This is a genomic window from Actinoplanes sp. NPDC051346, from assembly GCF_040682215.1.
Taxonomy (GTDB): Bacteria; Actinomycetota; Actinomycetes; order Mycobacteriales; family Micromonosporaceae; genus Actinoplanes.
The window spans coordinates 225,590-281,172 of the sequence record NZ_JBFBAJ010000013.1 but is presented as its reverse complement, the minus strand read 5'-3'; the positions used below and the strand labels follow the sequence as shown (position 1 = coordinate 281,172).

Below are 55,583 nucleotides of genomic sequence, written 5' to 3'. Positions count from 1 at the left end.
GCGGCTTGTCCGGGTCGAAGTAGCCGCAGCCGCGGAAGATGCGGCCGTACCATCCGTCCATGCTGTAGCCGGGGATGGTGAGCGCGCCCTCGTTGAGCGACTTGCTGTCGTCGAACAGCGCGGTTTCGTCGATGTCGTTGATCGAGCCCATGCCCTCGCAGCGCGGGCACATCCCGCCGAGGCGGGTGAAGGTGACCTTCTCGGCCTTCGTGCCGGCTCCGCGTTCGACGGTGATCGCGCCGCTGGCCTTCACCGACGGGATGTTGAACGAGTACGCGTTGGGCGGCCCGATGTGCGGGCGCCCGAGCCGGCTGAAGAGGATCCGCAGCATCGCGTTGGCGTCCGTGGCGGTGCCGACGGTGGACCGGGGGTTGGCGCCCATCCGCTCCTGGTCGACGATGATCGCCGTGGTCAGCCCCTCCAGCAGGTCGACCTCCGGCCGTGCCAGCGTCGGCATGAAGCCCTGCAGGAAGGCGCTGTAGGTCTCGTTGATCAGCCGCTGCGACTCGGCGGCGACGGTGCCGAACACCAGAGAGCTCTTGCCCGAGCCGGAGACGCCGGTGAACACCGTCAGCCGGCGCTTGGGGATCTCGACATTGACGTCCTTGAGATTGTTCTCCCGCGCGCCCTGCACGCGGATCAGGTCGTGGCTGTCGGCAGCGTGCGGCGCGGGCCGCCTCGGGTTACGGTCCATGCGGCCACGGTACGCAGTAGCCCGCCACCGTGCTTCTCGATTCCTGATCGTGTCTCACCCGCGGACGCGGTCCGCCGTGCGGCACGTCGCGCCGCGACAGGTGGTCAGCTTCTTCAGCGCCTCGTGCAGGTCGGCCCGCCGGGCTTCGGAGAGCAGGGGGAAGATGTTGCGGAGCTGATGCGGATCCGCGCGCCGGTTGTAGAACTCCCGCGAGCCATCGACGTACTCGACGTAGGTGTAGGTCCCGGTGCGCAGAGCCGCGTACGAGGGCGGGTTGCCGCTGCCGGGACGGGGCCGGTCCGGGTCGGTGGGGTCGAAGTCCGGGCCGTGGTGCTCGATGAGCGCGGCCGTACGCCAGGGCGCGTCGCCCGACAGCAGCGGCCGGATGTCGCGACCGTGGAGGTCGGCGGGCACGGCGGCCCCGGCGAAGCCGGCGAAGGTGGGCCGCAGGTCGACGTTCTGCACCGGCTCGGCGACCCGCCGGCCCGCGCGGACCCCCGGACCGGCGACGACCAGCGGCACCCGTACGTCGGTGTCGAAGGCCGTCTGCTTGCCGGGAAGGAGCCGGTACTCGCCCAGGTGAAAGCCGTTGTCGGAGGTGAACACGACGACGGTGTCGTCCGCGACGCCGACCCGCGAGAGGGTCGCCTGCAGGGAGGCCAGCAACCGGTCGATCGACCGTACGGACTGGGCGCGCTTGCGGAAGACCACGTCGAGCTCCGCCTTCTGCTCGGCGGTGAGCGGCGCCCGGTCCGCCAGCCACGCCGGGGCGTTCGCGGGCAGGGCGTCGAAGGCCGGACTCCGAGGCGCCGTCACCCCGGCGAAGGCGCCGGCGTCCCGGTGGGCCGGCGTGTACGGCGAGTGCGGCGCGAACGTCGCCACCTCGACCAGGAACGGCGTACGGGCGGCCGCCGACTCCTCGATGAACGCCGACGCCTTGGCGCCGATCACGTCGGTCAGGTAGTCGTCCGCGGCGCTGCCGTAGTGGCGGATCACGCCGTTCTCGTTGAGCTCGTAGTCGAACTGGGCGTACCCGTTGCCGGCGGCGTACCAGTCGGTCCAGCCGGGCGGTACGTACGGCCGGCGGCCGCCGAGGGTGTTCGCCGGCTCGTACCGGTTGAGGTACTTGCCCAGGAACGCCGTGCGGTAGCCGGCCCGGCGCAGGTCCGTGGCGAACGTCGACCGCTCGTGGCCACGCCGATGGAAGTGGACGAAGCCACCGTCGACGCCGCCGTTGGTGAAGATGCCGGTGCCGTGCGGAAACTTGCCGGTGAGCAGCGATGCCCGCGACGGGCAGCACAGCGAGTTCGAGACGGTGTACTCGGTGAACGTCGTGCCGCGGCGTTGCAGGTCGCGCAGGTGCGGCATGAACGGCAGGAGGTTCATCGACAGGTCGTCGGTGAGCACGAACACGATGTTCGGCCGGGTGTCGGCCGGCGCCGACGGCGTCGCCGGGGCGGCGGGTTCGGGGGGTCGGTCAGACGTGCAGGCCGTCAACAGGCAGACGGCGGCGAGCGCTCCGGCGAGGAGTCGAAAACCCATGTCCCGGACATTACGGGCGACCAGCCCGTGAGAGCCCGCAGCACGTCCCGCGCGTCAGCGTACGGATGGCCTAATGCTCGGGGAGGCGGGTCTCCACGCGTAAGCCGCCCGCCTCGCCCGGTACGGCGCTGATCGTGCCCTGGTGGGCGTGCACGATCGAGCGGGCGATGGCCAGCCCCAGCCCCGCGCCGCCGCTGTGGTCGATCCGGTCGGAGCCGAGGCGCTTGAACGGCTCGAACAGGCCGGCGACCGCGTCGGCCGGCACCGGGGGACCGGTGTTGGTCACGGTCAGGGCGGGGGAGGCGGCCACCTGGACGTGGATGGTGCCGCCCGGGCGGTTGTATTTGATCGCGTTCTGGACCAGGTTGGTGATCAGGCGCTCCAGCAGGACCTCCTCGCCGTCGACGGTGCGGCGTGCCAGGTCCGTGAAGATGGTGACCCCGGCCCGCGCGGCCTGTTCGGCGTGGGCCTGCACGACGGTGGCGGCGATCTTGTCGAGTTGCTGGGGGGTGCTGCCGGCCAGGCCCTGTTCCACCTCGGTCAGCACGAGCAGGCCCTCGATGAGGCGTTCGTTGCGTTCGTTGGTCTCGAGCAGTTGGGCGGTCACCAGGGCCAGCTGGTCGGCGTTCATCACCTTCGCCATGCCGACCTCGATCAGGGTCCGTTGCACGGCCAGCGGGGTCCGCAGTTCGTGCGACGCGTTGGCCGCGAAGCGGCGCTGCCCCTCGTAGCCGGAGGCGATCCGGTCCATCATCGTGTTGAGCTCGGCGGAGAGGTCGGCCAGTTCGTCGCGGCGCCGGCCGCCGGTGGCGATGCGGAATCCGAGGTTCTGCGGGCCGACCTGGGCGATGACGGGCACCAGGTCGCGGACCGGCCGCAGGCACCAGGCGGTCAGGGCCCGCCCCGCCAGCAGCAACATCATCACCATCACCGCGTAGATGCCGAGGTCGGTCTTCCAGCTGATGACCTCGATTCTTCCGCAGGGCCGGAGCTGGTACGGCAGGGAAGTCAGCTCGCAGCCCCAGCCCTGGTCGACCCAGAGCAGCAGGTCGTACCGGTACTCCAGCATGAAGTAACAGGCGGTGATGAGGACCATCCAGATGATCATGAGCCGCAGGCGCAGGTTGCGGCGCAGGACGGAGGTCATCTCGCGATGATGGCCGAAGTCGTCAACCGGCGCCATCGAACGCCGGAACCTCATCGCCAGGCGTCGGTCCAGGTCGCGGCGCAGGGCGCGGACGCCGGGGTGGTCCGGCCGCGGTTGGGCCCGCTCTCCCAGACGACCGAGGATCCCTCCTTCTTGATGTACTTGTACTGCACCGCCGCGTCGCCGGGCAGGGACACCGTCGCGCTCCACACCGGGTATGTGGCCGGGGAGAGCGGGACGGCCGCGGCCGGGTTCCATCCGCCGAGCGCGGCGATGTCACCGGTCACGAAGACGTTCTGGCCCCAGGTCGTGGTCGCGGTCGCCGCGACGGAGACCGACGCCGTCGCGCAGCCGGTCGGTGTCGTGGGTCCGCCGCGGGCGCCGACGTGCAGCGCCAGCGCCGAGTTGCCCGCCACGGTGGCGGTGACCTGGCCGGACGCGTTCACCGTGTACGCGGGCCCGGTGCACCCGCCGGCGGTGTGGTCGCCGGCCATCACGTCGCAGTAGCCGCCGGCGGGCAGCGATGTCTGGAACGTACGGGTCAGCGCGGCGCCGGAGCGGTTGAACACGACGTACGCCGCGTCGCCGCGCCCGAACGCGATCTGGTTCGAGCCGTTGCTCCACCAGTGGGTGACGGGGGAGCCCGCGGCGGTGGTGCGCAGTGCGACCATGTTGGCCGTGGTGCGGGAGCGGTGCTCGCACTGCCAGCCGCTGCCGCAGCGGACCGCTGTGGTGGTGCCGTCGCTCGCGGCGGGCGGCCCGGCCTCGGGGTCGGTGAAGGTGAAGCTCGACATGACCTGCGGGACGCCGTACGGCCAGGCGATCATGAAGGCCTCGGCGAGCGCGTAGGGGACGCCGTCGGCGTAGGTCAGCTTCGCGCGGCCGTTGCGCTGGGTGTCGTGGTTGTCCACGAACGCCACCGCGTCGCCGGAGCCCAGCCGCATGCGGGTGGCGAGGTCGCGCAGCCCCGACAGATTGCCGTCGGAGAAGGCGCCGCCGACCACGTCGCCGTAGCGGAATTCCGTGACGTCGCCGATGGCGGTGTACTCCTCCGGTCCCGGTTCGCCGGTGCCGCCCTCGATGACCTCGGAGTAGACGTACGGAACGCCTCCGACCGCGTCGATGACGGCGGCGAGGTCGGCCGCGGGCAGGTGTTTGGCGGCGTCGACCCGGAAGCCGTCCACGCCCAGCGAGACCAGGTCGTCGAGGTAGGCGACGAGCTTGCCGCGCACATAGCCCGACTCCGTCCGCAGATCGGAGAGGTCGGCCAGCTCGCAGTTCTGCACCTCCCAGCGGTCGCCCCAGTTGACGATGTCGTCGGTGCCGTTGCGGCCGCAGTGGTGGAAGTCGCCGTCGCCGTAGGGCACCGCCGGATACGCGTACTGCGAATAGGTCGAGCCGCCGCTGCCGGGGCCGGTGGAGGCGCCGCCGGCCATGTGGTTGACGACCGCGTCGACGTAGACCTTCACGCCGGCGGCGTGGCAGTCGCGCACCATGTCCGCGAACGCCTTCCGGTCGCCGCGCCGCGTGGTGAGCTGGTAGCTGACCGGCTGGTAGTCCTGCCACCACGGGTAGGCCTTGCCCGGCAGGACGACGTGCTCCTGCGGCGGGGAGACCTGGACGCCGCCGAAGGCCTTGGGCCCCAGCACCGTCGTGCATTCGGTGGCGATCGACGCCCACGGCCATGCGAAGAGGTGCACGATGACGTCCCTGGCCCCGGGCGGGGCGGCGGCCGCCTCGGCCCGGCCGTGGACGGCGCCGGCGACCGGGAAAGTGGCGGCGAGCAGGGTGGTCACCGCGGCGGCGAGGACCGGTCGGATTCGCATGGGTGCCTCCGGAGACGCGGGAGCGGACGAAACTCCTTGCGCAGGTGGAGGAAGTTATCAGCGTGTTTCCGGCCGGTAAAGTGACATCTCTCGATGTTGACGGTGCGATTCCGGCGTAGTCCCAGCTAGCGGCGGCAATGTGCCGACGCAAGGTTGGAAAGCGATTCCAAAGATCAACTCATGCGGCGGAGAAGGTCATGCTTTCCGGTCCGCGCCCGCTCTTGTTCATGGCCGTCGAGCCGCGCACCACCAGCTCCGGCGGGAACACGTACTCCGAGCGGGGCGCGCCGTGTCCGTTGATCTCGTCCACGAGCTGGCGGATGGCGGCGTTGCCCATGGCCGCCACCGGCTGGCGCACGGTGGTCAGCGGCGGATCCGTGAAGGCGATCAGCGGCGAGTCGTCGTAGCCCACCACCGACACGTCGCGCGGCACACTGAGCCCGCGCCGGCGGGCCGCCCGGATGGCACCCAGCGCCATCAGGTCCGAGCCGCACACGACGCCCGTGACCCCGCGCGCCAGCAGCTGGCCGGCGGCCACCTCGCCGCCCTCGACGCCGAAGAGTGTCAGGGCGACCAGCTCGTCGAGCTCGCGCTCCGACAGGTCGAGCTCGCGGCGCATCGCCGTACGGTAACCCTCGAGCTTGCGCTGCACGTTGAGGAACCTGTCCGGGCCGGAGATGAACCCGATGCGCCGGTGTCCGAGCGCGACGAGGTGGTTGACCGCGAGTTCGCCGGAGAGCCGGTCGTCGCACGAGATGAACGGGGCGTCGAGGCCGTCGGCGTAGCCGTTGATGAGCACGATCGGCAGCGGGCGGCTCACCAGGCGCCGATAGCGCTCGTGGTCGGCGGTGGTGTCGGCGTGCAGGCCGGACACGAAGACGATGCCGGACACCTGGCGGTCGAGCAGCATGTCGACGTATTCGTCCTCGGTGACGCCGCCGGGGGTCTGCGTGCACAGCACCGGCGTGAACCCGGACTGCGCCAACGCCGACTCGATCGTCTGCGCGAACGCGGGGAAGATCGGGTTCTCGAGCTCGGGAACGATGAGGCCGACGAGACCGGCGCTGCGTTTGCGCAGTCTTTCGGGGCGCTCGTAGCCGAGGACGTCGAGGGCGGTCAATACGGCCTGCCGGGTGTCGGCGGACACGCCGGGCCGGTCGTTGAGCACCCGCGACACCGTCGCCTCGCTGACCTCGGCCTGGCGCGCGATGTCGGAGAGTCGTGCGCGCATGGCCGTCACTGTAGTCCCTGGAACTTTTTGCAAGAGTTGCCGACCGGGACGCGCCTAGGGCCGGACCGGTCGTTCGTAGATGAATTCCGTGCCGTCCTCGTCGTCCCACTGCTCGCCGACGTGGGCGAAACCGAAGCCGGCGATCGTGGCCAGCGACGCGTGATTGTCGGGGCGGATGCTGGCCCGCACGGTGACCGCCGACGGATCGGTCGCGGCCCAGCGCAGCAACTCGGCCACCATGGCCCGGGCGTAACCGCGCCTGCGGAACGCCGGGTCCGTGCTGTATCCCACTTCCACCATGCCGGCGTCATCGGGCGGCCCGTGGAAGCCGCCGGCTCCGACCACCACCTCGTCGGGCACCGAAACCGCCGCCCGCACGACCCAGTCGGCGGCACGGGGATCCCCGGCGATCTGGTCGAGCCGCAGCCGCCACAGCCAGGTGACCTCGTCGGAGAGGAACCACTGCGAGAGCCGGACTCCGGTGATGCGGCGGGCGGCCGCCAGATCCCCGGCGATCAGGGCCTCCAGGGCGTGGGGCGGCAGCGGCACGAAACGCACGGCGGGCATGGGAAGCGATGGCATCGCGAAGATCTTCACACGTCGGGCCGCTCCCGGACCATCCGATTTCGGGGCGGATGGGCGGAACCGGTCGGGCCGACGATAGATTTAGATGTCTGAAAGTGACCTTGCTCCGGTGAACTGCTGACAAGCAACTCACCCGAGGGATGTCCATCAATGACGAAACGTCGCATCGTCAGCGCGGCCGCCACGGCTGCGCTGGCCCTGCTGAGCACCACCGTTACGGGTTCGGCCCAGGCCGCTCCGACCGCTCCCACCGAATACACCGTTGTCGCCGAGGAGGGGGTGACCACCGCCGCCGCGACGGAGGCCATCGCCGCGGCCGGCGGCAGTGTCGTCGCGCGCAACGACGCGATCGGCCTGTTCCGGGTCACGTCGACCCGTGCCGACTTCTCCGCGAAGGTCGCCGAGAGCGGCACCCTGATCGGCGCGAACCTGCGCGCACCCATCGGCCGTACGCCTCGTCGTACCCCCCGGCTGGACGCCGGCGCGCAGTCGGTGACCGCCGAGGTCGCCGCACTGCCCTCCTCGACCGTCGTGACCGCCGCCCGGGCCGGCAGCACCGCGGGTCTCGACCCCCTGGACACCCGGCTCTGGGGCCTCAAGATGATCGGGGCGGACCGGGCGCGGAGCGTGGAGGCCGGCGAGCGCGGCATCACCGTCGGTGTGCTCGACACCGGGTTGGACGCCAGCAACCCGGACCTCGCGCCCAACTTCAGCGCGAGCCTGTCGCGCAACTTCGCGCCCGACATCCCCGAGGACGGTCCGTGTGAGGTGGCGAGCTGCCTCGACCCGGTCGGCACCGACGACGGCGGCCACGGCACGCACGTCGCGGGCACCGTCGGCGCCGCCGCCAACGGCTTCGGCATCTCGGGCGTCGCGCCCGGCGTGACCCTCGTCGAGCTCAAGGGCGGCCAGGACTCCGGATCCTTCTTCCTGGAGCCGGTCGTCAACGCGCTCACCTACGCCGGCGACGCCGGCCTCGACGTGGTCAACATGTCGTTCTACGTCGACCCGTGGCTCTACAACTGCACCGCCAACTCGGCGGACAGCCCCGCGGAGCAGGCCGGACAGCAGGCGACCATCGCCGGCATGCGGCGCGCGCTCGAGTACGCGCACAGCCACGGTGTCACGCTGGTGGGTGCGCTCGGGAACAACCACGAGGACCTGGGTAGCCCGCGTACCGACACGTCGAGCCCCAACTTCGGAGGCACCCCGCGCCCGCGGCGCATCGACAACGCCAGCTGCTGGGACCTGCCGGTCGAGGGCCCGCACGTCATCGGCGTCTCGTCGGTCGGCCCGTCCGCCGCGAAGGCGGACTACTCGAACTACGGCGTGGAGCAGATCTCCGTCGCCGCCCCGGGCGGATTCCGCGCCGACGGCTACGGCACGTCGAGCTTCAACTCGGTGTCCAACCAGATCCTCTCCAGCTACCCGCTGAAGGTGCTCCGCGAGGAGAACAAGGTGGACTCCGCCGGGAACGTGCGCTCCTCGTACACGAGCTCGGTCTTCAAGCGGTGCACCACCGGCGGCGCCTGCGGCTACTACACCTACCTGCAGGGCACCTCGATGGCCGCGCCGCACGCCAGCGGCGTCGCAGCGCTGATCGCCAGCAAGTACGGCACCCCGGACGCGTCCCGGGGCGGGATGACGATGGACCCGGACGCCCTCGAGCGGCGCCTGTACGAGACCGCCGCCCAGCGCTCCTGCCCGAGCCCCCGGCTGCGCACGTACACGCGGGAGGGCCGGTCGACCGAGTACAACGCGTACTGCTCCGGCGACCGGAGCTTCAACGGGTTCTACGGCCGCGGCATCGTCGACGCGTACGCGTCCGTCACGCGCTGACCCGGCATCACCCGTGAGCGGGTGCCCTCCGCGGAGGGCACCCGCTTTTCGCGCGACGACGCGAGTCCCGTGCCCCCCACGGCCAGGGAACATGAGGTAGTTTTCGCCGGCGATGATCACGTTGCATCCATGGGGGAAACACAGTGACGACGACACGTCGACGTATCTTGGCGGCCGTGGCGGCCGCCGCCGTCTGGGCCGCGAGCCCGCTCGGACCCGTTGCGGCCCTGCCGGCCGCCGCGCAGGCGCGGGCGGAGGCCGCGCCTAACGAACCGGTGACCAATGGTGACTTCACCGACGGCACCAACGGATGGGTCGCTGTCGGCGGCGCCGCCATGGGGGCGGCGCAGGGTGGCCTCTCGGTCGACGTCCGGGGCGGCACCGCCCAGGTATGGGACGCGATGGTGGCACAGAGCGGCATCAAGCTGCGGGCCCGTACGTCCTACGTGCTGTCGTTCGACGCGTCGGCGTCGGCGCCTGTCGACATCACGGCGACGGTTCAGCTGGCCGACAAGCCGTACACGAACACACTGACCCGGGCCGCCGGGGTGAAGGCCGCCACCACGCGCTACTCCTACCCCTTCACCTCGACGTTGGACACCGACCGCGGCCAGGTGACCTTCCAGCTCGGCGGGCATCCCGCCGTCAAGTTCACCCTGGACAACGTGTCCCTCGTCGAGGTCCGCACTCCGTTGGGGCCGTCGGGGCCGCTCAGCCTCGCCAGCGGGTTCTACGTCGACCCGGACGCGCACGCCGCGGCCTGGGTGCGCGGCAACAAGGACGACCCGCGGGCGCCGGCGATCGACCGGGAGCTCGCGCACACACCCACGGCCCGATGGTTCGGCGAGTGGAGTGGTGAGATCGGCGTGGCCGTCGGTGGCTACGTGGGTGCGGCCGACGCCGTCGACCGGCTTCCCGTCCTGGTGGCGTACAACCTTCCCGACCGGGATGCGTGTGGCGGGCACTCCGATGGTGGTACCGGTGACGTCGACGCCTACCAGAAGTGGATCTCGGCATTCGCCTCGTCGATCGGCGGCCGGCCGGCCATCGTCGTGATCGAGCCCGACGCCTTCGGCGATTTCGAATGCATGACTCCCGCCGAAGCGGCGACGCGTCGGGAGTTGCTGACCTTCGCCACCGAGCAGTTCCGCGACCGCGCCCCGAACACGTGGGCCTACCTGGACGGCGGCAACGCCGGGTGGGTGAACGCCGCGACCATGGCCGCCCGCATGAACTCCGCCGGCCTGCGCAACGTTCACGGCTTTGCCGTGAACGTCTCCAACTACTACACCGACCAGGAGTCGGCCACGTACGCCACGAACGTCAACAACGCTCTGGCCGCCTATGGATACCGGCGTCCGTTCGTGATCGATTCCAGCCGTAACGGCAACGGCGCCGTCAAGGACCCCAGCGTCAAGTACCCGTGGTGCAACCCGGCCGGACGGCGCCTCGGCGTCCCCACCCAGGTCGGCGGCGCGGGCGCGGAGCTGCGCCTGTGGGTCAAGGTGCCGGGAGACTCGGACGGGCTCTGTGGCATCGCGGTCGACGCCCCGGCCGGCACGTTCCGGCCCGACATCGCCGTCCGGCTGATCGAGGGCCGCTGAACGACAGTCGTGGCGCCGGCCCGCACCCGCCGGCCGGCGCCACGACGATCCGGTCCACCGTCAGAACGGCGCGGGACCGTGACCGACCAGGGACACCAGCAGCTGCGTGGCGAGGAGCTTGCGCATGCCGGTGACGGAGACCTCTCCTGTGTTCTCGTAGGGCAACTCCAGGTGCACTCCTTCACCCGCGTTGCGAAGTTCTGCCGTGATCTCGTCCGGGCGGAAGGTGCCGCCCCAGCCGTTGAGGCCCCCGCGCTGGTTGGTGCTGAGCGAGGCCATTCCGGATATGCGGGCGCCGTCGACGAGAATCAGCCTGGCGGGGCCCGAGTAGTTAGTAGGCATGATCGCGAAGCTCAGCCGCTGCGCCGGTTGCCGTACTGGCGGGGGCTCTGCACCGTGCCGGAGCGGACCGGGCGCCCTCCGGCCGCCGTCACCGGGGGGTTGGCGGTCTTCTTACCCTTGGCCCGGCGTGCGGCTCGGTTGGCGAAGGGCTCGGGCAGCTCCTCGGTTCCGGGTTCGGCCTCGGGGGTGGCGTCGGACATCGGTGTCTCCTCGAGGTGTCGGGATCAGCGGGCTGCTGGCGGTCGCCCGAAGGTTTCCGCCATCTGCAGAAGGTATCGCAGGTCCGGTAGCGGCCGGGAGGGCACCGCGAAGTCCCGAGCGGCGTGTTCCCGCCGGTGGGGGCTGTCCGCGCCGGGACGCTGCTGTCACGCGGACGTGTCCGCGAGGCCCGGTTCACCGCACAATCCCTCGGATGAGCGACGTCCCGTGCCTGGTCAGGCGGCGTACTCGAAGCGGCGGAGCTCGCGGGCCTCCTTGGCGTAGCGGGCGAGCAGATGCACCGTGCGGGGCCCGGCCACGCCGTCGGGGTCCAGGCCCAGGCGGGTCTGGAAGCGGCGGACCGCGGTGGCCAGCGCGTCGTCGCCCTCACCGACGGTCAGGCCGAGCAGCGCGAACAGTTCGCGGACCGCCGCGGGATCGGCGGCCGGGGCCGGGCCGTCGGTCCAGCCGATCAGACCGCCGACGGCCGTTCCGACCACGCTGAGCATTCCTCGTGCCGACATGGCGTACCTCCTGGGGGATCTCGGGGTGCCTTTCGAGAATCCGCGAAGCGCCTGTGCGTGACATCGGACCGTGGTCCCGACCTGCTGTGAGCTCGCTATGACTTTCGGCGGATCCCGGCTAGAACTCGTCGACGCGGCGGTCCTGCTCCGGGCAAACCGTGTCGATCGCCAGTTTGACCAGCTCGCGGGCGGTGGCCGCGTCCGTCGCGGTGGCGTCGGCGGTGCCGAGGCTCCGGGTACGGGCCACGATCCCGGCGGCGGCGTCGCCCTCGGCCAGCGACCTGCAGGCCCGTTCGGCGATGGCGGCGAGTTCCTCGTCGCGGCGGTCGAGGGCGATCTCCGGGAGCCTGTCGCGCACGGCCGCGACGAAGGCATCCGTGCCCGCGGCGGCCCGGGCCGCGACGGCGGTCTTCGGCGTGCGGGGGCGGGCGGTCGGCGCGGTGCCGCCGGCCCTCGTGCTCTCGGTCACCATGGCCCGCGCCGAGGGCGAGCCGCTAGCGGTCGCCGTCGGCGCGGTCGCCGACTCCGCCGCCGGCTCGTCGCCGCATCCGCCCATCGCCAGCAGAAGCGCCGCCGCGGTCAGCCACCTCTTCATCAGTCCACCCGTTCGTCGCCTGTTGTCCTGCCGCAGGCTCAACGGGCGTGGCGCGTCGGGGGGACGGACCGCGGGGCACGCTACCCGCACGGGTGAACGGCGGCGGGACGTTCAGCGAACCCACAGACCGCTCACCGGGAGCTGACAAGGTTCCCGGCGACAGTGGTGTCGTGATGACCGATCTGACGACCCGTTTCGGCGACCCGACCACCGCCGCGCCGCCGATGAGCCACCCTGGGGTAGAGCACCGCTGGCAGCGTCGGGCCGCCGTCGGCGCGGTGGTGCTCACCCTGATCGCCGGTGGGGGCGAGCGACGACAGCACCGGGAGCGTGGGCGTCGGCTTCGCTATCCCGGCGGACACCGTCGCCGCGGTGGTCCAGCGGTTGCGGGCCGACGCCCGCTGACGAGGGCCGACGCGCGAGCGGCCGGCCCCCCGCTGACGAGGGCCGACGCCCGCTGCGAGCGGCCGACGCGCGCTGCGAGCGGCCGGCCCCCCGCTGACGAGGGCCGGCCCCCGCTGCCGAGGGCCGGCCCCCGCTCAGCCGGCCAGGTCGCCATACCGGTCCTGGAGCTCGCGCCACGTTCCCTGCGCCACCGCGCGGCCGCCGATGAGGACCACCACGCGGTCCGCCCGTGACAGCGCCGCCCGCTTCGACGTCGAGCCCACGACGGTGACGCCGTGTTTCCGCAGCGCCCGCCACAGCTCCAGCTCGGTCGTGACGTCCAGCGCTGACGACACGTCGTCCGCGATCAGCAGCTCCGTGCGCGGCGCCAGGGCGCGGGCCAGCGCCAGGCGCTGGAGCTGGCCGCCCGACAGCCGGGTGCCCTTGTGACCGATGAGCAGCTGCAGGCCGCCGCCGGCCGCCGCCAGGTCGTGCTCGAGCTGGGCGGTCGTCACCGCGTCCGCGGCGTCGACCTGATGGCCGAGGGCGATGTTGTCGGCGACCGTGCCGGACAGCACCCGGGGTAGCTGGGCGACGTAGCCGACCTGGTTGGGACGCAGGAACGTCTCCGGCTCGTCCACCGGCAGGCCGTTCCACGCCAGCGTGCCGGTGTGGTGCACGATGCCGGCGAGGGCCCGCAACAGCGAGGACTTGCCGGAGCCGACCGGGCCCACGACCAGCACGAGCTCGCCGCGCTCCACGGTCAGGTCGATGTCCTGGGCGCCGACCGTACCGTTCTCGTGGACCGCGCTGAAGCCGGCGAGCTCCAGCCGCCGCAGCGGGCTGCGCGGCGCTGCCGGAGGGGCCTGCGCCGTGCCGGCGGCGATGTCCACGCCCGGCACCGACGACGAGTACGCCGCCGCGCCTGCCATGGCCACCGTCCGCCGCGTCCAGACCCGGGCCGAGGGGAAGTGCGACACGAGCGAGGCCGTGGTCCACGCGAACCAGCGGGCCGCCCCAAGCACCGCCACGGCGATCAGCGTGGCCGCCGCCGACAGGTTGCCGGCCAGGTACATCGCCCAGGCGGCGATCGGCAGCAGGCCGCTGAGCACCGACGGGGTGGACCGGGCCCACACCTGGATGGCGATCTCCCGGCGCTGCCGCTCGCTGCGCGCGGCGTCGAGCCCCGCGAGGTGCTTGAGCACCGGCACGGTCGCGCCGGCCAGCTTCACCGTGCGCGCCGCCGACAGCGAGGACACCAGAGCGGTGGCGAAGGCCGCGCGGGCGGCGACCGTGCGCCGCGCCGCCCGCTCCAGCCGGGGACCGAACAGCGTCGCCGCCAGGCCCGAGACGACCATCGTCCCGGCGAAGAACAGCGCGGGAATCCAGGAGCCGGACGCCAGCGTCATCGCCACGATCATGACCAGGCTGACGGCGGTGTCGATGAGGTTGTCGGCGAGCATGACGACCCGCTCGGTGTCGCCGCCCTGCGCCACCACCTCGGCCGGGGTGTGCTTGCTGATCCGGCGGGGCCCGATCTGCCCGTGCACCAGCCGCATGCTGATCCGCAGCATCTGCCGCACCCACCACTCGGGGAACCAGGCGCCGGTGTAGTACAGCGTCGGGATCGCGAGGATCAGGGCGGCGGCGATCGCGACCGCCGGCACCACCGGGTCGCCGACGCCGTCGACCACCTGTGACCAGAGCAGCGGCAGGATCGCGCCGTCGAGCCCCAGCAGGATCAGGACGACGAACAGCGCCACGGCGGCCAGGCCGTACCGGGCGTCGTTGGTGGTCAGCCGGAAGATCTCGCGCATCGTGCGATCCGGCGGCGGCTCGGGCAGCGGCGGCGGGTCGGCCAGCGGCAGGTTGTTCCCCAGCTCCGCGCGGACCGGCTCGGGCTCGCGTTCCAGGACCGCGACGCCGCCACCGGCGCGGGCCGGAGCCACCACGTTCGAGGTGGCCAGCAGCTCCGCGAAGCGGCGCGACTCGGCGAGCGGACCGGCCTCGAGCACCTCGCCGTCGGCCAGCACCACAACCTCGTCGCAGCGCTGCACCGACGACAGCCGGTGCGCCACGATGACGCCGATGCGGCCCCGCAGCAGCCGGTCGGTGGCGCGCTGCACCCACGCCTCGGTGACCGGGTCCATCCGCGCGGTGGCCTCGTCGAGGATCACCACCTGCGGGTCACGGACCAGGATGCGGGCGAAGGCGACCAGCTGCTCCTGCCCGGCGGACAGCACGTAGCCGCCCTCGCCGAGCTTGGTGCCGACGCCGTCGGGAAGGCTGTCGACCCAGGCGGTCAGGCCCAGCTCCGCCAGGGCTTCCGCCGAGCGAGGCAGCAGCCCCTCGTCGAACAGGGCGATGTTCTCGGCCAGCGTGCCGGCCAGGATCTCGGTCCGTTGCGGGACGATCGCCGTCCACCGCCGCAGGCCCTCGACATCGAGGTCGTTGATGTCGTGACCGCCGAGGAAGACGGTCCCGCGCGGCACGTCGACGGCGCGGGTCAGGACCTTGGCCAGCGTGGACTTGCCGGATCCGGTGCGCCCGATCAGCGCGTACGAGCGGCCACGGCTGAACGTCAGACTGACGGCGCTCAGCGCGGGCGGGCGTCCGGACTCGGACTCGGAGTACCGGAAAGTCAGGTCGCGGACCACGAGGTCGCCGTCGGTCGGCGGGAGGCCGCCGGAGGGTTCCTGCGCGACGGCGCGCAGCAGCCGCACCCGGCTCCAGGCACCGAGCGCGTTCTGCAGCTCCGGAACCATCCGGGTGACATGTTCGAGGGTGCCGCCGAAGCCCAGCGCCAGCAGCCACACCGCGGTCAGCCGGGCCCCGTCGATGTGCCCGGCGGCCAACGCCCAGGCGCCGCCGACGACCAGGACCGCGATGAGCGTACGGGTGATCGCCCCCGCGCCCATCGTGACCCGCGCCGACATCCGCCACACCCGGCGCCCACGGTCGAGCACCTCCCGGGCACGCTGGGCGTAGAGGCGGCGCACGTACGGCGCGGCGAGGCTGGTGCGCACGTCGTCCTGCCCGTGTATCGCCTCCTCCATCACGGCGGCCAGGTCGGACCAGGCCTCCTCCTCGCTGATCCGGGCGGGGGAGATGCGCTGGATCGGCTTGGTCATGACGGCCGCCAGCAGGATCGACACCGCGATCATGCCGAGCGCTGCCGGCCACCACGCGAAGAACGCGGTGACGATCGACAGGGCGGCCACGGCCAGCGACTGAGCCAGCCGGACGCCGCTGCCCCGCAGCTCGGAGCCCACCTGGTAGACGTCGCTGTCGATCCGGTCGAGCAGCTCGCCGACGGGGGTGTTCTCCAGGGTGGGCACGTCCTGGCCGAAGGCCACGCGGCACAACCCACGGCGCACGGCGGCGGCCCAGTCGGCGGTCAGCCGCGCGGCGACCAGCCCGACGAGGACGTCGCCGAGCACGGACACGACGAGGGCGGCGGCGAGCACGCCGAACAGCGACACCGAGCGGTCGATCAGGACCGCGCCGGCCAGGCCCAGCGCGGCGGCCTGACCGCCCGCGCCGAGCACGATGAGGACGGCGATGAAGGCGGTGCGACGGGGCGAAACGCGCCATAAGTCGCGAAGCAGAAGCATCGAAGGTCCTCAAGGCAGCAGGGAAGCGGTGCCACCATCCTGCGGGGCCGGCCGGAGCGGCTCAACGCAATTACGCGGCGGCCGGTCGTGACGAGGTACCGTGCGGCGGATGTACCCCCCGTCGCCGTGGCACCTGCGCGGACACCTGTACCTGTCGGTCTTCGCCCTCCGCCGGGCCGAGCTGCCCGCGCTGCCAGCCGGCATCCGGCCGCTCACCGTTGCCGGCCGGGCCCTGGTCGGCGCGGCGTGGGTCGCCTACGAGCCCGGCGGCACGCTGCACTACCGCGAACTGCTCGCCGCCGTCCTGGTCCGGCCGCTACGGTTCTCGATCACCGACATCTGGGTCGACAGCCCCGAGTCGTGCGAGGGCGGCCGTGCCCTCTGGGCCATTCCGAAGGACCTCGCCGAGATCGCGATCACCCCGCCGGCGGCGGCCGCGCCCGGAATCGCCCGCGCGAGCATCACCGTGGGTCGCCGTCTCCCGGGCCGGTGGCCCACCCCGCTGCCGCTGGTGCAGGAGCGTGACGGCTCGCTCGTCCGTACGCCCGTGCGGGGCCGCGCCGCGCTGCGCCGTACCCGCGTCACCTGGCAGATCGAACCCGGTGGCCCGCTGTCCTTCCTGGCGGACCGCAAACCGCTGCTGTCGGTGACGCTGGCCGACTTCCGCATGCGCTTCGGCACCTGAGCTTGCCGTTTGACCTTGGGCTCCAATCCAACGTTGTTCCTGACCTGCTACTCGTTCTCCTGCGCTGGGCAGGTGGACCCACCCCGGCGAACCTGCTCTCGCCCGGGTCATGCCCTGGTTCCGCGATCCGCTGGACTTCCTTGGTAGCGCTCAGGAGATGGAGCGGCAGTCGCAGTCGCTCGACCGCCTGGTCCAGGATGAAGAAATGGCGGAGCTGTTCGGGTTAGCGCGAGAATCGGCGGCAACCGGTCCGGTCGAGCTTCCCCGGCTGGATGTCGACCGCGCCTTCTTCATCGCCATGGCGACATACGCCGGTGACGACACTGCTGTCGCGCTCGACTATCGAACGAGCTCGTCCGATCCACGGGTAGTTGCCAGCGACGTCTGGACCGGCGCGCCATCCTGCGACTGGCGAACAGTCGCCGATACCTTCTCCACCCTTGTGGCCGAGCTGCGCCTCGACTGAGTCCACTCCGAGCCGACCGCTGGTTAGCGTGACCGCCATCGAGTACGCGCCCCACGCTCATCGGCAGAGGCGGCTACGGGCTTGCTGCGGTTCCGCTACCACGACGCTCTGCAGCAGGAACAGCATGAGATGCTGCGCCATGGCGGTCCGCACCTGCGGATCGTCGGGGTCGGCGCGCTTATCAGCGTGCAACGCCGATAGCGGGTCCTGCTCCGCGACCCAGGCGACGAAGTCTGCCGGTAGCGGGCAGCGTCCCCGCTGTGGCCAGCGGCCATCGCGAGATTCGACTGTTTGTCCACAGCATGCGGACGATCACGTGGTGGCCGCCCTACGTCTACCGGCCCGGACCCGAGTCCTGAGGGGTCGCTGCCGTGCTAGATCTTGTCGGCCGCGAGGTTGACGGGGTCGGCGGCGAGGCGACGGTCGGTGGCCAGATCGGACATACGTGCCCGCTGACGCCGCTGATCGCGGACGGCGCCCTTCGCTACCGGTACCAAGGCTGCTCCTTGCGGGGGTCCGCTGTAACGACGTCGATCCGTGAATCTGCAAGGAGCTCGGCGATGGCAGACACGTCGGCCCCGATCCCGGCCCAGTGCGGGTCGACATCATTGGCGATGCACCACGCCTGGTCCGCCGGCCAGATGAACGCCGGATCGGGCATGCCCACTCTGGGCTGCCCCGGCCACATGTCGGCTGCGCCCCAGTCGCCGAAGTCCGACACTGCGCCACGGAACAGGAAGTAGGCGCGAGCCGGCACGACGACCCGGGGCCCGTCCAGCACCGAGGCAGGAAACGCCGGCGCCATCCGAGGGCGACGCTGAGGAGCATCGTGGTCGTCGTCGTGATCGCTCCAGATGTCCGAGCTCCAGCCGTCCCACAGGCAGAAGTACAAGTCATCCGGCGTGCGGGTATGGCGGGTCAGCGTTTCCAGCACGGTACGCAGCCGCGCCGTCTCCGACGGGGAGTCAGCATCATCCATCTCGAAGTCGTTCTCGTTCTGTCCCTCATGGGCGGGATCCGGTATGAACCGCAACCTCGCATATGCCGGGAAGCCTGCGGGCCCGAAGCCGACCAGCTCGTCCCACGGCTGGTCACTGGCCGTGATCCAGGTCGCGGCAGACAGGTCAGCGCAAGGTAGGAGAGCCACACGGTCATCCTGCCTGATCAGGGCTGATGGACGGAACGACGCCGCCTCGACCACGGTCGCCACGTCGAGTGAGCCGTCCGTGCATTCGCGTGGCCTCGCAGCGGCCGTCCGCAGCCGTCGCGGACGGTCATCAGGGAGGCGCTGGTGGAAAATCCGCCAGCACATCAGTCGCTTCTGCTTGGTCCGCCATGACCGACATGACGATCATCGATGGGCTGCGGGCGCGGAGCAGGATGGCGCTCCATCACAGCCAGCAGGCTCGGAAGCGGTTCCACGAATGCGCGGCGTCGCCGAATCAGTGCGCTGACTGCCGCAGAACTAGGACTAGGCAGGTGGATCCGCCTCCGTCAGGCTCGCCTCGATCGCAGCTGCACCGGGGACCTCGTGTACCGCGACGACCGCCCCGAGGGTCAAAGGTCCGTACAGATGCGGGTACGGCCCACCGTTGGGCATCATCTCCCACCTCAGCTGATCCGCGAACGCGCGCTCATCGACCTCCGCAAGGACGAGTGAATCTTCGTCCGCGAATCGTCGCGCGGCGGTGCCGGCCACCTGCTCGCGGGTGGAGAGGTGGATGTATCCGCTGGCGCGATCGAACGGCGACCCGTCAAAGCGTCCGCCGGCCTTGAAACGGGCCCATTCGGCTGGCAAAAGAATCTTGTAGACGGACACCTTCGGATGCTGGCACACAGCTCACATGAGATCAACTTCTGCTGATGCAGCTACGCAGGGACATGCCGCAGACACTGGAGCGCTCGATCCGTCGCTGCCCGCACTGGTCTCATCCGCCGGCGCCGGCCAGTAGTCAGCCCTGTTCTCGCAGCGGGTTCGTCCGCAGCGAGACTAGTCCACAGCCGGAGGGTTAACCGCGAGCTTAGCTTGCTGTTTAACCTTCGCCGGGCGCCGCCCAGCTTGTAGGCAACCCGAGAGTTGAAGCCCGCACTCGCCGCCGCTGCTCTACTGCGGTCGACGAGTCCGGTGGTGACACGGCCGGTGATCGGCCTGGTCAGTTTCACCCGTCCCGGGCAGCTGAGGCAGGATTGCACCAACACCAAACCCGACCGCGCGGTCGCATCGTCAGCATCTGAGTCCATACGAGTCCAAAGGGGACCGAAGTGCCAGCTGAGTTGGCCGCCAGCGGTGGCGACACCGCCGCGTCCTTGACGTTGATCGGCACGCTTGGCGGAGTCGTGATCACGGCGCTGTTCGGCCTGCTCACCGCCTATTTCTCGCAACGATGGCAGTATCGCCGCACCGAGCAGGAGCACCGTCTCCAAGCCGACCGTGACGTCCGTACCGCACGACGCGACGCCTACGTTCGCTACATCGTAGCGGCCCAACGTGTCTTCGATGCAGCGATGAGGCTCTACAGGAGCAACCGGACCGCACCAATAGACATGGCCGAATTCTCCCGGAACCTACCCGCGGACCTTGTCGACGCGGTGGCCGATGCCGAAACGCGCCGGGTCGAGGCGCATCTCCTGGCTGGTGAACGGGTCGCGGTCGCGCTCGCCGAGTACACCGGTTGGCTCAGGGGGTTCTGGCCGGAAGCCGCAAGTGGTGCCGGCACTTCAACACTAGACAGTCGGGACGAGAACGCGCCCTATCACCGGCTGATCCGCGCCATGCAGGCAGAGGTCTCCAACCCACTCTCGCCCAGCCCATTGGATTGACACACAGATCGATGTGTTGGCGGGGTTCCGGGAGCGGTTCTATCGGTGCTTGAACCGGCGGACGGCCGCTTGGTCCTCGCGGTGGACGTTTCGCCGTGGCTGCGCCCGGACGGCAACTGCAGTCCGCAGCGCTCGCGGATCGGCCCTGTTCGGCTGAACAGGTGACCACTGGAGAGGGCTGTGACCCAGCTGCCCAGACAGGTTGAAGGGCAGCCACTGAGCTGGCCGTCATACTCGCCATGTGGATCACGCCAGCTGGGTAGCCGCCCGGGCCCGGGAGTTCGCACACCTGCACGGCTGTCAGTTCGATTCGTGGACCGGCACCGAAATGGCCGTGCGGGAATGACCGACCCGCAGGCACCAGAGTCGGTCAACTGGACCCCACCGCGTGATGATGTCATCCCGTTCAAGCGTGGCTGATCAGGGCGAGCGCAGCACCAGCAGGGTGATCTCGCTCGGCGCGAAGATGCGGAACGGCGGCCCCCAGAACCCTGTTCCCCGCGACGTGTAGAGCTGGGTGCGGTCGCCGTGCCGGCTCAGGCCCTGTAGGACCGGCTGGTCCAGTCGGACGAGGTAGTGGAAGGGCCAGATCTGTCCGCCGTGGGTGTGGCCGGAGATCTGCAGGTCCACTCCGTGCGCGACCGCCCCGGTGATCTGCTGGGGCTGGTGGGCCAGGAGCAGGATCGGCAGGTCGGGGTCGGTGCCCCGCAGCGCGGCCTCGTGGTCCATGTGGTGCCCCGGTAGGCCGGATCCGGCCGCGGTGCGGTCGTCGACCCCGGCGACGATCAGGTCGCTGCCGTCGCGGGACACGACCAGGTGCCGGTTGTGCAGCGCCTCCCAGCCCAGCGAGGCCATGTGCTCGACCCAGCGCTGGGCGCCGCTGTAGTACTCGTGGTTGCCGGTGACGTAGACGCGGGCCAGGCGGGCGTGGACGTCGCCGAGCGGTGCGGCCTGCTCGCGGCGCTGCGCGACCTCGCCGTCGGCGATGTCGCCGGTGTGCGCGACGATGTCCGGCTCCAGCGAGTTCACGACGTCCACGACACCGCGGGACCAGCGCGCGCGGTTGATCGGTCCATAGTGGGTGTCGGTCAGCAGGACGACCCGGAGGCCGTCGAGGCCGGGACCGAGGCGGGGCAGTGTCACCTCGACGCGCCTGACGCGTGACACGCGCATCGCTTCGGCGTACCCCCAGAGGAGCAGGAGCAGCGCGGTGAGCGCGACCGCCGCCGCGACGATGCGCGAGCGGATCGGATCGCCGATCCCCGCGACGAGCAGCGCGAGGCGCAACACGCCGCCGAGCAGCGACCACACGAACAGCACCCACACGACGCCGAGCAGGGTGTCGGCGATGCGCGCGGCGGCGTCGCGGTGGTGGCGGCCGTGGCCGCTGAACATCAGCACCGGGAAGGCGGCGGCCAGGACGGCGAAGAGGGCGGTGCCCGCGGCGAAGACCGTGCCGGGCCAGTGGTTGCCGGACCAGACCAGCGTCCACCAGGGCACGCCGAAGAGCAGCAGGATGATGGCGGTGACGATCAGTCCGAAGCGTACGGCCCGGCCGAGCCGCCGCCGCGGCTCCGTCTCGACGGCCTCACCGACCGACACTGGTTGACTCAAGGAAGCTACGCTCCGTTTCGCAGTGCGCTCGCGGCGTGGGGCCGGACAAGCGTATCGCCAGCCTTGGCGACATCGAAGCGCGTCCAGGAGGCTCTCAGGGCTTGCGGGTCAGGGCGTAGCCGAACGCGGCGCCGGCGACGGCGAGGAGCGCGATCGGCGGCGGTGGGAACGCCAGGACCGCCACCGCGAACGCCGGCAGCACGATGCCGAGGTTGAGCCAGAGTGCCGCGCGGGTGTCGACGAACAACCGAGGTGCCCGGCGCAGCGCGAGCAGGTTGAGCGCCCCGAGACCGGCGATGAACAATGCCATCGTCAGGCTGAATCCGAGGAAGAGCTGCCAGAGCGTGCGGTCGAGGCCGGCGACGGCGACGTGCGTGGCGGCCATCGCGTCGTGGACGGCCCGCTGTGCGGCAGGCGCCTCGGTGGCGGTGCCGACCGCCACCGAGGCCGCATGGAGGACGCCGGTGGCCACCAGCGCCCAGGCGCCCACGGCGCTTGCTCGGCGACGCCCGGTCGAGCTGGGGGAACTCTCTACATTCATAGAGGCGGACGCTACAGCCGTAGAGGCTGGAACCGCAACCTCTACAGCGGTAGAGTTCGGTCATGGTTTCCGCCCGTCACCAACTCGTCGCCGACGCGGCCCTCGACGTGCTGGCCGGCCAGGGTTCCCGCGGTCTGACCCACCGCGCGGTCGATACCGCCGCCGGCCTCCCTCCCGGCTCCACCTCGTACTACTACCGCTCCCGGGAGGCGCTCCTCGGTGCCTGTGTCCGGCGCCTGATCGAGCAGGACCACGGCGAACTCGACGCCCTGACACCCCTGATCACGGCGAAGGAGCCGGCCGCCCTGGCGGAAGCCCTCGCCGCGGTGCTGCGCGGATGGTTGACCACGGGCCGGCGACGCCACCTGGCCCGGTACGAACTGTCGCTGGAATCGGTGCGCCGACCGGAACTCGCCACCGAGCTGCACCGGGCCGGACGCACCCTGCGCGAGCGGATCGCCGCGATGCTCGCCGAGCTCGGTGCCGTCGACCCGCCCCGTCAGGCGCGATGGCTCGTCGCGTGCATCGACGGCATCCTCTTCGACAACCTCGCCGGGGCCTACTCGGACGATCCGGTCGCCGCCGCCGATCTCCCTGTCGTCGCGCGCGACCTCATCGACGTCGTCCTGCCCGGGTCCCGGCGTTAGGGCGTGTCCCGCGGGACACGCCCTAACGGCGCAGCCGGCTGCGCAGGGCGCGGCGGGCGATCGGGCCGAGGTCGTCGACCACCTCGGCCAGGCCTGCCAACTGCTCGAGTGCGGCGAAGGCGCTGCCCGCGCGGTGCGGGTCGACGCCCTCGTACAGCTCGAGGCCGATGAACGCGGCGGACACGGCGTTCGCCAGGCCGGCCGGGTCGGCCAGGTCGCCCAGCGGTGAGTTGTGGAGCAACCGGCGCAGGATTCCCTCGATCTCGTCGGTCCACAGCGCCAGGGCCGCGGCCGTCGGGGCGGCCAGCTTCTTGTCGTTCTGGGCGCCGGCCATGAGCTGGGCCAGGACGGTCACGTTGCCGTCGGTCTTCTCCCGTTCGTGGAGCTCGCGGCCGACGTCGAGGAGTTCGCGCAGGGTGCGCACGCCGGCGAACCGGTCGCGGTAGAGCTCGACGCAGGCTATGGCCGAGGCATGGCAGGCGGCGGCGAGGAGCTCGTCGACGGTGCCGTAGTGATAGAAGATCAGGGCCTGGTTGACGCCGGCGGCCGCGGCGATGGACCGGGCGGAGACGCCGGCGATGCCGTGCTCGCGGATCGCGGCGAGGGTGCCGGTGATGAGTTTGGCGCGGGTGCCGGTCATCCGCGCGGATTCTCCCGCAGCGGGCGGACGGCCGCGGGCACCGGTGCGCCGGCGCGGATGTAGTTGGCCGTGAAGCTGCCGTAGTAGCCGAACAGGGGCCCGAAGCGGCGGTTCGTGACGGTCACCTGGATGCGGAACCGCTCGGCCTTGTCGTCGAACCACTCGTGCACCTCGGCGTCGCCGGTCAGCGCGGCCGGGCAGCCGAAGCCGCCGCGGAAGGTCTGCGGGCCGCTGCGGATGCGCAGGCCGCCGGCGCTGTCGACCGACACGTCCAGGTCGACCGCCACGTGCTGGGTGGTGCCGAGGTAGTCGATGATCACGTCCCGCTCGGGGTGGTAGACCATCGTCGCGTCGAAGCGCCGGCGTCGGTGCGAGCGGACCTGGAAGGTGCGCACGAACGTGAGCGTCGGGCGGTCATAGGTGTCGCGGTAGGCGTAGTTCTCGATGGTGAACGGCACGTCGGTCCCGGTCTCCGGGAACAGGACGTGCCGCAGCGTGCCGACGTGCAGGAACGGCGCGGTGAACGCCGCTCCGCGCCAGACGCGGTTCATCACACCGGTGCCGACGCAGCCCTGGTCCGTCTCGCCGTCGACGCCGAACCGCCGCCGCAGTCGTGGGTGCAGCCGGCCGAAGTCCTCGCGCAGGGCGGATTCGAAGACCGAGGTCATCGCTGGTCGTCCTTTCGGGGTCGCCGCCGGCACCGTCGTGCCGCGGGTGTGTGCGGATGCGGGGGTACGCCGAAAGCCAGGCCCGCCGCCACCACGACGACCCACGGCCGCCCGTCCAGCGCGACGGCGGCGGTGACGAGCGCGGCCCGCGACAGGACCTCCGCTATGCCGTGCGTGCGGGCCCGTTCCGGGGACACGCCGTGGTCGAGCCACAGCCGGAGGCGGTCGAACGACCAGGCCGTGGCCCACCCGAACGCCGGGCCGAAAACGAGATCGACGAGTCTGCCGGTGCGGCCCCAGCGGGTGCGGTAGGCGTACCCGGTCAGGAAGCGCACGCCGCCGGGGACCGGAACGTAACGCCAGTAGCCCGAACCCTCTTCGATCGGGGAGCGCGGGTCGGCGGAGCCGAACCGCAGCGCCGACGTGGCGTCTCCGCCGGGGCGTCGCCGCTCGCCACTGTGCACGCCATAGCCGGCGATCTCGACGCCGGGCAGCACGGCCGTGGCGTAGCTGAACGCGGCGGGTGCGCTGCCCGGCACCGGGTCGATGCGACCGAAGCGGGCGTCCCACCGGGTGTGCTGCCGGTGGTCCTGGGTCGCCGCCCAGAGCCGGTCCAACGGCGCGGCGATGAGCGTCTCGACGTAGATCCGCGCCACATGCTCCCCCTGGATTTGAGCGACTGCTCAAACCTAGGGCATGTTGAGCGATCGCTCAAGTCCCCGGGGGCGGCGGAGTGCCGATTGCGTGGATCAACGGCGCCGGGACGATGAGGTCGGCGCGGTCGCGGGTGGCCGCGATCACAGCCGCGTTGCGGTCGTCGGTGCCGGTCGCCCAGGCGATCGCCGACGACTCGTCCTTGCCGAAGCGCCGGTGCCGGGCGATCAGCCGGTCGAGGCGGGTGGCGCGGTCGAGGTCGGCATACCAGATCTCGTCGCACAGCGGCCGGACCCGCGACCACCGTTCGTCCTCGACGAGCAGGTAATTGCCCTCCGAGACGATGAGGCGGGCTTCGCGGTGCACCGCGATGGCGCCCGCGATCGGCTGCTCGATGACGCGTTCGAAGCCCGGGGCGTACACGACGTCGTCGGTGTCCTCGCGCAGCCGGCGCAGCAGCGCCGCGTAGCCGAGGGCGTCGAAGGTGTCCGGGGCGCCCTTGCGGTCGCGGCTGCCGAGGCGCTCCAGCTCCAGGTCGGCCAGGTGGAAGCCGTCCATCGGCACGTGCGCGACCCAGCCCGGGGGGCCCTCGGCGGCGATTGCCGCCACGAGCTCCTCCGCGAGGGTGGTCTTGCCGCCGCCCGGCTCGCCGACGATGCCGAGGATGGCCCGCCGCCCGTCGTGGACCAGCGCGCGGGCGCGCCGCACCAACTCGTCAAAGGTGGTGGGCGCGCCGGGTGCGGTCATGCGGGCCGGGCCGTGAGGTGGTGGGCCATGAAGCCGTGGGCGTGCCGGGCCAGGTCCTCGCCGTCGTTCCACAGGTTGCGCCAGATGGCCAGGTCGTTGGAGAGGCCCCGGGCCACCACCGCGGACGAGAACGACTCGAACGTGATCGGGCCGGTGTAGCCGATGTCGGCCAGGGCGTGGAAGAAGGAGGTGAAGTCGAGGTGGCCCGAGCCGAGGTAGCCGCGGTGGTTCTCGCCGATGTGGACGTACCCGAGCCGGTCGCCGACCTCGAGCACCGGCCGGACGAGGTCGTCCTCCTCGATGTTCATGTGGTAAGTGTCCAGATGCACGAGCACGTTGTCCGCCCCGACGTCGTCGGCGAGCCGCAGGGCGTCGCGGGCGGTGTTGATCACGTTGGTCTCGTAGCGGTTGCAGACCTCCAGCCCGAGGGTCATGTCCCGGGTGGCGGCCTCGGCGGCCAGGTCGCGCAGCACCCGGACCACGTTGGCCCGGCCCGCCTCGGTGAGCGGCGCGCCGTACTTGCCGAGCGCGCTGTAGAGGGCGCCGGTGAAGTGGGTGCCGCCCAGTTCGTGGGTGATCACCAGCGAGTCGTGGAGCAGTTTCGCGCCGCGGTCGACCACCGCCGCGTCGGTGCTGGAGACGTCGGCGTCGAAGGCCAGCCCGCGCGAGCAGGCCACCGACAGGCCGTTGTCGCGCAGCAGCGAGCGGGTGGCCGGCACGTCGAGGTTGAGGGAGTCGTGCAGGGAGAATTCGAGCAGGTCGAAGCCGGTGCGGGCGGTCTGGCTGATCGCGTACGCGACGGAGGCGGGCGAGGTGTCGCCGGCCCAGACCAGGGCGTGCACGCCGAGGGGATTGCGCAGCTGCATCGGGGGTGTCCTTCGCGGGGTCAGGCGCTCTTGGCGCCGGTGATGAGGGCGACGATCTCCTCGCCGGTGGTGTCCGCCGTGCGGCGCCCGCCGACGCAGCGCCCGGCGCGCATCACCCAGACCTGGTCGCTGAGCGCCATGACCTGGACGAAGTTGTGGCTGATCAGCAGCACGGCGTGGCCGTCGTCGCGCAGCTTGCGGATGAGGCCCTCGACCCGGGCGGTCTCCTGGACGCCGAGCGCGGCGGTGGGCTCGTCCATGATCACCAGTCGGGACTCGAAGCCGGCGGCGCGGCAGATGGCCACGGCCTGGCGCTGGCCGCCGGAGAGGCGGCGGACCCGGCTGCGGACGGCGGGCACGTTCACGGCGAGGGTGGACACCATGCGCTGGGCCTCGCGCTGCATGCCCCGGCGGTCGAGCACGGCCAGCGGCCCGAGCCGGTGCACCATCTCGCGGTTGAGGAACAGGTTCTGCCACACGGTCAGGTCCTCGACCAGGGCGAGGTTCTGGTGCACGGTCTCGATGCCGGCCTCCCGCGCGTCCTCGGGGGACTTGAAGTGCAGTTCCTTGCCGTCGAGGGAGATCGTGCCCGCGTCGGGGCGGTGGATGCCGGCGACGCACCGCACGAGGGTGGACTTGCCGGCGCCGTTGTCGCCGACCAGGGCGGTGATCTCGCCGGGTCGCAGGGTGAGCGAGACGTCCACGAGGGCACGCACGCTGCCGAAGGAGAGGGACACGCCGTCGGTGGAGAGCAGTGGGGTCATTTCTGGAACCTCGTGAGCAGGGCGGCCAGCACCACGACGACGCCGACGGCGAGCGGTTGGTAGAACTGCGAGACGCCGAGCAGGGTCAGGCCGTTGGTCAGGGCCGTCAGCAGCAGGGCGCCGATCACCGGGCCGGTGATCGTGGCGCGGCCGCCGAGCAGGCTGACGCCGCCCAGAACCACCGCGGCCACCGAGTTGAGCAGGAACGAGGTGTTGGAGGCGGGCTCGGCCGCGCCGACGCGGGCGATCAGCAGGATCGCGCCCAGGCCGGCGAGCAGCCCGGAGATGGCGTACACGGCGATCTTGACGCGGGCCGTGCTGATGCCGGTGGCGGTGGCCGCCTCGGCCGACCCGCCGGTGGCCAGCACGTGGGTGCCGAAGCGGGTGTGGAACAGCAGGGTGTGCGCGATCACGGCGATGACGGCGGCGATGACGACGCTCCAGCCGATCATGCCCAGGCCGCCGGTGGACAGGCGCAGCAGGAAGGTGTCGATGATGGTCACCGGCCTGCCGTCCGCGAGCACCAGGGCGGCGCCGGAGGCGGCGGAGAGCATGCCGAGGGTCACGATGAAGTCGGTGATCTTTCCTCGGGCGATGATGAAGCCGTTGAGCAGCCCGGTGAGCAGCCCGGTGGCGAGCGCGGCGAGCAGCGCCCCGGCCAGGCCCCAGCTCGCATAGGTCGCGCCGAAGACGACGGCGGCCAGCGTCATCATCGACGCCACCGACAGGTCGATGCCGCCGGTGGCGACCACGAACGTCTGGCCCACCGCGAGGACGACCAGGATGGCGGAGGCGATCAGCATCGATCGGACGTTGCCGCTGGACAGGAACGTCGGGTTGAGGATCTGGAACAGGATCACCAGGGCGATGAGGCCGACCAGGGCGGCCCACTCGGCCCAGAAGCCGATGTCCTTGAACCGGTGGGTCCAGGGTTCGGTGTCGCGCGCGGCGACGGCTGCGGTTGTCATGGTCGTCATCCGCCGATCAGGGCCTTGAACGGGTCCTCGTAGTCGCCGAACGGCTTCGGCGTGCTGGCGAGCGCCTTGTCGGCGTTCTCCTTGGTGACCAGCTCGACGGGCGCTTCGACGCTGGCGGGCAGGGTCTTGCCGGCCGCGGCCGCCTGGCAGGCCTCCATGCCCATCAGACCGATCGCGTACGGGTACTGCGCGACGACCGCGTCGATCCCGCCGCTCTTGACCGCCGTGAGCGCGTCCTTGTTGCCGTCCACGCTGATGATGTGGACCTTGCCGGTCTTGCCGGCGTTGGCGACCGCCTGGGCGACGCCGAGCCCCATGTCGTCGTTGGCGACGAAGAAGCCGGCCAGGTCGCTGTGGGCCTGCATGACGTTGGTGGCCTGGGTCAACGCCTCCTGGCGTTCCCAGTTGGCGGCGACGGTCTGGACGAGTTGCAGCTTGCCGCTGACGGCCTTGGTGAAGCCGTCCACGCGGGCGCCGCTGGTCACGTCGCCGGCGATGCCGCCGATCGCGGCCACCTTGGCGTTCGCGGGCACGAGGGTCGCCATGTGCGCGCCGGCCTTCTCACCGGCGGACTCGTTGTTGGTGCCGATGTAGGTGGCCGGGGTGGCGCTGGCGGCCTTCGCGGCCGAGGCGTCAACGGGGCTGTCGATGTTGACGATGGTCTTCTTCTGCGCGGCGAGCTGGGCGAGGCCCTGCACCAGGTTGGTCCCGGTGATCGGGTTGACGATGTAGCAGCTGAAGTCCTGCCCCGCCAACGCCGTGAGCCGGTCGGCCTGGCCGGCGGTGTCGGTGATGGAGTTGGCGGCCTGGACCGTCGGAGTGATTCCGGCGGTGGCGCCCTGGTCCTTGATGCCCTGCTCCATGGACTGGAAGAACGGGTTGTCGAGGCCCTTGATCACGGCGGCGATCTTGGCCTGGCCGCCGGCAGTCGAGCCCGAGCCCGAGTCAGAGGAGCAGGCGGTGAGCAGGACGAGAGCGGTAGCGGTCGCGGTCGCCGCGATCGCCCGGTATGGCGCGGAGTGGGGCATGGGGGGTCCTTCCGTATGCCAGTCGATACGTGTCGATGAAGTTTCGTTGATTAGATGCTTGACTTATAACTTCTGTCAAGCAAAAGAGTGGAGTCTTTTGCATAGTGCCTAGACGTAATAGGATCGCGGCGTGAGCATCAGCCCCCCGACCCCCGGGGTCTCCGCCGCCGGCCTCGGCGAGGTCCTCGCCCTCTTCCGCGCCCAGCCCAGCCTCACCCGCGCCGACGTCATGCAGCAGACCGGGCTGTCGCGCTCGACGGTCAACCAGCGGCTCGACGCCCTGCTCGCGGCCCAACTGGTGATCCCCGGCGGCGAGGGCTCGCCGACCGGTGGGCGCCCGGCCAGCCGGTTCACGTTCCACCACGAGCGAGGCGTGCTGCTCGTCGCGGACATCGGCGCCACCGGGATGCGTACGGCGCTGTGCAACCTGCGCGGCGAGGTCAGCGCCGAGCGGGAACGGGTCGTCGACGTCGCCACCGGCCCGCAAGCGGTGCTCGGCGCGGCGGAGGAGATGTTCGCCGCCCTGCTCGCCGCCGCCGGCCGGTCCGCCGACGACGTGCACGGCATCGGCATCGACGTGCCCGGCCCGGTCGACTTCGACAGCGGCCAGGTGGTCAGCCCGCCGATCATGAACGGCTGGGACCGCTACGACATCCCGGGCTGGTTCGCCGGCCGCTACGACTGCCCGGTCCTGGTCGACAAGGACGTCAACGCGATGGCGTTCGGCGAGCACCGCAGCATTTATCCCGAGGTCCGCCAGTTGCTGATGCTCAAGGCCGGCACGGGCGTCGGTGCCGGAATGATCATCGGGGGAGAGGTCTACCGGGGCGCCGACGGCGCGGCGGGCGACATCGGGCACATCCAGGTCGCCGTCGACGACGCCGAGAGCGAGCCGCTCTGCCGCTGCGGCAACACCGGCTGCGTCGAGGCGTACGCGGGCGGCTGGGCCCTGGTCCGCGACCTGCGCGAGGCCGGACGCGACGTCGCTTCGGTCGACGACGCGGTCACGCTGATCCGCACCGGCGATCTCACGGCCGTGCGGCTCGCCCGCCGGGCCGGGCGCATCATCGGGCACGCCATCGCCGACTCCGTCAGCCTGTTCAACCCACGGGTCATCGTGATCGGTGGTCAGCTCGCCCGCATCGAGGAGCAGCTGTTCGCCGGCATTCGGGAGATGGTCTACCGACGGTCGCTGCCGCTGGCGACGCGCAACCTGCAGATCGTGGCGACCAAGCTGGACACCCGCTCCGGACTGGTGGGCCTGGCCCTGCTCCTGGCCGACGGCATCTTCGCGCCGGACCGGGTGGGTGCCCTGATCAGCCGGGTCTGACGACCCGGGCCGTGGGCGCCGGGGTCACGATCAGGCGGGAGGGCGGACCGCGCCCGTGCGGGTCACAGCCCGAGCCGCAGGGCGGTCACGCCCGCCGGAGACAGCGGCCGGGCGGTGGCCCGCACGAGGTCGGCGTGGATGGTCGTCGGGAGCTGCGTCCCGAGCGCGCACAGCGACGGGTAGTGGTCGAGCACGTCGCGGTGGCTCAGCGCGCCCACGCCGATCAGCAGGCCGTTGATCGCGCCCGGCGTGCGGGCCAGCTCAGCGCAGAGCTCCATGCGCCACACCGGATCGCCGATGTGGGTGGCGAACTCCCGCGCGATCCGGGTACCCGCCGGGCAGCCCTCCTCCGGCGCGGCGTGCCGGCCGGACGGGGCCAGCACCGGCGCCGGGCGTACCGCGACGCCGAGCCGCAGTGCCAGCTCGGGCAGGGTGAGCACCGCCAGCCCGAAGGCGCAGGTGTCGCACAGCCGCTGGAAGGTGTCGGCGTGCACGACGGCCGCGGGCCGCCGGCATCCGGCGGCGGCCCCGCAGGTGGTGTCCATGATGATCTCGGCGAGCCGTCCCGACTCGTCGAAGCGCCCCACACCGGAGAACATCGCCGGTGTCTCTCGGTAACGGGCAAGGGCGGCCCGCTCACTGCCGTAGCCATCGGGATCCACGCCGATGCGCGGAACGCCCTGCTGAGACTGGAGCTGGATGAGTCGGAACATCCTGGTCACTCCCGGGGGTGTCGAAGGACGGTGCATCCCCGGATACGGGCCAGATCCTCCGACGGTTCATTCCCTACGCTGGGTATAAGAAAAGTTGCCCTTCCGCCGCTGAGCAGTCAGTCTGAGGCAGTCGAATGTCACTGCGTGTAACGCGTAGGTCGCGGCGGTGAGGGCGGCGAGCATGCCGACGAGGATTGCCGTCACCTCGCCGTCGAGGGTGCGCCAGGCGGTCGGCAGGGCCGTGATGCCGAGCAGGAGTCCCGCCCCGCAGGCGGACTCGACGAGCCGACGCGCGCGGTCTGAGGTCATGGTGACCACCCTGCCGTCACGGTGGGTGCGCGCGCTTCCCTCCAGAGCCGGATCAACTCTATGACTTTCGGCAGAGGGCGCAGGCGTCGCGGGTAGGGTCGAAAACCCTAAAATGCCGCATTCCGTACGCGTGAGGCCTACCGTGGGACAGGTGGCCGCTCTCCGGCGGCGACACCCCGCCATCGGCGAAAGGTGACCCCATGACCGTGCAGATCCCCGCCGCCCGGTACGAAGACCTCGCCGACCACCTCGCCGCCCGGATCGAACGGCGCCTCGCCCTGCTCGCGGACGAACTGGAGCACGCGGGCGTCGTCGCATACGGGGCGGACCGGGGCCTGGCGACCCGGGGCGGAACAGTGCGAATGACCGTCGCCGATATGGCTGCGGTCGTCGCCGCAGTCGTGCTGGACACCGCTGAAACTGCCCCGTAACGTGGCCTGAGCGGCGCGGATGTGCGCCGCCGCACCCTGCGGAAGAGTTGTCCAAACCACAAAGCTCGCCGGGTCGCAGACCGATAATGGTCATGTCCGGAAGCCTGTGGGAGGGAAATACGGTGACCGTCACGGCGCCGTCGGCATGGGAGACCATGCCGGCGTTGATGTATCACTCCGTGTCCGCGGTCGCCGGTCCGATGCGCGACCTCGCGGTGCCGCCGAAGCGGCTCGCCGAACAGCTGGCCGCGCTCACCGCCGCCGGCTACCGGCTCGTCGGGCTCACCGAGGCCCTCGACCTGCTCGAGCAGGGATGCACCGACAAGCTGCTCGCGGTGACCTTCGACGACGGCTACCGCGACTTCCTCACCCAGGCCGTGCCGATGCTCGCCGAGGCCGGCGCGGGCGCCACGCTCTACGCCTCGGTCGGCCACCTCGGCGCCTACGCCGACTGGCTGGGCCGCTGGTCGCCCGACTTCGGCAAGCTGCTGACCTGGGACGAACTGGCCGAGGTCGCCGACGCCGGCATCGAGATCGGCAACCACAGCCTGATCCACCACCCCCTCGACGTGCTGCCCGCCGACGTCCTGCGCGAGGAGACGACGCGCAGCAAGGACGAACTGGAACAGCGCATCGGCCAGCGGGTGCGCAGCTTCGCCTACCCGCACGGCTACAACGGCGCGAAGGTGCGCGCCGCGGTGCTGGCGGCGGGACACGACAACGCCACCGAGGTGGGCCGGCGCCTGCACACGCCGGGCGAGCGGCGGTTCGCCGTACCCCGCCTGCAGCCCACCCCGGACATGACCGGCGCCGACCTGGTGGCCCTGGTCGCGGGCGGCGGCTCGCCGCTGGTGCCGCGACTCAAGCAGCTGGCCCAGCCGGGCTGGCGGGTGGTCCGTCGGCTCGCCCGCGCCGCGGGACGGAACCTGACATGAGCCCCTCCCACCGCGACGCCACCCCCGCCCACCGTGGCACCCGCCGCGCACCGGGCCGGGCGCTGAGCCGCCGCACCATGCTCGGCCTCGGTGCCCTCGTGGCGGTGCCCGCGTCCACCCTCGGCGCGCTGCAGTTGCGCTCGAAGGACACCGCGGCCGAGGCGACCACCTCGCCCGGGCGGTCCTCGGGCCCGAAGCCGTCGGCGAGCGCCGCCCCACCAGCGGTGGTGGCGAAGGGCGGCGGCACCGTGCCGTTCCGGCCGGGCAAGGCCATGCTCGGCGCGTACCTCTCCCTGTCCGATCGGACCACGGCGCAGGCGCAGACGCTGCGCCGCGAGCAGCTCGGCCGCGACGAGCGGATCGCGCACGTCTTCTACGACTGGGCCGACCTGCTGCCCACCTCGATCGCGGGCCTGCCCGCGCAGGCCTTCCCGATGATCTCCTGGCGGGGCACCAAGCTCGCCGACATCACCTCCGGCGCCAGCGACGAGCTGATCGCCCGCACCGCCCGACGGCTCAAGAGCCTGGGTCGGCCGGTGCTGCTGCGCTGGGGCTGGGAGATGAACGGCGACTGGTACGCCTGGTCGCCCTCGCGCAACGGCAAGGACCCGGCCGGCTACATCCAGTCGTGGCGCCGGATCCACGGCATCTTCGCCGAGCAGGGCGCCACCAACGTCTCGTGGGTGTGGAGCCTCAACTGGAACTCGTCGCCGGCGGCCGACTGGAACACCTTCGCGGCGTTGTACCCGGGCGACAAGTACGTCGACTGGGTCGGCGTCTCGGGTTACAACCTGCACCGCGAGGCGCCCGACAAGCTGTTCGGGCCCATCTACCGCTCGTACGCCGCCCGCAAGCCCATCATGATCACCGAGGTGGGCTCCGTGGACCGGGGCGGGCGCACCAAGGCGGACTGGATCACGCTCCTCGCCCAGTGGGTGGAGGCGCACCCGGCGGTGGGCGGCGTCGTGTGGTTCGACACCGACACCCACCCCGGGTACGCGGAGAAGTGGCGCGTCGACACCGACGCGGCGTCGCTCGCGGCGTACGTGGCGATGGCGAAGAGCGCCCGCTTCAGCGGCTGACGGCCGGCCCCGGCGGCCCGCCACGCGATGTCTCACGCGGTTCGCGGCGACCCCCGGGACCGGCGGTGCTCATCGGCTGGCCTTCTCCGCGGCCTCGATCGCGTTGCGGAACAGCATCGCCACGGTCGTCGGGCCGACGCCGCCGACCCGCGGGGTGAGCGCGCCGGCCACCTCGGCGACCTCCTCCGCCACGTCCGGCAGCAGCCGGCGGCCCTCGTAGCGCACGCCCGCACCGATGACGGTCGCGCCGGGGCGCACGTGCTCGGGCTGGATGATGCCGGGCACGCCCGCGGCGGCGACGAGGACGTCGGCGCGTCGGGTGTAGCGCTGCCAGTCCGGCACTCCGGTGTGCACCACGGTCACGGCGGCGTTGGCGGTCGGGCGCTTCTGCGACAGCAGCATGGCCAGCGGCCGGCCGATCGTGGCGCCGCGACCCAGGATGACCACCTCGCGCCCGGCCACCGGGATCTCGTAGTGGGCCAGCAGCGCCTCGATGCCGGCCGGGGTGCACGGCCGCGGCCCGGGCAGCCCGACGGACAGCCGGCCCAGGTTGAGCGGGTGCATGCCGTCGACGTCCTTGTCGGGGTCCACGGTCATCAGCGCGGTGTCGTAGTCGATGTGGGCCGGCGGCGGGTACTGGATCAGCAGGGCGTGCACCGACCGGTCGGCGTTCAGCCGATCGATCACCCGGTGCAGCTCGTCCTGGGTGGCGCTGGCCGGCAGATGCTCGTGCGGGCTGACGAAGCCGAGTTCGGCGGCCTGGCGCTGCTTGATCCGGATGTAGCCGGCGCTGGCGTCGTCGTCACCGATGAGGATGGTGGCCAGCGAGGGCTGCACGCCGCCCTCGCGGAGCTTGGCCACCCGCTGTGCCACGTCGGCCAGGACGGCGTCGGCGACGGGCTTGCCGGGCAGCAGCCGTGCCTCGTGAGCCGGCGCCGGAGGGGTTTCGGACATGCGCGTCTCCCAGACCGTGGGCACCCAGGCGGACGGCGCCCACGACGAGCTCCCCGATGGTGGTCCATCCTCGATGCCGCCAGTCGCGTGACGCGGACAAGTATGCCGTGCCCCGGAGAGCGCCCCGGAACGTGTCACCCCGGGGTGCGCTCCGCCTAGGCGACCGCGCTGATGAACAGCGTCCGGTAGGCCGTGGTGTCACCGGCCCGGAAGAGGCTCACGGTCATCCGCTGGTCGCCCGGCATGGTGAGGTTCTCGGACCAGGTCCCGTCGGCGCTCACCGCGATGATCCGGCGCGTCGGCGGCGTGCCGGTCGCCCCGGCCACCGTCAGCGTGTACGGGGCGTCCGCGTCGAGCAGCCCGCGCACCGACACCGCCACGACCCGGTTGCCCTGCGAGTCCACCGGCCCGGACGGCGCGGCGGACAGTGCCGTCACCGGTGTGTCGAACAACGCCCGGGAGGTGCCGAAGGACAGCCAGCTCGCGCCCGCGAGGATCGCGAGGACCAGGGCCAACGGCAGCAGCTGCCGCGCCAGGCGGTAGCGCTGAGCCTTCTCGGTCGCGGTCACCTCGCTCACGGGCTCGGACGGCGCCACCGACATGACGATCGTGTGTGCCTCGGCGACCGCCTCCGCGTCCCGGGCGGAGAGTCGCGGGGCCGGTGTCGCCTCGGCGACCGCGACCTCCTCCTCAACGGGTTGCGGTGCGACGGCGGCACGACGCGGCCGCAGCGCGGCGACGAGCAGGGCCACCAGCGTGACGCCCGCCGTGGCGACGGTCCACGCCGGCCGGTCCAGGTCGGCGCCCGTCAGGTGGATCCCCAGCCCGGCGACGATCAGCACGCCCAGGCTGAGCGCCGGGGCGAGCAGGGTGCGCTCGACCGACGTGAGCATGCGGCCGGTGAACAACGCGCCGGTCAGGGCCATGCCGGGCAGGGCGAAGCCGAGCAGCAGCCCGCCGGCGACGGCCAGCGGCGCGGGCCCGGCGAGCACGGCGGCGCCGGCGGCCACGGTCAGCACCGCCAGGATCCGGGTGAGCATCGGGTTCACGAGGCCCCCATGCGATAGACGCGAACGGTGCCGTTGTCGTAGAGCCGGTCGACCTCCCGCAGCGAGTCGAACTTGGAGATCTGCGTCGTGCTCAGCGGCCGGGTGATGGAGCCCGCGTTCGGGTCGTTCTCGAAGTAGGCCTCGCCCTCCGGCAGCTGCTCCGACAGCCGCCGGTCCACGACCAGGTACTGCAGGTACAGGCCGGCGACGAGCTGCTCCTGCGCCAGGCCCCACTCGTCGGCGTAGTAGAGCGGACCGACCTCGCGCACCGGGTCCTGGCGGCCGTAGGTGGAGGCCAGCGACACCGACGTCACGTCGCCGCCGACCCGGTTGCCCCTGCCCAGGGTCCGTCGCTGCCAGTCCGCGGCGTCCACCCCGTACGCGTCGACGGACCGTTCGAAGCCGCCGGCCAGGTACGGGCCCGGCAGGATCGACTGCAACGGCGGCCAGCCGCCCGCCCGGGCGCCGATCATCAGCAGGGTGATCATCGCGGAGCCGGCGGCGACCCGGCTGTAGAGGTTCCACCCGCCCGGGGCGACGACGTCGATCGCCGGCGCCGCGGCTCGCCACCGGTGTCCCTCGGCGTCCTTCGCCGGGATGAGCTGCACGCCGCGAACCAGGGCGATCGCCGCCAGAATGGAGATCGGCACGTAGGTGAAGGTGGAGAGCCGCCCGGCGATCTCGGGGCCGTTCTGCCCGAGGAAGCGCACGCCGTTGCCGGCGAAGAAGATGGCGCCGCCGACGACGGCCGCCCAGCGCCAGTAGTCCCGGTCGTGCCGGTGGACCATGTCGCGGACCAGGGCCAGATAGAGCACGAAGAGTCCGAGCAGGCCGGTGCCCTGCACGACGAGCTGCCCGACGCTGACCGCCGCCGTGGTGGAGGAGGCCTCCTCGCGGCCGCTGAGCAGGTTCGAGATGGTCTGCTGGACCTGGTCGATCGGCGCCTCGAGGTAACCGAGCACGTCCCGCGCCACGGTGAATATCCATGCGGCCACGAGAGCCGCCGCCACCGCCGGCATGATCAGGGCACTCCACCGCCGGGGCCGCTGCACGACCAGCTCCGCCGCGGCGAGCAGCAGCAGCGTGAGCACCAGCGCGAAGGCGGTGACGTGGTGGCTCACCGTGGTCAGCGCGATGGCTCCCACCGCCAGCGCCACATACTCCCGGCCGCCCTCGACGCGCCACCGCCGGACCGCCCAGATGGTCAGCATGAAGAACGGCAGCGCGGCGGTCTGGTAGAGGAACATCGAATTGAAGAAGAGATAGTGCAAAGCGGTCGCGTACGTGGCGCAGCAGACCCCGGCGACGGCGGGGGAGTTGCTCGCCCGCAGCACCGCGGCGAACAGCACCGCGACGAAGACCAGGTGCGCGATGCCGGCGACGATGACCCCGGCCGCGGTCACCGGCAGGCCCGTCATCGACGTGACCGCCGCGCCCATCTCCGCCAGGCCGGGGAAGTGCACCGCCGGCGGAAGGGCCGGGTTCGGCTGGAACAGCTCGCCGGACTCGACGATGATCGACGACGCGAGCCAGTGCTGCAGCTCGTCGGGGAAGCGGAACTGGTCCGGGCTGTACATCCACTTCAGCAGGTACTGGTGCAGCGCCAGCCCCATGACCAGCAGGAACGACTCGGCCACCCCGGCCATGCGGCGGCTGAGCAGCCGCACCACGACCGGCGTGAAGACCACGACCTGACCCACCCAGTACGCGAACTGCGCGTTGCCGGTGCTGACCCGGCCGCCGGCGTACGCGAGGGCGACCATGAGCACGCCCAGCGCGGAGATCGTCAGCACCGCCGGGGCGTGGCCGAGGTCCAGCGGCTCCCGGCGGGGCCGGGCGGGCTTCGGGGCCCGGCCGGGGTCCGGCGCGCCGATCAGCCGGGTGAACCTGCCGGCCTTGCGTCCCGGCACGACCGGGATGATGGCGGTGACGGCGTCCGCCGGGGGCGGCTTGAGCAGGGCGGCGGGCAGCGCGACGGTCTCGTCGGCGGGCCGGGACAGGATGACCATGGTCTCGTCGACCGAGTCGCCGGCCTCCGCGCCCACCTTCCCCGTCTTCTCCGCCTTGACCGACTTGTCTGCCTTATCCGAAACGCCGGGCTTAGGCGCGGCGGTGGGCTTGGGCGCGGCGGCGGACTTGGGTGCGGCGGCGGGCTTGGGCGCGACCGTGGGTTTGGGTGCGGCCGTGGGTGTGGGCGCGGGCAGCACGACCGTGTCGTCAGGGGAGGCCGGCGTCGCGGCCTTCCCGGAGGGCGGGGGGAGCGCGATCGTGGTGTCGTCGGACGGCTTGTTGTCCGCGGCGGCGGGCCGCAGCTTGAGCACCATGGTCTCGTCCGGGTCATCCTTGGGCTGCGCCGCGGGCAGCCTCATCACGACGGTCTCGTCGGGATCACCCTCAACCTCGACCTCAGGTCGAGACTTGCCACCCTCACCCTCGACCTCACGTTGAGGGTTCTGGCTCTTTTCGGGCTCAGAGTCTGCTTTGTCCGCAGTCTTGGGCTCGCCGGCGCCCAGGGGGATGGGCTTCTTCGGCACGCCCGACGTGGTCTGGAGGTCGGCCGTCGCCGGGCCGTCCGCGCCGTCCGGCACACCGGGGCGCACCCGCGACGAAGCCGGCCGCGTACGGTCGTCGTCGTCCTTGGCTCGCGCCGGCTCGGCCGCGCGCTGGTCAGCCATGGTTCGGGCCTCCCCGGCGGGGTCGGGGGCCCCGGTCGACCGGATCTCGCCGCTCGGGGCCTCGTGGTGCGGATGGGGTACTGCCGGCCGCAGCGCCGGCTCCTCCGGTTTCGGATCGGGCGCGGTCAGCATCCGGCCGCCGCCCCACGCCGCGGGCGGGCGGCGCCGCGGTGACCCGCCGTTCGCCACATATGTACCGAGAATGCCCGGTGCGCGGGCGACTGTCCGGAGAACGGCGGAGTCACCACGATCAGCGGCCGCTCCGGGTCTTGGCCCGGGCCGCGCGCCGGCCCTTCAGGTACGCCCGCGGGCCGGCCAGCATGCCCCGACGGTTGGCCGTCAGCAGCTCACGGGGGAAGTCCTCGCGCAGCGTCGACACCCGCAGGCTGTCCTTGCTCGTCAGGTCCCGCAGCGCGCCCGGGGCGAGTTTCAGCAGCGGCCACAGCAGGCCGGGGCGCTTCATCAGCAGGCTCGTGTAGGCGGCGGTCAGCCCGGCGCCGTACCCGACCATCTGCTTGTGCAGCCCTTCGAGGTCACGCCGGTGGTAGTGGTGGGTGACCGCGGTGGGTTGGTAGACGATCGTGCCGCCACCGACCAGCACCTGGGTGAAGGCGAGGGTGTCCTCCGAGCCCATGGCGGGGGTTCCCGCGCCCAGCGCGGTGTCCCAGCCGCCGATGCGCTCGATGACGCCGGGCCGGAAGGTCATGTTCGCGCCGGTGCCGAACGGCGGCAGCGGGTACAGCGGGCTCTGGATGTGCGCGGTCGCCGGGCTGAAGACGTCCGGCTTGAAGCCGCGACCCTTGCTGTGCCCGCCGAACTGCTCGAACCACAGCTGCGCCTGCGTCTCCAGCTCGGCCGGGACGATCACGCCGGAGACCACGTCGGCCTCGGGGTGGTCGGCCAGGGCGCGGGCGACCTCGGCGAGCCAGTTCGGGTCGGCGTACTCGTCGTCGTCGATCCAGGCGAGGATCTCGCCGGGCGCGGCGGCGACGGCGGCGTTGCGGGCGAAGGACAGGCCGGCCTTCGGCTCCTTGAGATAGGTGACCGGGCCGCGGCGGGCCGCCGAGCGGACCACCTCGGCGGTGGCGTCGGTGACCGGCGCGTTGTCCACGACCAGCACGCGGAAGTCCGGGTACGCCTGGGTGAGCAGGCTGTCCAGGCAGCGGGCCAGCGCGCCGGGCCGCTCCCGGGTGCAGATCACCACGGTGATCGGCGGGGCGTCGGCGAGCACCTCGCGGCGCCGGGCGAGGAAGGCCGGCTCGGTCGCGGGGGTGAAGCCGTCCATCGGCAGGCCGGTCAGCCCCAGGCCGGCGAGGCGCGGCGCCAGCGTCGCCCCCAACTCGCCGTCGATGGCGGCGGACAGGTCGGCCGGGCTCAAACCCTCTGCGGGTACGTCGATCAGCACGGTGCCGAGCGGCTCGGTGAAGAGGCGCACCAGCACCCAGGCCCGCAACACCCGGCGCCCGTCGGGCCCGACCGCGGCGAGGTGGGGCAGCGGCTCGGAGAGCTCGACGTCGAGGACGGCGGCCGGAAGTTGTTCGCCGGTGGGCTCGAAGGCGGGGGCGGTGATCATCTCGTCGGCGCGCAGCGGCGGCTGCCAGGCGGTGCCGCTGACGTCGGTGCCGTTGTTCAGTCCGGCGGTCATCGGGTCGCTCCCACGGTCTCGAGGCTGGGCTGCGTGCGGCGGGCGGCGATCGTCTCCACCAGACCGCCCCATCCGGCGGCGGCGACACCGGCGAGCACCCCGCCGGCCTTCAGGGCGTGGTGCAGTCCCCGGCCGCGACCGGCGGCGAGGAGGTTGCGGACCACGGCCTTGGGCAGGGAGCGCAGGTAGTCACGCTCCGAGCCGAGGCTCTCCGAGCCGTCGAGCAGGCCGGCCATCGCGACCTTGCCCCGGCCCTCGGCGTAGCAGCGGCGCACGAACCAGGCGAAGGTGGACCGCTCGGCGGGCACCTCGTGGCGGATCACCGCGTCGGGGACGTACATCCAGTGGCCGCCGTTCAGGCCGCTCATCCGCAGGCACAGCTCGGTGTCCTCGGGCCGGTTCTGGCTGCCGAGCTTGCCGAAGCCGGTCCGGAAGCCGCCGACCGCCAGGAACGCGTCGCGGCGGACGACCATCCCCGCCGACCAGACGTTGCGCACGCGGCTGGTGGTGGTGGGCAGCCCGGCGTACGAGCCGCCGACCGCCCAGAGGAACTCCGCCGGCATCCACCGCGGCTCGGGCCCCTCCCACGCCGGGGCGATCCCGCCTCCGGCACCGATCACCCGCGGGTCGGCGAAGGGACCGATCAGGTTGCCCAGCCAGTCCGTGTCCATGATCACGTCGTCGTCGACGAAGGCGATGAGCGACGTCGAGGTGTGGAACGCACCGGTGTTGCGGTTGCCGGAGACGCCCTGGTTGTAGAGGTTCTCCAGGACCGTCACCCCGCCCAGGTCACGGCGTGCCCGGCGGTAGAGCGCCGGGTTGTGGTCGACCACGACGACGATCTCGGCCGGCGTGTAGAGCTGCGACTTCACGGCCGCGACAGTGCGCACGAGCGACGCCCAGCGCTGCTCGGTGTGAGTGGGGATCACGATGCTGACGGCGGGGCGGGGGGTGGGTTCCACGGGTGGTGCTCCTCGGGCGGGGGTGTGGGCTGCGGGGGGACGACGCTCAGGCGGGAGACCCGCGCGTCGGTCAGTCCTCGCGGGTGGCGCGGGCCTCGGCACGGCGGCTACCGGCCTCGTCGCGGCGCAGGCCGCGGTTGAGGTGGGCGACGTGCTGGCGGTCGGCCGCCGGGTTGACCGCGGCGGCCGGCGGGCGGTTGGCGACCTTGTTCCGCACCGGGGCGGGCGCGGCGTCCGGGGTCACGGCCGACGGGCGCTGGTGCACGACGACGCCGCCCGGGCGTGCGCCGTTGCGGTGGGTCCGGCGCATCCGGCCGTACTCGCTGAAGATCGTCCGCAGCACCCGGAAGCCGTCGCGGAAGGTGTTGAGGTTGCTCTGGCCGTGGATCCGCTCGTGCTCGATGCTGCCGACCTCGCCGACCTTCATGCCGTCGGCGGCGGCCCGGATGTTGATCATCGTCTCGATCTCGAACCCGTCGCCCCACAGCTTGGAGCCGTCGGTCGGACGCGGCAGCGTGGTCTCCGGCAGGTCCAGGACCGGCACGACCCGGCGCCAGAAGGCGTTGTAGCCGTAGCACAGGTCGGTGAAGCGGGTGCCGAACAGCACGTTCACCACGAGGTTGAGCCCGTCGTTACCGAGCTTGCGCAGCTTGGTGATGTCGTGGCTGTGCCCGCCCTTGGAGAAGCGCGAGCCCTTGACGAAGTCGGCGCCGGCGATGAGCTGGTCGACGAAGAGGGGGATCTCGGCCGGGTCGGTGGAGCCGTCCGCGTCGATCATCACGATGATGTCGCTCGTGCAGGCCGCGAAGCCGCAGGCCAACGCGTTGCCCTTGCCGGTGCGCGTCTGCTGCACGATCACCACGTCCGGGCGCAGTTCGCGGGCGACCTCGACGGTGCGGTCGACCGAACCGCCGTCGACCACGATCACCTCGTCGATCCCGTCCGGCAGCTTCGCGAAAACGTGCGGCAGATTCCGCTCCTCGTTCAGCGTCGGGATCACGACGCTCACGGTCGGTGACGTTGTCTCGTTACTCGGAGTGTTGCCGGAGTTCGGGGATTGCGGCATGTCGGTCCTTCCGGGCGCGGCAGATGCGGGGGAAGCGGCGGTTTCCGGGGGCTGAAACCCAAGTCGTTCGCTTCTGGTGACAAATCTAGCCGCACGCTACGTAGCGTCAACTAACCGAAGGGCCAGGGTGACGAGGCCCGTGCGGTGAACCCCCACCATACGGATGAGCAGCAGTTATGCCCATGTACAACAGGAGTGATCACGAGTCTCCTCCATCACACTCCGTAAGGGTCAGAGAGGCATTTGCGACAACAGAACCCCAGAGAATGGACATTTGCCACGTGATCATTTGTTCATGGCAGTCAATAGCGCAATTTTGTAATGTCCGACTTATAACGGTGATCCGCCTCACTCACCGTAGTGTCACGGTATGTAAGGCAACGGTTGCTGGACGGTTGCTTTCGGCGTGGCGACTGCGGGTGTGGCGGTCGATGCCTAGGCTGAGCGCATGAATAACCGCAGGCCTGGGGCCGTATCAGCAGGTCGCCGGCACGGTGGGTGAACCTATGACGACCACGGCAGCGCTCTGTGTCTGCGGCCATGCGCGGGAGGCCCACGAACACCATCGCCGGGGCACCGACTGCGCCCTGTGCGGGCCGGAGGTCTGTTCCCGCTTCCGTCGACGCACCTGGTGGCGGCGGCGCTAAGTCCCGCAGTCCCACAAAACCTACTAGTTCTGTAGGCTTAACCTCGCTTCGGTGGGTGCCGCGCCCCGGTCCGGCACCGTTGCCACGCGAGGAGGGACCCTCATGCCGCTTCCGGACTTCCTGATCGCCGGCGTTCCCAAGGCCGGCACCACCGCGCTGCACACGGCTCTGGTCAGACACCCCGGGCTCTACCTGCCGGCGGTCAAGGAGCCCAAGCATTTCCTCACCGACGGGCGTCCGCCCGCCACGGGCGGCCCGGGCGATGTCCAGACCTACCAGGAACACGTGTGGCGCTGCGCCGACTACGAGGCGCTGTTCGACCCGGCGCCGCCGGGCGCGCTGCGGGGTGAGGCCACGCCCTTCTACCTCTACGACAACCGCGCGCACGACCGCATCCAGGCGGTGCTGCCCGGGGCGCGGATCATCCTGCTCCTGCGCGACCCGGTCGACCGCGCCCACTCGAACTGGACGCACCTGTGGAACGCCGGGCTCGAGCCGGAGGCCGACTTCCTCGCCGCCTGCCGGGCCGAACGGTGGCGCAAGGCCGCCGGTTGGGCCGACTTCTGGCACTACACCGGCCTCGGAATGTACGGCCGGCAGGTGCAGCACCTGTTCAAGGTCTTCCCGAGGGACCAGGTCCTGCTGCTGCGCTACCGAGACCTCAAGGACGCGCCGGCGGCCACCCTCGACCGCGTGTGCGAGTTCCTCGGCGTACGCACCGGCGTGCTGCGGGAGATCCCCAAAGAGAACGTCAACCGGCACGTCGTCGAGGACAACGCCCTCAACAGGGTGCTGCGCGGGCTGCTGCGGACCGGCGGCAACGTCGGCCACCGGTTCCCGAGGTCGGTGCGCCTCGCCGCCCGAGGGCCACTGCTGACACTGCTGCATCGCAAGCGCGGCGCCCGGCCGGTCACCACCCCGGCCGAACGGGCGGCCCTGCTGCCCCTGTTCGCCGACGACATCGCCCTGCTCCAGGACGTGACCGGCGAGCGCTACGACGACTGGCTGGCGGTGCACCGACACGCCAGCGCGTCGTAATCCCTATATTGCCTATAGATGCAGCAAACTTGTGCGGAGACCTGCCACGGAACGGAGCCGCCTTGTCCCTCGGAACCCCGACGCTGCCACTACCTCGGTGGGAAGACTCGATCGTGGTGGTCGAGCCCCCCGGTGACGAACCGGGGGCCTGGGCCGGTGCCCCGTCCTGCCTCGAGGCGGACGGATACGTCTACCTGGCGTACCGGCTCCGGCTGCCGATCGGCGAGGGTCGCGGCATCTCCAACGTCGTCGCCCGCTCGACCGACGGCGTGACCTTCACGGTCGTCGCCACCGTGGACAAGGACCGCTTCGGTGCCGAGTCCCTCGAGCGTCCGGCCCTCGTGCGGACGCACGAGGGCCGGTGGCGGCTCTACGTCAGCGCGGCCACCCCCGGCACCAAGCACTGGCGCGTTGATCTCATCGAGGCCGGCACCCCGGAGGGCCTCGCGACCGCGCCCGCCCGCACCGTCCTCGCCGGCGACGCGACGATGGGCGTCAAGGACCCGGTGCTGCACCACGACGTGTACGGCTGGCACCTGTGGGCCTCCGTGCACCCCCTCGAATCCTGGGACGACGCGGACCGGATGACCACCGAGTACGCGACCAGCCCCGACGGCGTGCACTGGACCTGGCGCGGCACGGCGCTCGCCGGCCGCCCCGGCGACTGGGACGCCCGTGGCGTACGCGTCTCCTCGGTGTCGGTGACCGGGGACACGATTCTGGCGACGTACGACGGTCGCGCGACGGCGGGGGAGAACTGGGAGGAGCGCACGGGTGTGGCCCGGGGTTCCCGCCTGCCGGACGGCAGCTTCGGCGAGTTGACCGCGACCGACGACGAGCCGCTGGGCAGCCCGCACGCACCGAACGGCCTGCGGTACGTGAGCCTGGTGACGCTGCCGGACGGCCGGCGCCGCAGCTACTTCGAGGCCACCCGCGAGGACGGCGCCCACGATCTACGGACCGAGTGCGCCGGCTAGGTCGGCACGGGGTGGATATGAGCGGTGTCACCCGTCCCGCCCCCGACGGTGGGCCGTGATCCACTTCGGCCTACCGTCGATCCCATCTCGCTCGGTCCTCCGCGGCCGCCCTACCCGGCGGCGCGCCGCGAATGAGTGACCTCCCATGGCGGAGTCGTCCCACAAGGACGGTCTCCGCCATGTCTGTTCCCGTCGACTTCGCTCACCGTCAACGAGGCGCTACGCAGCGTTACTGAGTCGGGCGTGAGCTGTACCACTTCGTGGGTGGGGCATTTTCCGGCCCGAAGGGCCGTTGTGCCCTGCGGAGTGCGAGAAGTCCGCATCTGGCGGGGTTGTCGGGAGAGTTGGGGCCGTGGAGACGAAGCCCCCGCCCGCCGCCGAACTCGCGTGCCATTGACGCTCCGTAGCAACTAGCTACATTTGGTGTGAGACGGGCTTACCGCCCGGGACGCGCGAATCGGACTCTGTGTCGTGGCTCCTCGTGACGGTTCACGAGGCGTCGGCCCCTCCAGACAAGGAAGCGGATGCTGGACTTCAAGGACCTCGCCCCGACCATCACCCGCCAGCGCATGGTCGTCGAGGGATACCCGACGTTCGTGATCACGGACGCGCACATCAAGGACTACCTGCGCCAGCTCTCGGACGTCACCGACATGATCACGATCATCGACCCGGTGACCCACGTCAGCGAGCTGTACGGCTGGGCGGGCTGGATCCACTGGGAGACCTCCGGCGCCCACTTCTACTCCTGGGAGCGCCCGATCTCCTTCTTCAGCGTCGACATCTACACCTGCAAGGCGTTCGACCCGCGCGCCGTCGTCGACTTCACCCGCGCCTACTTCCGCACCACCGAGATCGTCGCGAAGGAGTTCTGAGCGGTGACCGCCGCGACCGGCACCCGCTACGAGCTCAGCCCCGAGACGGCGCGCCGCGTCGTCACCGAATTCCTGGCCGCGCATCCCGGGCGCGGGCGCTTCGTCAGCGCGGTCGTCGGCCCCGACGCCCCGCTGGCCGACGTCGGCCGGGCGCTGGAACGGCAGGTCTTCGAGCACGCCTTCGGCAACGACGCGACGGTCATGGCCGACGAGTACGGCGCGTACGAGGCGAACAGCATCTTCTTCGTTGTTCTCGACCGCCGCCGAGGCGTCCCGGCCGGGGTGGCACGCATGATCGAGAGCACCGGCCGGGGCGTCAAGACCATCGACGACGCGCCCCGTCTCATCGGCGTGGGCACCGACGACATCCTGGCCGCCCACGGCATGGACGGCGGCCGGGTCTGGGACTGCGCCACCCTGGCCGTCCTGCCCGAGTACCGGGGCGGCCGCTCGTCGCTGATCGTCAGCTCCCTGCTCTACCGCACCTTCCTGGTCATCGGCGCGCGCCGGGAGGTCCGGCACGCGGTCTCCATGCTCGACCGCGGCGCCTACCGCAACATCGGGTTGATGGGTACGCCGCTGCGCCCCCTGGCCGGATCGGCACCGTTCGCCTACCTCGGCTCGCCCGAGAACCGCGCCGTGTACATGGATTTCCCGGCGATCGCCCCGGCGGTCGCCGCGAAGGCCGCCGAGCACCGCCGTCGAGCCCGTCCGACCCTGGCCACGCTGCGCCCGCGTGGCCTGCGCCGGATCCTCACCCACCGCGTCGCCGCGACGGTCTCGCGGCGCGTCGGCACCGGCCACGACCTCGATCACCTCATCGTCGGGCCTGACGGCGCGATACCCCTGTGACCTCCGCTTCTCAGGGCACCGATTGAGGCGTTTGTGCTGCCCGACGTCGGGGTACGGGTTCGGAGATCGCGGTGCGGGCGCCGCGTGACAACCACAGGAGGTTCGGCGATGCGCACCCTGGGCGGGCGGTACCAGCTCGTGCAGCGCATCGGAATCGGTGGCATGTCCGAGGTGTGGCGCGGCCACGACCGGGTGCTGGACCGGCCCGTCGCCGTGAAGATCATGGCTCCGGGGATGGAGGGCACGCTCGGCGACGTCAACGGCGTCGACCTCGTCCGCACCGAGGCGCGCTCCGCGGCCCGGCTGGCGCACCCCAACGTCGCCGGCGTGCACGACTTCGGCACGTCGCCGGCGCCGGACCGTGAGGTCCCGTACATCGTCATGGAACTGGTCGAGGGGCAGACCCTCATGGAGCACCTCGCCGGCGGCCGGCTCGACTGGCGCATCGCCGTGCGGGTCTGCGCCGAGGTCGCGGCGGCGCTGGCAGCCGCGCACGCCGAGCAGGTCGTGCACCGCGACATCAAGCCCGCCAACATCATGCTCACCCCGTCCGGGGCGAAGGTCCTCGACTTCGGCATCGCGGCCTCCACCGGCACCCCCGACCCCGACCCGGACGGCCCGGTCATGGGTACGCCGGCCTACGTGGCGCCGGAACGCTTCGAAGGCCTGCCCGCCACCCCGGCCTCCGACATGTACTCCCTCGGCGTGCTGCTCTACCACTGCCTCTCCGGCCGGCTGCCCTGGGACGCCGAGTCCGGCACCGCGCTCGTGTACGCCCAGCGCTTCCGCGACCCGGACCCGCTGCCGCCCGTCGACGGCCTCGCCCCCGAGGTGCTCGACCTCTGCTCGCGGTGCCTGCACAAGGATCCGGCGGAGCGGCCGACCGCGCTGGTCGGGGCCCTGCTGCTGGCCGAGGCCGTGGACGCCCGCGTCTACGTTCCCCTCGCGGACCTGGGCACCCGGACGCCGCGCCCGTCGACGATGTCGCCGTGGGACCAGCGGGCGGCGGAGGCGCCGACCGACATGGCGCTGCCGATGGACCACGAGACGGTTTTCCAGGATCGCACCGGCCGCCACCGCGCCTGACCTCGGTGTCAGGCGGTGCGCGGCTCAGCCGCTGCGCGGAACGACGACCACCGGGCGTCGGGCCCGGCGCACCAGGCGCGCCGACACCCCGCCGAGCAGCACCCGTCGCGCCGGGCCGTATCCACGGGAACCGCAGAACAGCACGTCCACGTCCTCGAGCTCGGCGAGCTGGTCGACCACGTCACCGACCCGGATCTCCCAGTCGACCGTGACGCCCGCGACCGACTCCGCGGCCCGGGCCAGCGCCTGCTCGTAGGTCTCCCGGGCCGTGTCGAGGAACGCGCGCTCGGCGTCCTGCCCGACGAGGAACGGCAGCGCCGCGTCGGCGTCGGCCACCACGGTGGTGAGCCGGATGCGGCTGCCGGTGCGGACCGCCAGGCGCGCCGCCGCCTCACACGCAGCCCGGCCGTCGGGAGTGTCCACATACGCCACGCCGATGCGGCCCTGCGCCCCGGGCGGCGTCTCGGAGGCCGACGGTGCCACCGCCACCGGGCACACGCTGCCGGCCAGGAGCCGGTCGGCCGTGCTGCCCGCGAACAGCCGGTCCCGGGGACCCGCACGCCCGGAACCCACCACGATGAGCTCCGCCCGGAGTTCCTCGGCGAGGTCGTGCAGCCCGTGCGCCGCGGAGGACGAGGCGACGATCCGGAACGCCGCGTCGTCCGGGGAACCGGAGAGCACCGCCCGGGCGCCCTCCAGCACGGCGGCGGCGGCCCGGTCACGGTCGGCGATCCACTCGGCGTCCACCCGGCCCGACCCCAGCGCCGCCGGTGCCGGGCGCACCACCGCGACGACCAGCGGGGCGCCCAGCACCGACGCCGCCCACCGGCCCAGGACCAGGGCGTCCTCGCCGGCCGCACCGCCGTCGACGCCCACGATCACCGGCCCGGTCACGATTTATTACCTTCCCCGCGGGCCCAGCCCGGCGTGCCCGTGTCGTCGCGGCGTAGCCGGGAGTTGCGGTAGCCGTACAGGAAATAGATCAACAGGCCCGCCGCCAGCCAGACGACGAAGCGGACCCAGGTGTCCCACGGCAGGTCGCTCATCAGGTAGACGGCGAACACGATGCCGAGGATCGGCAGCACCGGCGACCACGGCACCCGGTACGGCCGGAGCATGTCGGGCCGGGTCCGGCGCAGCACCAGCACGCCGATGTTGACCAGGACGAAGGCGAACAGCGTACCGATGTTGACGAGCTTGACGATCTCCGAGAGCGGGACCAGCGCGGCCAGGATCGCGATCAGCACGCCCAGGCCGACGGTGAGCGTCGCCGGGGTGCCGTAGCGCGGGTTGACCGTGGCGAGCCGCTGGGGGAGCAGGCCGTCGCGGCACATGGCGAAGAAGATGCGGGTCTGGCCGTACATGATGACCAGGACCACGCTGGTGATCGCCACGACCGCGCCCAGCGCGAGGACGGCCGCCGCCCAGCTGAGCCCGGCGCCCTGGTCGAGCGCGGCGGCCAGCGGCGCGTCGCTGCTCTCGAGCTGTTGCGGGCTGGCGATGCCGATCGCGCCGACCGCGGTCAGCACGTAGAACACCGTGCAGATCACCAGCGAGCCGATGATGGCGAGCGGCAGGTCCTTGGCCGGGTTGCGCGCCTCCTCGCTGCCCGTGGAGACCGCGTCGAAGCCGATATACGCGAAGAAGATGATCGCCGCCGCGGCGGTCACCCCGTCGACGCCGGACGGCGCGAACGGCTGGAAGTTGCCGGTGCTGAAGTTCATCATCGCCACCACGATGAAGAACAACAGCACGGCGAGCTTCACCACGACCATGACCAGGTTGACCCGCGCGCTCTCGGTGACGCCACGGACGAGCAACAGCGTGATGGCCAGCACGATGAAGACCGCGGGGAGGTTGAAGACGCCGCCGTCCTCGGGCGATTTCGCGATGGCGTCCGGCAGGGTCCAGCCGAACGAGGCGCCCAGGAAGGCGTTGAGGTTGCCGCCCCAGCCCACCGCGATCGCGGCGACGCTGACGCCGTACTCGAGGATCAGGTCCCAACCGATGATCCAGGCGACGATCTCGCCGAGCGTGGCATAGGTGTAGGTGTACGCGCTGCCCGAGACCGGAATCGACGACGCCAGCTCGGCGTACGACAGGGCCGAGAACGCGCAGGCGACGGCCGCCAGCACGAACGACAGGATCACCGCCGGCCCGGCCACCCCGGCGCCCTCGCCGATGACGACGAAGATCCCGGTGCCGATGATCGCGCCGACGCCCATGGCGGTCAGCTGCAGGGAACCGACGGCCCTCTTCAGGCCGTGCCCCTCCTCGGCGGTCTCGGTGATGAGCGACCGGACGTCGCGCACCGCGAAGATGCCCGGTTTCCGGCCCGGAGTCGTTGCCATAGCGCACCCTCCGCAGGGCGACGGCCGCGCCGTGTCCGCCGCAGTGATACCGCACCCGGCCGCGCCCGGGCGGCGGTCCACGCCAGCGTCGTACATTGTCGACCACCGCTGTCACCGTGTCGTCCACCTGCGCGGACCGCAAGATGATCTGCGTTATCCTCCAAACTTGCCCGCTGTGCTTGCCGATCCGCGCCCGCCCGGCGTAGGCCCGTGGCCGGACCGCGGCGGACCGGCTGTGCGCCCCGCTCACGCAGTTGTGCGGCAGCCTGCGGACGTCACGGCGGACGTTGTACGGTGAGTTCACCGGCACAGATCTTTCTCGAGGCGGGATGCATGGGCGAAGCCGTCATGACCACCCGACGCCAAGCGGACGGCGCCATCGTGGTCGACGTGCGCGGTTCGCTGGACGCGGCCACGGTCGACGCCCTGCGGGACGCCCTGGTCGGCACCCTGCACGGCGAACGACCGGCCCTCATGATCGTCGATCTCACCTTCGTGACCTTCATGGACTCGATGGGCGTCGGAGCGCTGGTCACCGGCCACAACACCGCCCGCGAGACCGGCACCCGGTTCGTGCTGCGCAACCCCAGCGAGTTCGTGCACCGCCAGCTGCGGGTCACCGGCCTCGCCGAGCTGTTCGGGCTGCCCGTCGCCCCGTCAAGCCCGCAGACGTACACCCCCTGATCGGCCGCCGACCGGCTAAGGTTCCGACATGGAGCCAGCGGCCGGATCGTGGTGCACCGCGACCGAGATCGGCTTCCGGCTGCGTGACCACGAGCACCGGCTCGTCGGCGTACGGCTGGAGTCCAGCGTCGCAAGCGGCGACTTCCACTACCGTGACGATCTGCGCGCCTGGGAGCTGCGCCTGCCCCGGCCGGACGTGCACCGCCTCGAGTACCGCCTGACCCTCGAGCTCGGCGGCCACAGCGAGACCGTCGCCGACCCGGACAACCCGCGCCGGCAGGGCGACGCGTCGGTGCTGTGGTGCCCCGACTACCGCGAACCCGGCTGGCTGCACCTGCCCCGCTGCGCCGGCCGGTGGCACGACGTCTACCTGCCGCTGCCCGCCGTGCACGGCGAGATGGTCGCCCGCGTCTGGTCGCCGGACGTGGCCACCGACCGGGTCGTCGTCGCCCACGACGGTCCCGACTACGACCGTTACGGCGAACTCGGCCGCTACACCGCGGCCATGATCGGCGCCGGCGGGCTGCCGCCGTACCACCTGGTCCTACTGCCGCCCGGGGAACGGCTCGAGTGGTATTCGGCCAGCCCGGCGTACGCCCGCGCGCTCGCGGGAGACGTGCTGCCCAAGATCGCCGCCGAGTTGGGCACCACGCGGCCCGTGGTGGGCGTCGGCGCCAGCCTCGGTGGGCTCGCCATGCTGCACGCCCAGCGCCGGCACCCGACCGGGTTCGCCGGCCTGTTCCTCCAGTCGGCCAGCTTCTTCCGGCCGCGCCACGACCGGCAGGAGTCCGGCTTCCGGCGCTACCTGCGGATCGTGCGATTCACCGGCCGGGTGGTCCGCGCCGACGACGGTCCCGGCGTGCCGGTCGCGCTCACGTGCGGCACCGTGGAGGAGAACCTCGCCAACAACAAGGACATGGCGCGTGCTCTGCGCGATCACGGGTATGCCGTGACGTTCGCCGAAGTGCCGGACGCGCACAACTGGACCGCCTGGCGCGACGCGCTCGACCCGCATCTCACCGCACTGCTGCGGAAGGTGTTCAACTAGCAAGGAGGCGCCAATGGCCGACGTCGAGCACACCATCGGACTGCTGCTGGGCACCGAGGACGACTGGCCACGGGCGTACGAGGCCCTGCTGCGCCGGGTCGGGGCGATCACCGACGCCGCCGGGCGCACGCATCGCACCCGCAGCGTGCGGGTCACCATCGAACCGTTCAACCTGCGCGACTCGCCGAAGCACGACCTGATCATCGACCGGCTCGCGTACTGGTACTACCACCCGCGCGAGTGGCTCAAGAAGGTCGCCCTCATGGACGACGTCTACCTGCTCAACAGCCCGTTCACCTTCCAGTCCATGGAGAAGCACGCCGCCTACTGCGCGATGATGCGGCTCGGCCTGAAGGTGCCCGAGACGGTCCTGGTGCCGTTCAAGAACCCCCTGGACAACTCCCGGTACGCCTACACCTCGGCGCGCTACAACCAGCCGTTCGACCTGGACGAGCTGGCCGCGACGGTCGGCTATCCGATGTTCATGAAGCCGTACGACGGCGGCGCCTGGGTCGGCGTGTCCAGGATCCGCGACGCGGCCGAACTGCACGCTGCCTACGACGCCTCGGGGGAGCGGCTCATGCACCTGCAGGCCGCCGTCGAGGACTACGACGTCTTCGCCCGCTCGCTCACCATCGGACCCGAGACGATGGTGATGAAGTTCCGCCCCGAACTGCCGATGCACGAGCGGTACGCGGTCGACCATCACTTCCTCAGCGACGCGGTGGGCGACGAGGTCGTCACCATCTCCCGGCTGGTCAACGCGTTCTTCCGCTGGGAGTTCAACTCCTGCGAGTCGCTGGTCAAGGGCGACGACGTGCACCCGATCGACTACGCCAACGCCTGCCCCGACGTGGCGGTGACCTCGCTGCACTACTACTTCCCCTGGGCGATGGCGGCCCTGGTGCGCTGGAGCGTCTACTGCGTCGTGACCGACCGCAAGCCCCGGCTCGACATGGACACCTCGGCCTACTTCGCCGTCGCCGACGACCCCGACCTGTCCTATCCGGAGAAGCTCGGCTTCTACCGCCGGCTCGCGGACGACTACTTCGAAATCGACAGGTACGAGGAATTCTGCGAGAAACACCTCTCCCACGTCGACGAGCTGGTCCACGACTGGGTCGACTCCCCGGAATTCCGGTCCCTGCTCGGCGAGACGGTCCGCGCCATGCATCCGCCGCACGAGCACGAACGCTTCCTCGGCCACTTCGGCGGCCTCATCGACGCCTGGCTGCGCGACAATGGCTGACCTCGCTGGCAGGACAAGGGCTGATCTCGCCGAGACCCTGCGCTTCGCCGCGGCCCTGCACGGCAGGCGGCTCGACTTCCTCTACCACGGGTACGTGCGGCGCGACCCGATGTCGTTGCTGCACCTGCGGCCCGGCCGCGACGACCCGTACGCGATCTACCGCGGCATGCCGGCCCTGGGACCCACCCGCCTCGGCCACTGGGTGACCACCAGTCACGCGCTGTGCGACAGCGTGCTGCGGGACCGGCGTTTCGGCGTACGCTCCGCGGAACTGACCGTGCCCACCCCGCCGGCCGAGGGATTCGACATGTCCTTCCTCGACCGCGACCCGCCCGACCACACCCGGCTGCGCCGCCTGGCGCAGCCGGCGTTCACCCCCAAGCGGATCGGCGGCTACCGCGCCCGCGTCGAGGCGACGGTCGACGGCCTGCTTGACAAGGCGGCCGCCGAGGGCGAGTTCGACCTGGTCCCGGCGTTCGCCGCGCCGCTGCCGATCGCCGTCATCACCGACCTGCTCGGCGTCCCCGACGCCGACGCCGCCCGGTTCGCCCGCTACGGCACCGTGATCGGCAGCGCCCTCGACGGCATCCGCTCGCTCACCCACGCCGCCCGCCTCCAGGCGGCGAGAAAGGACCTGAACGGGCTGTTCGAACGCCTCTTCGCCCTGCGCCGCACCTCGCCCGCCGACGATGTGATCAGCGCCATCGTGGCGGCCGAGGGGGACCGGGTGCGCCCCGAGGAGATGGTCCCGATGTGCACGCTGCTGCTGGTGGCGGGCTTCGAGACCACGGTCAACCTGATCGGCAACGCGGTCGACGCCCTGCTCGCGCACCCGAGCCAGTGGGCGGCCCTGTGCGCCGACCCGGCCGGTCTCGCCTCGGCGGCGGTCGAGGAAACCCTGCGCTACGACCCGCCGGTGCAGCGCACGGCCCGCTGCGCCCACCAGGACCTGGATCTGGCGGGAGAACGGGTCCGCGAGGGCCAGTTCGTGGTGACCCTCATCGGCGCGGCCAACCGCGACCCGGCGGCCTTCCCCGACCCGGACAGGTTCGACATCCAGCGCGCCCCGACGACCGAGCATCTCGCGTTCTCCAGCGGCATCCACTACTGCGTGGGGGCACCGCTCGCTCGGCTGGAGGCGACGGTGGCGCTGCAACGCCTCGCGGAACGCATGCCCCACCTCCGCCGCGCGGGCCCGCTGCGGCGCCGGGTCTCGAGCACCGTACGCGGACCGATCAGCTTCCCGGTCCGCGCGGACCACAAGGTCATGTCCGCGCCCTAGTCGGCCGGCGCCTCGGCCCCCAACAGCATCCGCATCCCGGTCTTGGCTTGCCGAAGCACGTCCGGATCGTCGTACGCCTTGGCCATCAGGGCATAGCCCTGCAGGTGAGCCAGCAGCCGCATCGACGCCTCGCCGGGGTCGACCGCCGCGGCGATCTCGCCACGGCCCTTCGCCTCGGCGATCGCCTCGGTGAAGTAGCGGGTCCAGCCCGCCAGGATCCGGGTGACCTGGGCGCGGGCATCGTCGCCGTGGCCGGCCATCTCCGCGGCGAGCCCGCCCAACGGACAGCCCGGGGTGGCACCCATCCGCTGCCGCAGCGCGGCGAGCATCTCGGCGAAGCTGTCGACGAACCGATCGATGCGCGCCAGCGGTGCGACGTCGTCGGCGAACGCCGCCTGGAGCACCGCGCTCATCATGTCCCAGTTGCGCTCCAGCACCGCGGTGCCGAGCGCGTTCTTGGACGGGAAGAAGTGGTAGAGACTGCCCTTGTGGATGCCCGCGGCGCGGCAGACCTCCTCGGTGCTGACCTGCGCGAGCGAGGCGCCGTGCACGAGGTCACGAGCCACCACGACGATGCGCTCGCGGGTGTCGTTCGCCATCCGCGGCCTCCTTACCGACGACCCGGCAAAGGTAACAAGACCCATTCCGCCCGCCGGCACCGCGCCTGGTCCGGCTGGCGGCTTTCGTCGTTCATTGCGCGGCTTTCGTGGGCGGCTCTCGTTCGGCGGCTCTCGTTCGGCCGCTCTCGTTCGGCGGCTCTCGTTCGGCGGCTTTCGTCGGCGGCGTGGTGCCCGTCTGTCGGGGTCTCCACGCCCGGCCGTGGTCGAGCGGCTCCGCGGCGACGCTACGAGCTGTGCTGGGCCGCCCGTCGCGTCAGCCGTCCCTGGCGCGCGAGCCTGTCCTGACGCCGCTGCTCCCGGGTGACCCAGCCGGCGACGCGGTCCGGGTCCAGTGGCCCGCCGTGCCCGACGTGCAGCGCCCGCGGCCGCAGCGCCAGCATCTCGCGCAGGCTGGCCAGGTTGCCCGCCGGATCGTCGTGGAAGGGCGGATTGGCCGGCCGACCCCGGATGAGCCCCATGAAGGAACCGGCGATCAGATCGC

The 55,583-nt window shown here is 71.6% G+C and carries 55 protein-coding genes and 1 riboswitch (2 of these 56 running past the window's edge); of the genes, 19 read left to right on the top strand and 36 right to left on the bottom strand.

The window, feature by feature from the left end; translation table 11 throughout:
* The 6 genes from AB0M36_RS29595 to AB0M36_RS29570 form a co-directional block, all read right to left on the bottom strand.
* Positions 1 to 694 carry the 5' end (the start) of an excinuclease ABC subunit UvrA gene (locus AB0M36_RS29595; RefSeq protein WP_364163882.1) on the bottom strand. Its footprint begins 1,685 nt before the window's first position, so the window shows 694 of its 2,379 coding nt (coding positions 1-694); the start codon lies at positions 692 to 694; its stop codon lies off the left edge, out of view.
* A 54-nt stretch (positions 695 to 748) separates the two neighbouring features.
* Complete coding sequence (locus tag AB0M36_RS29590; RefSeq protein ID WP_364163879.1) at positions 749 to 2,236, bottom strand: sulfatase; 1,488 nt, start codon at positions 2,234 to 2,236, stop codon at positions 749 to 751.
* A gap of 70 nt (positions 2,237 to 2,306) precedes the next feature.
* Positions 2,307 to 3,383, bottom strand: a complete 1,077-nt coding sequence (locus tag AB0M36_RS29585) for a HAMP domain-containing sensor histidine kinase (protein ID WP_364163877.1) — start codon at positions 3,381 to 3,383, stop codon at positions 2,307 to 2,309.
* A gap of 50 nt (positions 3,384 to 3,433) precedes the next feature.
* Entirely contained in the window at positions 3,434 to 5,209 is a 1,776-nt protein-coding gene (locus tag AB0M36_RS29580) for a carbohydrate-binding module family 20 domain-containing protein (protein WP_364163874.1), read from the bottom strand.
* A gap of 178 nt (positions 5,210 to 5,387) precedes the next feature.
* Entirely contained in the window at positions 5,388 to 6,440 is a 1,053-nt protein-coding gene (locus tag AB0M36_RS29575; protein ID WP_364163871.1) for a LacI family DNA-binding transcriptional regulator, read from the bottom strand.
* Positions 6,441 to 6,494: 54 nt separating this feature from the next.
* The gene (locus tag AB0M36_RS29570) at positions 6,495 to 7,007 is read right to left on the bottom strand and encodes a GNAT family N-acetyltransferase (RefSeq protein ID WP_364163868.1); all 513 of its coding nucleotides are present in this window, start codon (positions 7,005 to 7,007) and stop codon (positions 6,495 to 6,497) included.
* 168 nt (positions 7,008 to 7,175) lie between these two features.
* Here AB0M36_RS29570 and AB0M36_RS29565 point away from each other — a divergent pair, with 168 nt between their 5' ends.
* Together AB0M36_RS29565 and AB0M36_RS29560 are read left to right on the top strand one after the other, a co-directional pair.
* Positions 7,176 to 8,864, top strand: a complete 1,689-nt coding sequence (locus AB0M36_RS29565; RefSeq protein WP_364163865.1) for a S8 family serine peptidase — start codon at positions 7,176 to 7,178, stop codon at positions 8,862 to 8,864.
* Between the two features lie 176 nt (positions 8,865 to 9,040).
* Entirely contained in the window at positions 9,041 to 10,468 is a 1,428-nt protein-coding gene (locus AB0M36_RS29560; protein WP_364163862.1) for a glycoside hydrolase family 6 protein, read from the top strand.
* A gap of 60 nt (positions 10,469 to 10,528) precedes the next feature.
* On the opposite strand, the gene AB0M36_RS29555 is transcribed toward AB0M36_RS29560, so the two are convergent.
* The 5 genes from AB0M36_RS29555 to AB0M36_RS29535 form a co-directional block, all read right to left on the bottom strand.
* Positions 10,529 to 10,810, bottom strand: a complete 282-nt coding sequence (locus tag AB0M36_RS29555; protein ID WP_364163860.1) for a hypothetical protein — start codon at positions 10,808 to 10,810, stop codon at positions 10,529 to 10,531.
* An 11-nt stretch (positions 10,811 to 10,821) separates the two neighbouring features.
* Positions 10,822 to 11,010 (bottom strand): hypothetical protein, encoded by a 189-nt coding sequence (locus AB0M36_RS29550; RefSeq protein ID WP_364163857.1) that lies wholly within the window; start codon positions 11,008 to 11,010, stop codon positions 10,822 to 10,824.
* A 234-nt stretch (positions 11,011 to 11,244) separates the two neighbouring features.
* Positions 11,245 to 11,532, bottom strand: coding sequence for a peptidoglycan-binding domain-containing protein (locus AB0M36_RS29545; RefSeq protein ID WP_364163854.1), 288 nt, complete (start codon positions 11,530 to 11,532; stop codon positions 11,245 to 11,247).
* 118 nt (positions 11,533 to 11,650) lie between these two features.
* The gene (locus AB0M36_RS29540) at positions 11,651 to 12,127 is read right to left on the bottom strand and encodes a DUF732 domain-containing protein (RefSeq protein ID WP_364163851.1); all 477 of its coding nucleotides are present in this window, start codon (positions 12,125 to 12,127) and stop codon (positions 11,651 to 11,653) included.
* Positions 12,128 to 12,666: 539 nt separating this feature from the next.
* Complete coding sequence (locus tag AB0M36_RS29535) at positions 12,667 to 16,125, bottom strand: ABC transporter ATP-binding protein/permease (RefSeq protein ID WP_364163848.1); 3,459 nt, start codon at positions 16,123 to 16,125, stop codon at positions 12,667 to 12,669.
* A 109-nt stretch (positions 16,126 to 16,234) separates the two neighbouring features.
* Between AB0M36_RS29535 and AB0M36_RS29530 the strand changes: the two genes are divergently transcribed.
* A complete protein-coding gene (locus tag AB0M36_RS29530) occupies positions 16,235 to 16,810 on the top strand; it encodes an acetoacetate decarboxylase family protein (protein ID WP_364163846.1) in 576 nt (191 codons plus the stop codon).
* A 109-nt stretch (positions 16,811 to 16,919) separates the two neighbouring features.
* Complete coding sequence (locus tag AB0M36_RS29525; protein ID WP_364163844.1) at positions 16,920 to 17,276, top strand: hypothetical protein; 357 nt, start codon at positions 16,920 to 16,922, stop codon at positions 17,274 to 17,276.
* A 374-nt stretch (positions 17,277 to 17,650) separates the two neighbouring features.
* Here AB0M36_RS29525 and AB0M36_RS29520 read toward each other — a convergent pair whose 3' ends face one another.
* The 3 genes from AB0M36_RS29520 to AB0M36_RS29510 form a co-directional block, all read right to left on the bottom strand.
* Positions 17,651 to 17,773: a hypothetical protein gene (locus tag AB0M36_RS29520; RefSeq protein WP_364163842.1), complete on the bottom strand. Its 123-nt coding sequence runs from the start codon at positions 17,771 to 17,773 to the stop codon at positions 17,651 to 17,653.
* Entirely contained in the window at positions 17,761 to 18,486 is a 726-nt protein-coding gene (locus AB0M36_RS29515) for a hypothetical protein (protein WP_364163839.1), read from the bottom strand. Before AB0M36_RS29515 ends, AB0M36_RS29520 begins: the two co-directional genes overlap by 13 nt.
* A 261-nt stretch (positions 18,487 to 18,747) precedes the next feature.
* Entirely contained in the window at positions 18,748 to 19,095 is a 348-nt protein-coding gene (locus AB0M36_RS29510) for a DUF952 domain-containing protein (protein WP_364163836.1), read from the bottom strand.
* A 443-nt stretch (positions 19,096 to 19,538) separates the two neighbouring features.
* On the opposite strand from AB0M36_RS29510, the gene AB0M36_RS29505 reads away from it, so the two are divergent.
* A complete protein-coding gene (locus AB0M36_RS29505) occupies positions 19,539 to 20,096 on the top strand; it encodes a hypothetical protein (protein ID WP_364163834.1) in 558 nt (185 codons plus the stop codon).
* Between the two features lie 420 nt (positions 20,097 to 20,516).
* Here AB0M36_RS29505 and AB0M36_RS29500 read toward each other — a convergent pair whose 3' ends face one another.
* Together AB0M36_RS29500 and AB0M36_RS29495 are read right to left on the bottom strand one after the other, a co-directional pair.
* Positions 20,517 to 21,710: a metallophosphoesterase gene (locus AB0M36_RS29500; RefSeq protein WP_364163831.1), complete on the bottom strand. Its 1,194-nt coding sequence runs from the start codon at positions 21,708 to 21,710 to the stop codon at positions 20,517 to 20,519.
* A gap of 94 nt (positions 21,711 to 21,804) precedes the next feature.
* Complete coding sequence (locus AB0M36_RS29495) at positions 21,805 to 22,251, bottom strand: hypothetical protein (RefSeq protein WP_364163828.1); 447 nt, start codon at positions 22,249 to 22,251, stop codon at positions 21,805 to 21,807.
* Positions 22,252 to 22,313: 62 nt separating this feature from the next.
* On the opposite strand from AB0M36_RS29495, the gene AB0M36_RS29490 reads away from it, so the two are divergent.
* Positions 22,314 to 22,898 carry a TetR family transcriptional regulator C-terminal domain-containing protein gene (locus AB0M36_RS29490; protein ID WP_364163825.1) on the top strand — a complete coding sequence of 195 codons (585 nt, stop codon included), beginning with the start codon at positions 22,314 to 22,316 and terminating at the stop codon, positions 22,896 to 22,898.
* 22 nt (positions 22,899 to 22,920) lie between these two features.
* Here AB0M36_RS29490 and AB0M36_RS29485 read toward each other — a convergent pair whose 3' ends face one another.
* From AB0M36_RS29485 to AB0M36_RS29450, 8 genes are read right to left on the bottom strand one after another with little or no spacing between them, the layout of a single operon-like run.
* The gene (locus AB0M36_RS29485; protein ID WP_364163822.1) at positions 22,921 to 23,538 is read right to left on the bottom strand and encodes a TetR/AcrR family transcriptional regulator; all 618 of its coding nucleotides are present in this window, start codon (positions 23,536 to 23,538) and stop codon (positions 22,921 to 22,923) included.
* Positions 23,535 to 24,206 carry a DUF4166 domain-containing protein gene (locus AB0M36_RS29480; protein WP_364163819.1) on the bottom strand — a complete coding sequence of 224 codons (672 nt, stop codon included), beginning with the start codon at positions 24,204 to 24,206 and terminating at the stop codon, positions 23,535 to 23,537. Before AB0M36_RS29480 ends, AB0M36_RS29485 begins: the two co-directional genes overlap by 4 nt.
* Positions 24,203 to 24,862 (bottom strand): hypothetical protein, encoded by a 660-nt coding sequence (locus tag AB0M36_RS29475; protein ID WP_364163816.1) that lies wholly within the window; start codon positions 24,860 to 24,862, stop codon positions 24,203 to 24,205. Before AB0M36_RS29475 ends, AB0M36_RS29480 begins: the two co-directional genes overlap by 4 nt.
* A 55-nt stretch (positions 24,863 to 24,917) precedes the next feature.
* Positions 24,918 to 25,607: a nucleoside/nucleotide kinase family protein gene (locus AB0M36_RS29470; RefSeq protein WP_364163813.1), complete on the bottom strand. Its 690-nt coding sequence runs from the start codon at positions 25,605 to 25,607 to the stop codon at positions 24,918 to 24,920.
* On the bottom strand, positions 25,604 to 26,473 hold the full coding sequence (locus AB0M36_RS29465; RefSeq protein WP_364163810.1) for a sugar phosphate isomerase/epimerase family protein: 870 nt from the start codon (positions 26,471 to 26,473) through the stop codon (positions 25,604 to 25,606). The genes AB0M36_RS29470 and AB0M36_RS29465 overlap by 4 nt, the downstream gene beginning before the upstream one ends.
* A 20-nt stretch (positions 26,474 to 26,493) precedes the next feature.
* Positions 26,494 to 27,237: an ATP-binding cassette domain-containing protein gene (locus AB0M36_RS29460; RefSeq protein ID WP_364163807.1), complete on the bottom strand. Its 744-nt coding sequence runs from the start codon at positions 27,235 to 27,237 to the stop codon at positions 26,494 to 26,496.
* Positions 27,234 to 28,205 carry an ABC transporter permease gene (locus AB0M36_RS29455; RefSeq protein WP_364163804.1) on the bottom strand — a complete coding sequence of 324 codons (972 nt, stop codon included), beginning with the start codon at positions 28,203 to 28,205 and terminating at the stop codon, positions 27,234 to 27,236. The genes AB0M36_RS29460 and AB0M36_RS29455 overlap by 4 nt, the downstream gene beginning before the upstream one ends.
* Positions 28,206 to 28,210: 5 nt before the next feature.
* On the bottom strand, positions 28,211 to 29,242 hold the full coding sequence (locus AB0M36_RS29450) for a substrate-binding domain-containing protein (protein WP_364163802.1): 1,032 nt from the start codon (positions 29,240 to 29,242) through the stop codon (positions 28,211 to 28,213).
* Positions 29,243 to 29,372: 130 nt separating this feature from the next.
* On the opposite strand from AB0M36_RS29450, the gene AB0M36_RS29445 reads away from it, so the two are divergent.
* Entirely contained in the window at positions 29,373 to 30,572 is a 1,200-nt protein-coding gene (locus AB0M36_RS29445; protein ID WP_364163799.1) for an ROK family transcriptional regulator, read from the top strand.
* A gap of 62 nt (positions 30,573 to 30,634) precedes the next feature.
* Here AB0M36_RS29445 and AB0M36_RS29440 read toward each other — a convergent pair whose 3' ends face one another.
* Both AB0M36_RS29440 and AB0M36_RS29435 read right to left on the bottom strand, forming a co-directional pair.
* Entirely contained in the window at positions 30,635 to 31,285 is a 651-nt protein-coding gene (locus AB0M36_RS29440; protein WP_364163796.1) for a hypothetical protein, read from the bottom strand.
* A 66-nt stretch (positions 31,286 to 31,351) separates the two neighbouring features.
* Positions 31,352 to 31,594 carry a hypothetical protein gene (locus AB0M36_RS29435; RefSeq protein WP_364163793.1) on the bottom strand — a complete coding sequence of 81 codons (243 nt, stop codon included), beginning with the start codon at positions 31,592 to 31,594 and terminating at the stop codon, positions 31,352 to 31,354.
* A gap of 200 nt (positions 31,595 to 31,794) precedes the next feature.
* On the opposite strand from AB0M36_RS29435, the gene AB0M36_RS29430 reads away from it, so the two are divergent.
* The 3 genes from AB0M36_RS29430 (at position 31,795) to AB0M36_RS29420 (ending at position 34,042) form a co-directional block, all read left to right on the top strand.
* Positions 31,795 to 32,025: a hypothetical protein gene (locus AB0M36_RS29430; protein ID WP_364163791.1), complete on the top strand. Its 231-nt coding sequence runs from the start codon at positions 31,795 to 31,797 to the stop codon at positions 32,023 to 32,025.
* Positions 32,026 to 32,147: 122 nt separating this feature from the next.
* On the top strand, positions 32,148 to 32,960 hold the full coding sequence (locus AB0M36_RS29425; RefSeq protein ID WP_364163788.1) for a polysaccharide deacetylase family protein: 813 nt from the start codon (positions 32,148 to 32,150) through the stop codon (positions 32,958 to 32,960).
* On the top strand, positions 32,957 to 34,042 hold the full coding sequence (locus AB0M36_RS29420; protein ID WP_364163785.1) for a glycosyl hydrolase: 1,086 nt from the start codon (positions 32,957 to 32,959) through the stop codon (positions 34,040 to 34,042). Before AB0M36_RS29425 ends, AB0M36_RS29420 begins: the two co-directional genes overlap by 4 nt.
* Positions 34,043 to 34,111: 69 nt before the next feature.
* Here the strand turns inward: AB0M36_RS29420 and AB0M36_RS29415 are convergent, their stop codons facing one another.
* From AB0M36_RS29415 to AB0M36_RS29390, 6 genes are all read right to left on the bottom strand, one after another.
* Complete coding sequence (locus tag AB0M36_RS29415; protein WP_364163782.1) at positions 34,112 to 34,996, bottom strand: tetrahydrofolate dehydrogenase/cyclohydrolase catalytic domain-containing protein; 885 nt, start codon at positions 34,994 to 34,996, stop codon at positions 34,112 to 34,114.
* A gap of 15 nt (positions 34,997 to 35,011) precedes the next feature.
* Positions 35,012 to 35,093, bottom strand: a riboswitch (ZMP/ZTP riboswitch).
* A 58-nt stretch (positions 35,094 to 35,151) separates the two neighbouring features.
* Positions 35,152 to 36,045, bottom strand: a complete 894-nt coding sequence (locus AB0M36_RS29410; RefSeq protein WP_364163779.1) for a DUF1616 domain-containing protein — start codon at positions 36,043 to 36,045, stop codon at positions 35,152 to 35,154.
* Complete coding sequence (locus tag AB0M36_RS29405; RefSeq protein WP_364163777.1) at positions 36,042 to 38,720, bottom strand: hypothetical protein; 2,679 nt, start codon at positions 38,718 to 38,720, stop codon at positions 36,042 to 36,044. The genes AB0M36_RS29410 and AB0M36_RS29405 overlap by 4 nt, the downstream gene beginning before the upstream one ends.
* A gap of 250 nt (positions 38,721 to 38,970) precedes the next feature.
* On the bottom strand, positions 38,971 to 40,365 hold the full coding sequence (locus AB0M36_RS29400; protein ID WP_364163774.1) for a glycosyltransferase family 2 protein: 1,395 nt from the start codon (positions 40,363 to 40,365) through the stop codon (positions 38,971 to 38,973).
* Positions 40,362 to 41,327, bottom strand: a complete 966-nt coding sequence (locus AB0M36_RS29395) for a glycosyltransferase (protein WP_364163771.1) — start codon at positions 41,325 to 41,327, stop codon at positions 40,362 to 40,364. Before AB0M36_RS29395 ends, AB0M36_RS29400 begins: the two co-directional genes overlap by 4 nt.
* Positions 41,328 to 41,397: 70 nt before the next feature.
* The gene (locus AB0M36_RS29390; RefSeq protein ID WP_364163769.1) at positions 41,398 to 42,336 is read right to left on the bottom strand and encodes a glycosyltransferase family 2 protein; all 939 of its coding nucleotides are present in this window, start codon (positions 42,334 to 42,336) and stop codon (positions 41,398 to 41,400) included.
* A gap of 806 nt (positions 42,337 to 43,142) precedes the next feature.
* Between AB0M36_RS29390 and AB0M36_RS29385 the strand changes: the two genes are divergently transcribed.
* The 5 genes from AB0M36_RS29385 (at position 43,143) to AB0M36_RS29365 (ending at position 47,868) form a co-directional block, all read left to right on the top strand.
* A complete protein-coding gene (locus tag AB0M36_RS29385; protein WP_364163766.1) occupies positions 43,143 to 44,078 on the top strand; it encodes a sulfotransferase in 936 nt (311 codons plus the stop codon).
* A gap of 62 nt (positions 44,079 to 44,140) precedes the next feature.
* Positions 44,141 to 45,055 (top strand): hypothetical protein, encoded by a 915-nt coding sequence (locus AB0M36_RS29380; RefSeq protein WP_364163763.1) that lies wholly within the window; start codon positions 44,141 to 44,143, stop codon positions 45,053 to 45,055.
* A 524-nt stretch (positions 45,056 to 45,579) separates the two neighbouring features.
* A complete protein-coding gene (locus AB0M36_RS29375; RefSeq protein ID WP_364163760.1) occupies positions 45,580 to 45,930 on the top strand; it encodes an S-adenosylmethionine decarboxylase in 351 nt (116 codons plus the stop codon).
* A gap of 3 nt (positions 45,931 to 45,933) precedes the next feature.
* Positions 45,934 to 46,782 (top strand): hypothetical protein, encoded by an 849-nt coding sequence (locus AB0M36_RS29370; protein ID WP_364163757.1) that lies wholly within the window; start codon positions 45,934 to 45,936, stop codon positions 46,780 to 46,782.
* 108 nt (positions 46,783 to 46,890) lie between these two features.
* Complete coding sequence (locus tag AB0M36_RS29365) at positions 46,891 to 47,868, top strand: serine/threonine-protein kinase (protein ID WP_364163754.1); 978 nt, start codon at positions 46,891 to 46,893, stop codon at positions 47,866 to 47,868.
* A 24-nt stretch (positions 47,869 to 47,892) separates the two neighbouring features.
* On the opposite strand, the gene AB0M36_RS29360 is transcribed toward AB0M36_RS29365, so the two are convergent.
* Both AB0M36_RS29360 and AB0M36_RS29355 read right to left on the bottom strand, forming a co-directional pair.
* On the bottom strand, positions 47,893 to 48,762 hold the full coding sequence (locus tag AB0M36_RS29360) for a universal stress protein (protein ID WP_364163751.1): 870 nt from the start codon (positions 48,760 to 48,762) through the stop codon (positions 47,893 to 47,895).
* A complete protein-coding gene (locus AB0M36_RS29355) occupies positions 48,759 to 50,219 on the bottom strand; it encodes an amino acid permease (protein ID WP_364163748.1) in 1,461 nt (486 codons plus the stop codon). The genes AB0M36_RS29360 and AB0M36_RS29355 overlap by 4 nt, the downstream gene beginning before the upstream one ends.
* A 348-nt stretch (positions 50,220 to 50,567) precedes the next feature.
* Here AB0M36_RS29355 and AB0M36_RS29350 point away from each other — a divergent pair, with 348 nt between their 5' ends.
* From AB0M36_RS29350 to AB0M36_RS29335, 4 genes are read left to right on the top strand one after another with little or no spacing between them, the layout of a single operon-like run.
* Entirely contained in the window at positions 50,568 to 50,903 is a 336-nt protein-coding gene (locus AB0M36_RS29350; RefSeq protein WP_364163745.1) for an STAS domain-containing protein, read from the top strand.
* Positions 50,904 to 50,931: 28 nt separating this feature from the next.
* Positions 50,932 to 51,951 carry an alpha/beta hydrolase-fold protein gene (locus tag AB0M36_RS29345; RefSeq protein WP_364163742.1) on the top strand — a complete coding sequence of 340 codons (1,020 nt, stop codon included), beginning with the start codon at positions 50,932 to 50,934 and terminating at the stop codon, positions 51,949 to 51,951.
* Positions 51,952 to 51,964: 13 nt separating this feature from the next.
* Positions 51,965 to 53,200, top strand: coding sequence for a hypothetical protein (locus AB0M36_RS29340; RefSeq protein ID WP_364163740.1), 1,236 nt, complete (start codon positions 51,965 to 51,967; stop codon positions 53,198 to 53,200).
* A complete protein-coding gene (locus AB0M36_RS29335) occupies positions 53,193 to 54,482 on the top strand; it encodes a cytochrome P450 (RefSeq protein WP_364163737.1) in 1,290 nt (429 codons plus the stop codon). Before AB0M36_RS29340 ends, AB0M36_RS29335 begins: the two co-directional genes overlap by 8 nt.
* Here the strand turns inward: AB0M36_RS29335 and AB0M36_RS29330 are convergent.
* Positions 54,479 to 55,081, bottom strand: a complete 603-nt coding sequence (locus tag AB0M36_RS29330; protein ID WP_364163734.1) for a TetR/AcrR family transcriptional regulator — start codon at positions 55,079 to 55,081, stop codon at positions 54,479 to 54,481. The genes AB0M36_RS29335 and AB0M36_RS29330 overlap by 4 nt on opposite strands.
* 245 nt (positions 55,082 to 55,326) lie before the next feature.
* Positions 55,327 to 55,583: the 3' portion of an MBL fold metallo-hydrolase gene (locus AB0M36_RS29325; RefSeq protein ID WP_364163731.1), read on the bottom strand. 520 nt of this gene lie beyond the right edge of the window; only the last 257 of its 777 coding nucleotides appear in the window; the start codon falls outside the window, past its right edge — the gene reads right to left on this strand; the stop codon is at positions 55,327 to 55,329.

Excerpts from the sequence above, each read along its gene's own strand:
- AB0M36_RS29480 (WP_364163819.1), bottom strand. The coding sequence starts at position 24,206 with ATGACCTCGGTCTTCGAATCCGCCCTGCGCGAGGACTTCGGCCGGCTG.
- AB0M36_RS29415 (WP_364163782.1), bottom strand. The coding sequence starts at position 34,996 with ATGTCCGAAACCCCTCCGGCGCCGGCTCACGAGGCACGGCTGCTGCCC.
- AB0M36_RS29335 (WP_364163737.1), top strand. The coding sequence starts at position 53,193 with ATGGCTGACCTCGCTGGCAGGACAAGGGCTGATCTCGCCGAGACCCTG.
- AB0M36_RS29565 (WP_364163865.1), top strand. The coding sequence starts at position 7,176 with ATGACGAAACGTCGCATCGTCAGCGCGGCCGCCACGGCTGCGCTGGCC.
- AB0M36_RS29450 (WP_364163802.1), bottom strand. The coding sequence starts at position 29,242 with ATGCCCCACTCCGCGCCATACCGGGCGATCGCGGCGACCGCGACCGCT.
- AB0M36_RS29540 (WP_364163851.1), bottom strand. The coding sequence starts at position 12,127 with ATGAAGAGGTGGCTGACCGCGGCGGCGCTTCTGCTGGCGATGGGCGGA.
- AB0M36_RS29470 (WP_364163813.1), bottom strand. The coding sequence starts at position 25,607 with ATGACCGCACCCGGCGCGCCCACCACCTTTGACGAGTTGGTGCGGCGC.
- AB0M36_RS29575 (WP_364163871.1), bottom strand. The coding sequence starts at position 6,440 with ATGCGCGCACGACTCTCCGACATCGCGCGCCAGGCCGAGGTCAGCGAG.
- AB0M36_RS29485 (WP_364163822.1), bottom strand. The coding sequence starts at position 23,538 with ATGACCGGCACCCGCGCCAAACTCATCACCGGCACCCTCGCCGCGATC.
- AB0M36_RS29545 (WP_364163854.1), bottom strand. The coding sequence starts at position 11,532 with ATGTCGGCACGAGGAATGCTCAGCGTGGTCGGAACGGCCGTCGGCGGT.
- AB0M36_RS29550 (WP_364163857.1), bottom strand. The coding sequence starts at position 11,010 with ATGTCCGACGCCACCCCCGAGGCCGAACCCGGAACCGAGGAGCTGCCC.
- AB0M36_RS29430 (WP_364163791.1), top strand. The coding sequence starts at position 31,795 with ATGACCGTGCAGATCCCCGCCGCCCGGTACGAAGACCTCGCCGACCAC.
- AB0M36_RS29530 (WP_364163846.1), top strand. The coding sequence starts at position 16,235 with ATGTACCCCCCGTCGCCGTGGCACCTGCGCGGACACCTGTACCTGTCG.
- AB0M36_RS29570 (WP_364163868.1), bottom strand. The coding sequence starts at position 7,007 with ATGCCCGCCGTGCGTTTCGTGCCGCTGCCGCCCCACGCCCTGGAGGCC.
- AB0M36_RS29465 (WP_364163810.1), bottom strand. The coding sequence starts at position 26,473 with ATGCAGCTGCGCAATCCCCTCGGCGTGCACGCCCTGGTCTGGGCCGGC.
- AB0M36_RS29340 (WP_364163740.1), top strand. The coding sequence starts at position 51,965 with ATGGCCGACGTCGAGCACACCATCGGACTGCTGCTGGGCACCGAGGAC.
- AB0M36_RS29365 (WP_364163754.1), top strand. The coding sequence starts at position 46,891 with ATGCGCACCCTGGGCGGGCGGTACCAGCTCGTGCAGCGCATCGGAATC.
- AB0M36_RS29400 (WP_364163774.1), bottom strand. The coding sequence starts at position 40,365 with ATGACCGCCGGACTGAACAACGGCACCGACGTCAGCGGCACCGCCTGG.
- AB0M36_RS29440 (WP_364163796.1), bottom strand. The coding sequence starts at position 31,285 with ATGTTCCGACTCATCCAGCTCCAGTCTCAGCAGGGCGTTCCGCGCATC.
- AB0M36_RS29345 (WP_364163742.1), top strand. The coding sequence starts at position 50,932 with ATGGAGCCAGCGGCCGGATCGTGGTGCACCGCGACCGAGATCGGCTTC.
- AB0M36_RS29585 (WP_364163877.1), bottom strand. The coding sequence starts at position 3,383 with ATGACCTCCGTCCTGCGCCGCAACCTGCGCCTGCGGCTCATGATCATC.
- AB0M36_RS29385 (WP_364163766.1), top strand. The coding sequence starts at position 43,143 with ATGCCGCTTCCGGACTTCCTGATCGCCGGCGTTCCCAAGGCCGGCACC.
- AB0M36_RS29490 (WP_364163825.1), top strand. The coding sequence starts at position 22,314 with ATGGTTTCCGCCCGTCACCAACTCGTCGCCGACGCGGCCCTCGACGTG.
- AB0M36_RS29555 (WP_364163860.1), bottom strand. The coding sequence starts at position 10,810 with ATGCCTACTAACTACTCGGGCCCCGCCAGGCTGATTCTCGTCGACGGC.
- AB0M36_RS29375 (WP_364163760.1), top strand. The coding sequence starts at position 45,580 with ATGCTGGACTTCAAGGACCTCGCCCCGACCATCACCCGCCAGCGCATG.
- AB0M36_RS29420 (WP_364163785.1), top strand. The coding sequence starts at position 32,957 with ATGAGCCCCTCCCACCGCGACGCCACCCCCGCCCACCGTGGCACCCGC.
- AB0M36_RS29355 (WP_364163748.1), bottom strand. The coding sequence starts at position 50,219 with ATGGCAACGACTCCGGGCCGGAAACCGGGCATCTTCGCGGTGCGCGAC.
- AB0M36_RS29330 (WP_364163734.1), bottom strand. The coding sequence starts at position 55,081 with ATGGCGAACGACACCCGCGAGCGCATCGTCGTGGTGGCTCGTGACCTC.
- AB0M36_RS29455 (WP_364163804.1), bottom strand. The coding sequence starts at position 28,205 with ATGACAACCGCAGCCGTCGCCGCGCGCGACACCGAACCCTGGACCCAC.
- AB0M36_RS29405 (WP_364163777.1), bottom strand. The coding sequence starts at position 38,720 with ATGGCTGACCAGCGCGCGGCCGAGCCGGCGCGAGCCAAGGACGACGAC.
- AB0M36_RS29350 (WP_364163745.1), top strand. The coding sequence starts at position 50,568 with ATGACCACCCGACGCCAAGCGGACGGCGCCATCGTGGTCGACGTGCGC.
- AB0M36_RS29535 (WP_364163848.1), bottom strand. The coding sequence starts at position 16,125 with ATGCTTCTGCTTCGCGACTTATGGCGCGTTTCGCCCCGTCGCACCGCC.
- AB0M36_RS29435 (WP_364163793.1), bottom strand. The coding sequence starts at position 31,594 with ATGACCTCAGACCGCGCGCGTCGGCTCGTCGAGTCCGCCTGCGGGGCG.
- AB0M36_RS29580 (WP_364163874.1), bottom strand. The coding sequence starts at position 5,209 with ATGCGAATCCGACCGGTCCTCGCCGCCGCGGTGACCACCCTGCTCGCC.
- AB0M36_RS29590 (WP_364163879.1), bottom strand. The coding sequence starts at position 2,236 with ATGGGTTTTCGACTCCTCGCCGGAGCGCTCGCCGCCGTCTGCCTGTTG.
- AB0M36_RS29460 (WP_364163807.1), bottom strand. The coding sequence starts at position 27,237 with ATGACCCCACTGCTCTCCACCGACGGCGTGTCCCTCTCCTTCGGCAGC.
- AB0M36_RS29495 (WP_364163828.1), bottom strand. The coding sequence starts at position 22,251 with ATGAATGTAGAGAGTTCCCCCAGCTCGACCGGGCGTCGCCGAGCAAGC.
- AB0M36_RS29525 (WP_364163844.1), top strand. The coding sequence starts at position 16,920 with ATGCCCTGGTTCCGCGATCCGCTGGACTTCCTTGGTAGCGCTCAGGAG.